At 68.8% G+C, this 57,671-nt stretch carries 51 protein-coding genes and 2 pseudogenes; 23 read left to right on the top strand and 30 right to left on the bottom strand.

Annotation, left to right across the window (positions count from 1 at the left end; translation table 11 throughout):
• Positions 1 to 214 precede the first annotated feature (214 nt).
• Entirely contained in the window at positions 215 to 790 is a 576-nt protein-coding gene (locus OQ968_RS21755; protein WP_324681368.1) for a DUF6676 family protein, read from the bottom strand.
• Positions 791 to 1,083: 293 nt separating this feature from the next.
• On the opposite strand from OQ968_RS21755, the gene OQ968_RS21750 reads away from it, so the two are divergent.
• Entirely contained in the window at positions 1,084 to 3,897 is a 2,814-nt protein-coding gene (locus OQ968_RS21750) for an aconitate hydratase (protein ID WP_324681367.1), read from the top strand.
• 14 nt (positions 3,898 to 3,911) lie between these two features.
• The gene (locus OQ968_RS21745) at positions 3,912 to 4,475 is read left to right on the top strand and encodes a helix-turn-helix domain-containing protein (RefSeq protein ID WP_324681365.1); all 564 of its coding nucleotides are present in this window, start codon (positions 3,912 to 3,914) and stop codon (positions 4,473 to 4,475) included.
• A gap of 14 nt (positions 4,476 to 4,489) precedes the next feature.
• On the opposite strand, the gene OQ968_RS21740 is transcribed toward OQ968_RS21745, so the two are convergent.
• The 4 genes and pseudogenes from OQ968_RS21740 to trxA form a co-directional block, all read right to left on the bottom strand.
• Positions 4,490 to 4,681: a helix-turn-helix domain-containing protein gene (locus OQ968_RS21740; RefSeq protein WP_420715977.1), complete on the bottom strand. Its 192-nt coding sequence runs from the start codon at positions 4,679 to 4,681 to the stop codon at positions 4,490 to 4,492.
• 100 nt (positions 4,682 to 4,781) lie between these two features.
• On the bottom strand, positions 4,782 to 6,410 hold the full coding sequence (locus tag OQ968_RS21735) for an ABC-F family ATP-binding cassette domain-containing protein (RefSeq protein ID WP_324681364.1): 1,629 nt from the start codon (positions 6,408 to 6,410) through the stop codon (positions 4,782 to 4,784).
• Between the two features lie 21 nt (positions 6,411 to 6,431).
• Positions 6,432 to 7,259, bottom strand: a pseudogene (locus OQ968_RS21730) (enoyl-CoA hydratase); the annotation flags it as partial.
• A gap of 19 nt (positions 7,260 to 7,278) precedes the next feature.
• Positions 7,279 to 7,629, bottom strand: a complete 351-nt coding sequence (gene trxA, locus OQ968_RS21725) for a thioredoxin (RefSeq protein WP_324681362.1) — start codon at positions 7,627 to 7,629, stop codon at positions 7,279 to 7,281.
• 121 nt (positions 7,630 to 7,750) lie between these two features.
• Here trxA and OQ968_RS21720 point away from each other — a divergent pair, with 121 nt between their 5' ends.
• Positions 7,751 to 9,592 (top strand): acyl-CoA dehydrogenase, encoded by a 1,842-nt coding sequence (locus OQ968_RS21720; RefSeq protein ID WP_324681361.1) that lies wholly within the window; start codon positions 7,751 to 7,753, stop codon positions 9,590 to 9,592.
• Positions 9,593 to 9,703: 111 nt separating this feature from the next.
• A complete protein-coding gene (locus OQ968_RS21715) occupies positions 9,704 to 10,450 on the top strand; it encodes a hypothetical protein (RefSeq protein WP_324681359.1) in 747 nt (248 codons plus the stop codon).
• A gap of 21 nt (positions 10,451 to 10,471) precedes the next feature.
• On the opposite strand, the gene OQ968_RS21710 is transcribed toward OQ968_RS21715, so the two are convergent.
• From OQ968_RS21710 to OQ968_RS21680, 7 genes and pseudogenes are all read right to left on the bottom strand, one after another.
• The gene (locus OQ968_RS21710; protein ID WP_324681358.1) at positions 10,472 to 10,816 is read right to left on the bottom strand and encodes a metal-sulfur cluster assembly factor; all 345 of its coding nucleotides are present in this window, start codon (positions 10,814 to 10,816) and stop codon (positions 10,472 to 10,474) included.
• Positions 10,797 to 11,280 (bottom strand): annotated as a pseudogene (sufU, locus tag OQ968_RS21705) (Fe-S cluster assembly sulfur transfer protein SufU); the annotation flags it as partial. The gene OQ968_RS21710 and the pseudogene sufU, both read right to left, overlap by 20 nt.
• Complete coding sequence (locus OQ968_RS21700; protein WP_324681357.1) at positions 11,277 to 12,524, bottom strand: cysteine desulfurase; 1,248 nt, start codon at positions 12,522 to 12,524, stop codon at positions 11,277 to 11,279. The pseudogene sufU and the gene OQ968_RS21700, both read right to left, overlap by 4 nt.
• Positions 12,525 to 12,526: 2 nt before the next feature.
• A complete protein-coding gene (gene sufC, locus OQ968_RS21695) occupies positions 12,527 to 13,309 on the bottom strand; it encodes a Fe-S cluster assembly ATPase SufC (protein WP_324681355.1) in 783 nt (260 codons plus the stop codon).
• A complete protein-coding gene (gene sufD, locus OQ968_RS21690) occupies positions 13,306 to 14,493 on the bottom strand; it encodes a Fe-S cluster assembly protein SufD (protein WP_324681353.1) in 1,188 nt (395 codons plus the stop codon). Before sufD ends, sufC begins: the two co-directional genes overlap by 4 nt.
• On the bottom strand, positions 14,494 to 17,025 hold the full coding sequence (sufB, locus tag OQ968_RS21685; RefSeq protein WP_324681467.1) for an intein-containing Fe-S cluster assembly protein SufB: 2,532 nt from the start codon (positions 17,023 to 17,025) through the stop codon (positions 14,494 to 14,496).
• Positions 17,022 to 17,852, bottom strand: a complete 831-nt coding sequence (locus OQ968_RS21680; RefSeq protein WP_324681466.1) for a metalloregulator ArsR/SmtB family transcription factor — start codon at positions 17,850 to 17,852, stop codon at positions 17,022 to 17,024. Before OQ968_RS21680 ends, sufB begins: the two co-directional genes overlap by 4 nt.
• On the opposite strand from OQ968_RS21680, the gene mptB reads away from it, so the two are divergent.
• The 4 genes from mptB (at position 17,846) to OQ968_RS21660 (ending at position 22,354) form a co-directional block, all read left to right on the top strand.
• Positions 17,846 to 19,546, top strand: coding sequence for a polyprenol phosphomannose-dependent alpha 1,6 mannosyltransferase MptB (gene mptB, locus OQ968_RS21675; RefSeq protein ID WP_324681351.1), 1,701 nt, complete (start codon positions 17,846 to 17,848; stop codon positions 19,544 to 19,546). The two genes, OQ968_RS21680 and mptB, sit on opposite strands and share 7 nt — an antisense overlap.
• Positions 19,543 to 20,484, top strand: coding sequence for an ABC transporter ATP-binding protein (locus tag OQ968_RS21670; protein ID WP_324681349.1), 942 nt, complete (start codon positions 19,543 to 19,545; stop codon positions 20,482 to 20,484). The genes mptB and OQ968_RS21670 overlap by 4 nt, the downstream gene beginning before the upstream one ends.
• Before the next feature lie 77 nt (positions 20,485 to 20,561).
• A complete protein-coding gene (locus OQ968_RS21665) occupies positions 20,562 to 21,272 on the top strand; it encodes an ABC transporter permease (RefSeq protein ID WP_324681464.1) in 711 nt (236 codons plus the stop codon).
• Between the two features lie 116 nt (positions 21,273 to 21,388).
• Entirely contained in the window at positions 21,389 to 22,354 is a 966-nt protein-coding gene (locus OQ968_RS21660) for a COX15/CtaA family protein (protein WP_420715976.1), read from the top strand.
• Here the strand turns inward: OQ968_RS21660 and OQ968_RS21655 are convergent.
• Positions 22,292 to 23,125, bottom strand: coding sequence for a hypothetical protein (locus OQ968_RS21655; RefSeq protein WP_324681348.1), 834 nt, complete (start codon positions 23,123 to 23,125; stop codon positions 22,292 to 22,294). The two genes, OQ968_RS21660 and OQ968_RS21655, sit on opposite strands and share 63 nt — an antisense overlap.
• 19 nt (positions 23,126 to 23,144) lie before the next feature.
• Here OQ968_RS21655 and OQ968_RS21650 point away from each other — a divergent pair, with 19 nt between their 5' ends.
• Positions 23,145 to 24,116, top strand: coding sequence for a quinone oxidoreductase (locus OQ968_RS21650; RefSeq protein WP_324681347.1), 972 nt, complete (start codon positions 23,145 to 23,147; stop codon positions 24,114 to 24,116).
• Positions 24,117 to 24,182: 66 nt separating this feature from the next.
• Here the strand turns inward: OQ968_RS21650 and OQ968_RS21645 are convergent, their stop codons facing one another.
• Positions 24,183 to 25,097, bottom strand: coding sequence for a heme o synthase (locus OQ968_RS21645; protein WP_324681345.1), 915 nt, complete (start codon positions 25,095 to 25,097; stop codon positions 24,183 to 24,185).
• Between the two features lie 248 nt (positions 25,098 to 25,345).
• On the opposite strand from OQ968_RS21645, the gene tkt reads away from it, so the two are divergent.
• Genes tkt through pgl form a run of 5 tightly spaced genes read left to right on the top strand, consistent with a single transcriptional unit; the run spans position 25,346 to position 31,786 of the window.
• On the top strand, positions 25,346 to 27,445 hold the full coding sequence (gene tkt / locus OQ968_RS21640; RefSeq protein ID WP_324681343.1) for a transketolase: 2,100 nt from the start codon (positions 25,346 to 25,348) through the stop codon (positions 27,443 to 27,445).
• A 15-nt stretch (positions 27,446 to 27,460) separates the two neighbouring features.
• On the top strand, positions 27,461 to 28,582 hold the full coding sequence (tal, locus tag OQ968_RS21635; RefSeq protein ID WP_324681342.1) for a transaldolase: 1,122 nt from the start codon (positions 27,461 to 27,463) through the stop codon (positions 28,580 to 28,582).
• The gene (gene zwf, locus OQ968_RS21630) at positions 28,579 to 30,123 is read left to right on the top strand and encodes a glucose-6-phosphate dehydrogenase (protein WP_324681341.1); all 1,545 of its coding nucleotides are present in this window, start codon (positions 28,579 to 28,581) and stop codon (positions 30,121 to 30,123) included. Before tal ends, zwf begins: the two co-directional genes overlap by 4 nt.
• Entirely contained in the window at positions 30,120 to 31,031 is a 912-nt protein-coding gene (gene opcA / locus OQ968_RS21625) for a glucose-6-phosphate dehydrogenase assembly protein OpcA (protein ID WP_324681340.1), read from the top strand. Before zwf ends, opcA begins: the two co-directional genes overlap by 4 nt.
• Positions 31,028 to 31,786, top strand: coding sequence for a 6-phosphogluconolactonase (pgl, locus tag OQ968_RS21620; protein ID WP_324681339.1), 759 nt, complete (start codon positions 31,028 to 31,030; stop codon positions 31,784 to 31,786). The genes opcA and pgl overlap by 4 nt, the downstream gene beginning before the upstream one ends.
• Here pgl and OQ968_RS21615 read toward each other — a convergent pair.
• Positions 31,783 to 31,917, bottom strand: coding sequence for a hypothetical protein (locus tag OQ968_RS21615; RefSeq protein WP_324681338.1), 135 nt, complete (start codon positions 31,915 to 31,917; stop codon positions 31,783 to 31,785). The two genes, pgl and OQ968_RS21615, sit on opposite strands and share 4 nt — an antisense overlap.
• A 56-nt stretch (positions 31,918 to 31,973) precedes the next feature.
• On the opposite strand from OQ968_RS21615, the gene OQ968_RS21610 reads away from it, so the two are divergent.
• Entirely contained in the window at positions 31,974 to 32,363 is a 390-nt protein-coding gene (locus OQ968_RS21610) for an ATPase (protein WP_420715975.1), read from the top strand.
• Positions 32,364 to 32,382: 19 nt separating this feature from the next.
• On the opposite strand, the gene ppc is transcribed toward OQ968_RS21610, so the two are convergent.
• Entirely contained in the window at positions 32,383 to 35,202 is a 2,820-nt protein-coding gene (gene ppc / locus OQ968_RS21605; RefSeq protein WP_324681336.1) for a phosphoenolpyruvate carboxylase, read from the bottom strand.
• A gap of 197 nt (positions 35,203 to 35,399) precedes the next feature.
• On the opposite strand from ppc, the gene OQ968_RS21600 reads away from it, so the two are divergent.
• Positions 35,400 to 35,822: a DUF732 domain-containing protein gene (locus OQ968_RS21600; protein ID WP_420715974.1), complete on the top strand. Its 423-nt coding sequence runs from the start codon at positions 35,400 to 35,402 to the stop codon at positions 35,820 to 35,822.
• A 145-nt stretch (positions 35,823 to 35,967) separates the two neighbouring features.
• On the opposite strand, the gene OQ968_RS21595 is transcribed toward OQ968_RS21600, so the two are convergent.
• On the bottom strand, positions 35,968 to 36,384 hold the full coding sequence (locus tag OQ968_RS21595; protein ID WP_324681335.1) for a type II toxin-antitoxin system VapC family toxin: 417 nt from the start codon (positions 36,382 to 36,384) through the stop codon (positions 35,968 to 35,970).
• The gene (locus tag OQ968_RS21590; RefSeq protein ID WP_324681333.1) at positions 36,381 to 36,611 is read right to left on the bottom strand and encodes a CopG family transcriptional regulator; all 231 of its coding nucleotides are present in this window, start codon (positions 36,609 to 36,611) and stop codon (positions 36,381 to 36,383) included. The genes OQ968_RS21595 and OQ968_RS21590 overlap by 4 nt, the downstream gene beginning before the upstream one ends.
• Before the next feature lie 462 nt (positions 36,612 to 37,073).
• Between OQ968_RS21590 and OQ968_RS21585 the strand changes: the two genes are divergently transcribed.
• Together OQ968_RS21585 and OQ968_RS21580 are read left to right on the top strand one after the other, a co-directional pair.
• On the top strand, positions 37,074 to 37,292 hold the full coding sequence (locus OQ968_RS21585) for a FitA-like ribbon-helix-helix domain-containing protein (protein ID WP_324681458.1): 219 nt from the start codon (positions 37,074 to 37,076) through the stop codon (positions 37,290 to 37,292).
• The gene (locus OQ968_RS21580) at positions 37,289 to 37,708 is read left to right on the top strand and encodes a PIN domain-containing protein (protein WP_324681332.1); all 420 of its coding nucleotides are present in this window, start codon (positions 37,289 to 37,291) and stop codon (positions 37,706 to 37,708) included. The genes OQ968_RS21585 and OQ968_RS21580 overlap by 4 nt, the downstream gene beginning before the upstream one ends.
• Before the next feature lie 29 nt (positions 37,709 to 37,737).
• On the opposite strand, the gene secG is transcribed toward OQ968_RS21580, so the two are convergent.
• The 7 genes from secG to OQ968_RS21545 all read right to left on the bottom strand — a co-directional run bounded on the left by secG (position 37,738) and on the right by OQ968_RS21545 (position 44,806).
• Complete coding sequence (gene secG / locus OQ968_RS21575) at positions 37,738 to 37,971, bottom strand: preprotein translocase subunit SecG (RefSeq protein ID WP_324681331.1); 234 nt, start codon at positions 37,969 to 37,971, stop codon at positions 37,738 to 37,740.
• Positions 37,972 to 38,001: 30 nt separating this feature from the next.
• Positions 38,002 to 38,787, bottom strand: a complete 786-nt coding sequence (tpiA, locus tag OQ968_RS21570; RefSeq protein ID WP_324681330.1) for a triose-phosphate isomerase — start codon at positions 38,785 to 38,787, stop codon at positions 38,002 to 38,004.
• Positions 38,784 to 40,025 (bottom strand): phosphoglycerate kinase, encoded by a 1,242-nt coding sequence (locus OQ968_RS21565; RefSeq protein WP_324681329.1) that lies wholly within the window; start codon positions 40,023 to 40,025, stop codon positions 38,784 to 38,786. The genes tpiA and OQ968_RS21565 overlap by 4 nt, the downstream gene beginning before the upstream one ends.
• A 3-nt stretch (positions 40,026 to 40,028) precedes the next feature.
• Positions 40,029 to 41,048 carry a type I glyceraldehyde-3-phosphate dehydrogenase gene (gene gap / locus OQ968_RS21560; protein WP_324681327.1) on the bottom strand — a complete coding sequence of 340 codons (1,020 nt, stop codon included), beginning with the start codon at positions 41,046 to 41,048 and terminating at the stop codon, positions 40,029 to 40,031.
• Between the two features lie 124 nt (positions 41,049 to 41,172).
• Positions 41,173 to 42,588 carry an NAD(P)/FAD-dependent oxidoreductase gene (locus tag OQ968_RS21555; RefSeq protein WP_324681325.1) on the bottom strand — a complete coding sequence of 472 codons (1,416 nt, stop codon included), beginning with the start codon at positions 42,586 to 42,588 and terminating at the stop codon, positions 41,173 to 41,175.
• Positions 42,585 to 44,342, bottom strand: coding sequence for a DUF3556 domain-containing protein (locus OQ968_RS21550; protein ID WP_324681323.1), 1,758 nt, complete (start codon positions 44,340 to 44,342; stop codon positions 42,585 to 42,587). Before OQ968_RS21550 ends, OQ968_RS21555 begins: the two co-directional genes overlap by 4 nt.
• 137 nt (positions 44,343 to 44,479) lie before the next feature.
• On the bottom strand, positions 44,480 to 44,806 hold the full coding sequence (locus OQ968_RS21545) for a hypothetical protein (RefSeq protein ID WP_324681321.1): 327 nt from the start codon (positions 44,804 to 44,806) through the stop codon (positions 44,480 to 44,482).
• Positions 44,807 to 44,980: 174 nt separating this feature from the next.
• Between OQ968_RS21545 and OQ968_RS21540 the strand changes: the two genes are divergently transcribed.
• The 3 genes from OQ968_RS21540 to OQ968_RS21530 are packed head-to-tail and all read left to right on the top strand — an operon-like array spanning position 44,981 to position 48,684.
• Positions 44,981 to 45,790: a 1-acyl-sn-glycerol-3-phosphate acyltransferase gene (locus OQ968_RS21540; RefSeq protein ID WP_420715973.1), complete on the top strand. Its 810-nt coding sequence runs from the start codon at positions 44,981 to 44,983 to the stop codon at positions 45,788 to 45,790.
• A gap of 3 nt (positions 45,791 to 45,793) precedes the next feature.
• Positions 45,794 to 47,413, top strand: coding sequence for an acyl-CoA ligase FadD12 (gene fadD12 / locus OQ968_RS21535; protein ID WP_324681319.1), 1,620 nt, complete (start codon positions 45,794 to 45,796; stop codon positions 47,411 to 47,413).
• Positions 47,413 to 48,684, top strand: coding sequence for an alpha/beta hydrolase (locus tag OQ968_RS21530; protein ID WP_324681318.1), 1,272 nt, complete (start codon positions 47,413 to 47,415; stop codon positions 48,682 to 48,684). The genes fadD12 and OQ968_RS21530 overlap by 1 nt, the downstream gene beginning before the upstream one ends.
• A 99-nt stretch (positions 48,685 to 48,783) precedes the next feature.
• On the opposite strand, the gene OQ968_RS21525 is transcribed toward OQ968_RS21530, so the two are convergent.
• The 5 genes from OQ968_RS21525 to uvrC are packed head-to-tail and all read right to left on the bottom strand — an operon-like array spanning position 48,784 to position 55,093.
• The gene (locus tag OQ968_RS21525; RefSeq protein ID WP_324681317.1) at positions 48,784 to 50,172 is read right to left on the bottom strand and encodes a wax ester/triacylglycerol synthase family O-acyltransferase; all 1,389 of its coding nucleotides are present in this window, start codon (positions 50,170 to 50,172) and stop codon (positions 48,784 to 48,786) included.
• A gap of 52 nt (positions 50,173 to 50,224) precedes the next feature.
• Positions 50,225 to 51,202, bottom strand: coding sequence for a DNA-binding protein WhiA (gene whiA, locus OQ968_RS21520; protein WP_324681315.1), 978 nt, complete (start codon positions 51,200 to 51,202; stop codon positions 50,225 to 50,227).
• The gene (locus tag OQ968_RS21515) at positions 51,199 to 52,275 is read right to left on the bottom strand and encodes a YvcK family protein (RefSeq protein WP_324681313.1); all 1,077 of its coding nucleotides are present in this window, start codon (positions 52,273 to 52,275) and stop codon (positions 51,199 to 51,201) included. The genes whiA and OQ968_RS21515 overlap by 4 nt, the downstream gene beginning before the upstream one ends.
• On the bottom strand, positions 52,272 to 53,159 hold the full coding sequence (gene rapZ / locus OQ968_RS21510) for an RNase adapter RapZ (RefSeq protein WP_324681312.1): 888 nt from the start codon (positions 53,157 to 53,159) through the stop codon (positions 52,272 to 52,274). The genes OQ968_RS21515 and rapZ overlap by 4 nt, the downstream gene beginning before the upstream one ends.
• Positions 53,156 to 55,093 (bottom strand): excinuclease ABC subunit UvrC, encoded by a 1,938-nt coding sequence (gene uvrC, locus OQ968_RS21505; protein ID WP_324681311.1) that lies wholly within the window; start codon positions 55,091 to 55,093, stop codon positions 53,156 to 53,158. Before uvrC ends, rapZ begins: the two co-directional genes overlap by 4 nt.
• A gap of 253 nt (positions 55,094 to 55,346) precedes the next feature.
• Between uvrC and OQ968_RS21500 the strand changes: the two genes are divergently transcribed.
• Together OQ968_RS21500 and OQ968_RS21495 are read left to right on the top strand one after the other, a co-directional pair.
• On the top strand, positions 55,347 to 56,549 hold the full coding sequence (locus OQ968_RS21500) for a cupin domain-containing protein (RefSeq protein WP_324681310.1): 1,203 nt from the start codon (positions 55,347 to 55,349) through the stop codon (positions 56,547 to 56,549).
• A gap of 141 nt (positions 56,550 to 56,690) precedes the next feature.
• Positions 56,691 to 57,671, top strand: a 981-nt coding sequence (locus OQ968_RS21495) for a PPE family protein (protein ID WP_324681309.1), incomplete at its 3' end; no start/stop codon positions are given.

The following is a 57,671-nucleotide window of genomic DNA, read 5'->3' as shown; positions in this document are numbered from 1 at the left end:
GCGCGAAGGACGGCGCAAATCACAGATTTCTCGGCAAACACCAAAGACAACATGAGCATCATTTGCACCGTACGTCACACCGCACGCTATGGAAACGCGAGCAACAAACTGCACTCTGGAAGTGCGTTTACTGTGACCGAATAGTGACCTGGCGTGTTTGCCGCAGCGGCCCGACGGGTTCGCCCGGCATTTTCGGCCGGGCTCGAAACGCTGGTCAGGCGCCCTGACCGGGCTCCTCGGGTGGGGGTTGGGCCGCGGCCGCCGGCGTTGCTGATCGCTTGGCGCGCAACTGCAGCAGCCGGGTGCCGACGGCCGCCGCGAGCACCCCGATCAGCAAAGCGATCGTCAACCCCGTCCAGGGAAATTCGGGGGCGTTGAGCTCGTTCAGAAAGTGCTGCGCCGAGACCGTCGGATTGCCCGTCTTGGCGATGTCCTCGCCGGCCTCGAGCGTCACCCGCGGGAAGTGCGTGCTGTAGCTGCCGACGTAGCTCGGGCTGAGCGTCAGCACGGTGACGTCGTGGTAGTCGGCGCCGACCACCGTCGAGATGTCGCGCAGGGGCGTGTCGTTCGGGGGGTTGTGGTCGAGCAGGACGATCTTGAGGTTGATGCCCTCGGCGTGCGCCTGGTTGACGATGCCGAGCAGCGCCGGCGCGGCATCCGGCGGCGCGCTGACCCCGGTCGCCGCGACCTGGGCCTTGACCGCCGTCATGTCGACGTCCTGCGGGATGTACTGCGGCAGCGCCGGGATGGTCTGAGGCAGCGGGGAATCGAAAGAAGGTTGCCCGGTCATTGACTTCCCTCCTGCCACTTTCTGCCCAGTGCTAGCCCAGTGCTAAAGGAACCGTACGCGACACGTAAACCACGCACACAACACGCCGACGGCGGTGGCAGTGCGTTAAGTCTCGGCTCGCCCATACGAGGTGGGTCGGCATGCATTGGGACGTCGCGAGGGGTTTAAACCCGTGCCCCGCGAGACAAGACTGGATATACGAGTGCCGGCGCAATGCAGGACAAGCGTACTGTTAAAGTTGGCACCGCGCCGGCACGGCCCGTCGGCGAAGAACTAAATCCTTGGGAGTTGAAGTGACTGATTCTGTGAACTCGTTCGGAGCCCGCAACACCCTAGAGGTCGGCGACAAGAGTTACCAGATCTATCGCCTCGACGCCGTCCCCAACACCGAGAAGCTCCCCTACAGCCTCAAGGTCCTCGCCGAGAACCTGCTGCGCAACGAGGACGGCAAGAACATCACCAAGGATCACATCCAGGCCATCGCGAACTGGGATCCCAACGCGGAACCCAGCATTGAGATCCAGTACACGCCGGCGCGGGTGGTGATGCAGGACTTCACCGGCGTGCCGTGCATCGTCGACCTGGCCACCATGCGCGAGGCCATCGCCGACCTCGGCGGCAACCCGGAAAAGGTCAACCCGCTGGCGCCGGCCGACCTGGTGATCGACCACTCGGTGATCGCCGACCTGTTCGGCCGCGCCGACGCGTTCGAGCGCAACGTCGAGATCGAGTACCAGCGCAACGGCGAGCGCTACCAGTTCCTGCGCTGGGGCCAGGGCGCTTTCGACGACTTCAAGGTGGTGCCGCCGGGCACCGGCATCGTGCACCAGGTCAACATCGAGTACCTGGCGAGCGTCGTGATGGAGCGCGACGGGGTGGCGTACCCCGACACGTGCGTGGGCACCGACTCGCACACCACGATGGTCAACGGCCTCGGCGTGCTCGGCTGGGGCGTGGGCGGCATCGAGGCCGAGGCCGCGATGCTCGGCCAGCCGGTGTCGATGCTGATTCCCCGCGTCGTCGGCTTCAAGCTGACCGGTGAGATCCAGCCGGGCGTGACGGCCACCGACGTGGTGCTGACCGTCACCCAGATGCTGCGCAAGCACGGCGTGGTCGGCAAGTTCGTCGAGTTCTACGGCGAGGGCGTGGCCGAGGTGCCGCTGGCCAACCGCGCCACCCTGGGCAACATGAGTCCCGAATTCGGTTCCACCGCAGCGATTTTCCCGATCGACCAGGAGACCATCGACTACCTGAAGTTCACCGGGCGCAAGCCCGAGCAGCTGGCTCTGGTCGAGGCCTACGCCAAAGAGCAGGGCATGTGGCACGACCCCGAGCACGAGCCCAAGTACTCGGAATACATCGAACTCAACCTGTCCGACGTGGTGCCGTCGATCGCCGGGCCGAAGCGTCCGCAGGACCGAATCGCGTTGTCGGAAGCCAAATCCACGTTCCGCGAGCAGATTCCCGGCTACGTCGGCGACGACCCCGACAAGAAGGACTACTCGAAGCTGGACGAGGTGGTCGACGAGACGTTCCCGGCCAGCGACCCGGGGGTGGTGACCAACGGCCACGCCGACGACCACAAGCCGGTGGAGTCGGCCGCCAAGCACGCCAACGGCCGGGTGAGCAACCCGGTGACGGTCAAATCCGACGAGCTCGGCGAGTTCGTGCTCGACCACGGCGCGGTGGTGATCGCCGCGGTCACGTCGTGCACCAACACCTCCAATCCCGAGGTGATGCTGGGCGCTGCGCTGCTGGCCCGCAACGCGGTGGAAAAGGGGCTGGCCTCCAAGCCGTGGGTGAAGACCACGATGGCGCCGGGCTCACAGGTGGTCCACGACTACTACGAAAAGGCCGGCCTGTGGCCGTATTTGGAGAAGCTCGGCTTCTATCTGGTCGGCTACGGCTGCACCACCTGCATCGGCAACTCGGGGCCGCTGCCCGACGAGATCTCGAAGGCGGTCAACGACAACGACCTCTCGGTGGCGGCCGTGCTGTCGGGCAACCGGAACTTCGAGGGCCGCATCAACCCCGACGTGAAGATGAACTACCTCGCGTCGCCGCCGCTGGTGATCGCCTACGCGCTGGCCGGGACCATGGACTTCGACTTCGAATCCGAGCCGCTGGGCAAGGACAAGGACGGCAACGACGTCTTCCTCAAAGACATCTGGCCGTCGCAGAAGGACGTCTCGGACACCATCGCCTCGGCGATCAATCAGGAGATGTTCACCAAGAACTACGCCGACGTGTTCAAGGGCGACGAGCGGTGGCGCAACCTGCCGACCCCGAGCGGCAACACCTTCGAGTGGAACGAGGACTCGACCTACGTGCGCAAGCCCCCGTACTTCGAGGGCATGTCCGCGGACCCCGAGCCCGTCAGCGACATCAGCGGCGCGCGGGTGCTCGCCCTGCTGGGCGACTCGGTGACCACCGACCACATCTCCCCCGCCGGCAGCATCAAGCCGGGCACCCCGGCGGCGCAGTACCTCGACGAGCACGGCGTGGACCGCAAGGACTACAACTCCTTCGGCTCCCGGCGCGGCAACCACGAGGTGATGATCCGCGGCACCTTCGCCAACATCCGGCTGCGCAACCTGCTGCTGGACGACGTGGCCGGCGGCTACACCCGCGACTTCACCCAGGATGGCGGGCCGCAGGCGTTCATCTACGACGCCGCGCAAAACTATGCGGCACAAGACATTCCGCTGGTGGTGCTGGGCGGCAAGGAGTACGGATCCGGCTCGTCGCGCGACTGGGCGGCCAAGGGCACGCTGCTGCTGGGCGTGCGGGCGGTGATCGCCGAGTCTTTCGAGCGCATCCACCGCTCCAACCTGATCGGCATGGGCGTCATCCCGCTGCAGTTCCCCGAGGGCAAGACGGCGGGAGACCTTGGGCTGGACGGCACGGAGGTCTTTGACATCACCGGCATCGAGGCGCTCAACGACGGCAAGACGCCCAAGACGGTGCGCGTCAAGGCGAGCAAGGACTCCGGGGATCCGGTCGAGTTCGACGCGGTGGTGCGCATCGACACCCCGGGTGAGGCCGACTACTACCGCAACGGCGGCATCCTGCAGTACGTGCTGCGCAACATGCTCAAGTCTGGCTAGCCCCGGGCGAGCCAGTGCCCAAAGTCAGCGAGGACCATCTGGCGGCTCGCCGTCGTCAGATTCTCGACGGTGCCCGCCGCTGCTTCGCCGAACACGGCTATGACAGGGCCACGGTGCGGCGCCTGGAACAGGCGATCGGGATGTCGCGCGGGGCGATCTTCCATCACTTCCGCGACAAGGACGCGCTGTTTTTCGCGCTGGCACACGAGGATGCCGAGCGGATGGCCGACGTCGCCTCGCGCGAGGGCCTGATCCAGGTGATGCGCGACATGCTCGCCGCGCCCGAACAGTACGACTGGCTGGCCACCCGGCTGGAGATCGCGCGCAAGCTGCGCAACGACCCGGCGTTCAGTCGCGGATGGGCGGAGCGCTCCGCGGAGCTGGCGGCGGCGACGACCGATCGGCTGCGCCGGCAAAAGGAGGCGCACCGGGTGCGCGACGACGTGTCCGGCGACGTGTTGCGCTGCTACCTGGAGCTGGTTCTCGACGGGCTGGTCGCGCGGCTGGCGTCCGGCGAAGACCCGCGGCGGCTGGCCGCAGTCCTCGACCTGGTGGAAAACTCGGTGCGGCGCACCTGATTTGGGCGAGCGGCCTATCGGCGGCGGGAGATGTGGTTGGGCCCGCCGCGGCTGCGCATCGTGGTGCCCGACTCGAGCAGCATGCTGTGAATCGACCCGTACGACCTGCCGGTGGTGGCGACCAGATTGCGGATGCTCGCCCCGCTTTCATAGGCGTTGCGTAGCTCGTGCAGCAACTGGTCGCGTGTCTTCTTCGACTTTCTCACTGGGGCCCTCCACGCTCGAACACGATCCCAAGCCCATAGAGTAAGAACCCCCGTGAACCGCGTGGGCGATTTCGCGAAATCGGCTGCGGCGACATCAAGATCAAGCCAGCTCGATCAGATCCCGGTATTCGTCGGACCAATAGTCCTCGGTGCCGTCGGGCAACAGCACGACGCGTTGCGGGTCGAGCGCCTCGGCCGCCCCGGGGTCGTGCGTCACCAGCACCACCGCGCCGCGATAGCTGCGCAGCGCGTCGAGAACCTGTTCGCGCGACGCCGGGTCCAGATTGTTGGTCGGTTCGTCGAGCAGCAGGACGTTCGCCGTGGACGCCACCAGGCCGGCCAGCGCGAGGCGGGTCTTCTCCCCACCGGACAGGGTGCCGGCGGGCTGGTCGAGCTGCGGGCCGCTGAACATGAAGGCCCCGAGCAGGCCGCGCAGGTCCTGCTCGCCGGAGTCGGGTGCGGCGTGCCGGGCGTTCTCCCACACCGTGGCGTCGTCGTCGAGGGTGTCGTGCTCCTGCGCGAAATATCCGATTCGCAAACCGTGTCCCGGCTCGAGCCCCCCGGTGTCGGGACTCTCGACGCCGGCCAGCAGTCGCAGTAGCGTGGTCTTGCCCGCGCCGTTGAGCCCCAGCACCACCACCCGCGAGCCGCGGTCGATCGCCAGGTCCACGCCGGTGAACACCTCCAGCGACCCGTACGACTTGCCCAGCCCGGTGGCCACCAGCGGCGTGCGCCCGCACGGGGCCGGGGTGGGAAATTTGATGCGGGCCACCTTGTCGGCGACGCGCTCCTCATCGAGCGCGGCCATCATCCGGTCGGCGCGGCGCAACATGTTTTGGGCCGCAACGGCTTTGGTGGCCTTGGCGCCCAGCTTCGCGGCCTGCGTGCGCAGGGCGGCCGCCTTGCGCTCGGCGTTGGCGCGTTCGCGTCGGCGTCTTTGCTCGTCGGTGGCGCGGGCATCGAGGTACTTCTGCCAGCCCATGTTGTAGATGTCGACCTCGCCGCGCACGGCGTCCAGGAACCACACCCGGTTGACGACGTCGGCGATCAATTCGACGTTGTGGCTGATGACCACCAGCCCGCCGGTGTGTGCGCGCAGGAAATCGCGCAGCCAGCCAAGCGAATCCGCGTCGAGGTGGTTGGTGGGCTCATCCAGCAGCAGCGTGGTCGACGAGCCGGCGCCGCTGTCCGACGCGGCGAAAAGGATGCGCGCCAGCTCGACCCGGCGGCGTTGCCCGCCGGACAGCGTGCGCAGCTGCTGCGTCAAGACCCGTTCCGGCAGACCGAGACTCGCGCAGATGCGACCGGCCTCGCTTTCGGCGCCGTATCCGCCCAGCGCCACCAACCGCTCCTCCAGCTGGCCGTAGCGACGGATCGCGCGGTCACGGGCGTCGTCGTCGGCGACCTCGGCCATCAACGCCTGCTGCTTTTCCAGGTCGGTGAGCAACACATCCAGGCCGCGCGCGGACAGCACCCGGTCGCGGGCCAGCACGTCGAGATCGCCCTCCTTGGGATCCTGTGGCAGGTAACCGATTTCGCCGGTGCGGGTGACCGAGCCGGCGTACGGCTCGCTCTCCCCCGCCAGGATGCGCAGCGTGGTCGTCTTGCCCGCGCCGTTGCGCCCGACCAGCCCGATGCGGTCGCCGGGCTGCACCCGCAGGTCCGGGCCGTCGGGTGAGAGCAGGATGCGCGCACCCGCGCGGACCTCGAGGTCCGTGGCCGTGATCACGATCGCTCTCCTGAAATAAAACTATTTGTCGTCGGTGAAGACCGGCGGGCGCCGTTCCGCGCGCGCGGCAACCGCTTCTTCGAAGTTGGCGGTGAGCAGACGGACGAAAAGCTGACCCAAGCCCTCGGCTTGCATGTGCCCTTCCAGGCTACCGGCGTCCAGTCCAGCCCACAGTGTGCGCTTGGTCAACTCGATTCCCGGCCGCGAGAACGCGGCGATCCGGGCCGCGATCGCGTAGCAGGTGTCCAGCAGCTGGGCCTCCGGCACCTGGCACGACACCAGCCCGATCCGCTCGGCCTCCTCGGCGGACACGTCGCGGCCGGTCAGCATGATCTCGAACGCGCGCGACGATCCGATGGCCCTGGGCAGCAGGTAGCTCAGCCCGAGTTCGCTGGCGGTCAGGCCGTTGTTGATGCCCGCGGCGCGGAAGTAGGCGTTGGTCGAGGCGACCCGGATGTCGGCGGCCAGCGCCAGGCACAGCCCACCGCCGATCGCCGGGCCGTTGACCGCCGCGATCACCGGTTGGTGCAGCCGCCGCAGCCCCAGGATGACGTCGTCGAGCACCTCCATCGAGCGCAGCGCATAGGTCGGCCGGGTGAGGCCGTCGACGTTCGGCACGGTGCCGGCGGATTTGTGGTCGGCGCCCGACGAGAACCCCCGGCCGGCCCCGGTCAGCACCACCACGCGCACGGAGTTGTCGTAGGTGACCTTCTCCAGGGCCTCCTTCAGCGGGACCATGACGTCGAACGCCATGGAGTTCATCCGCTCGGGCCGGTTGAGGGTTATCAGGGCGACGCCGGGCCGCGGCTGTTCGACGAGTACCAAACTCACCCGTGCACGGTAGCGCGCACCGGGGAAAAACCCGGTGTCAGCCTTGCTCGGCCTGGGCGGCGTCCACGTCGAACGCCTTGATTTGCTGCACCAGGTCCTCCAGCGCCGCCGGCGGCAGGGCCCCGGCCTGGTTGAACAGCAGCTTGCCCTTCTTGAAGGCCATCAGGGTGGGTATCGACCGGATCTGGGCCGCCGCCGCCAGCTGTTGTTCGGCCTCGGTGTCGACCTTGGCGTGCACGATGTCGGGGTGTTTCTCCGACGACGCCTGGAAGGTCGGCCCGAACTGGCGGCACGGTCCGCACCACGAGGCCCAGAAATCGACCAGGACGATGTCGTTGCCCTCGATGGTCTCGTTGAACTGCTCGGCAGTGAGATCGCGTGTTGTCACAGTTCGCCCAACGAGCCGGGCCGCCCCGATGTTCCCGCAGGTTACGGTTGCGTACGTTTTCCCACGTCGGACACACTTACGGCGAACGATCCTCCTCCAGCGAACCAGCGAGGGAATTGACTTGGGCCACTACATCGCCAACGTGCGCGACCTGGAGTTCAACCTGTTCGAGGTCCTCGACATCGGCGCCGTCCTCGGCACCGGGGCCTACGGCGACCTCGATGCCGACACCGTCCACACGATCTTGGCCGAGGCCGCCCGCCTGGCCGAGGGGCCGGTCGCCGAATCCTTCGCGTTCGCCGACCGCAACCCGCCGGTGTTCGACCCGGTGGCCCACACCATCAGCGTCGCGCCCGAGTTGGCCAAGACGGTGCAGGCGATCAAGGAGGCGGGCTGGTGGCGGCTGGGCATGGCCGAGGAGATCGGCGGCATGCCAGCTCCCGCGCCGCTGGCGTGGGCGGTCAACGAGATGATCATCTGCGCCAATCCGTCGGCGAACTTCTACCACCTGGGCCCGGTGCTGGCGCAGGCCCTCTACATCGAGGGCAACGAGGAACAACGGCGATGGGCCGCGGCCGGCGTGGAGCGCGGCTGGGAGTCCACCATGGTGCTCACCGAGCCCGACGCGGGCTCCGACGTCGGGGCCGGCCGCACCAAGGCCGTCGAGCAACCCGACGGCACCTGGCACATCGAGGGGGTCAAGCGGTTCATCTCCGGTGGCGACGTGGGCAACACCGCCGAGAACATCTTCCACCTGGTGCTGGCCCGGCCCGAGGGCGCCGGCCCGGGCACCAAGGGGTTGAGCCTGTTCTACGTTCCCAACTACCTCTTCGACCCCGACACGTTCGAACTCGGGCCCCGCAACGGGGTTTTCGCGACGGGGCTCGAGCACAAGATGGGGATCAAGTCCTCCCCGACGTGCGAAATGACCTTCGGGGCAACCGATGTGCCCGCCGTCGGCTACCTGGTGGGCGGCGTGCACAACGGGATCGCGCAGATGTTCACCGTGATCGAGCACGCCCGCATGACGATCGGCGTCAAAGCCGCCGGCACCCTGTCGACCGGGTACCTGAACGCGCTGGCGTACGCCAAGGAGCGGGTGCAGGGCGCCGACCTCACCCAGATGGCCGACAAGACCGCGCCGCGGGTCACGATCATGCACCATCCCGATGTGCGCCGCAGCCTGATGACCCAGAAGGCGTACGCCGAGGGTCTGCGGGCGCTGTATCTGTACGCCGCCGCGCACCAGGATGATGCTGTCGCGCAACATGTTTCGGGCGCAGATCACGACATGGCGCACCGCGTGGACGACCTGCTGCTGCCGATCGTCAAGGGGGTGAGCTCCGAACGGGCCTACGAGATCCTGACGGAGTCGCTGCAGACGCTGGGCGGCTCGGGCTTTTTGGTCGACTATCCGCTGGAGCAGTACATCCGCGACTCCAAGATCGATTCGCTCTACGAGGGCACCACCGCGATCCAGGCGCTGGACTTCTTCTTCCGCAAGATCGTCCGCGACCGCGGCGAGGCGCTGCAGTTCGTGACGGCTCAGATCGGCCAGACCATCGACACGTGTGACGAGGCGCTCAAGCCGCTGGCCGGGCTGCTGCAAACCGCGCTGCACGACGCCACGGCGATGACGGGCGCGCTGACCGGATTTCTCATGTCCGCCACCCAGCAGCCCACCGACATCTACAAGGTGGGGCTGGCGTCGGTGCGCTACCTGCTCGCCATCGGCGACCTGCTCATCGGCTGGCGATTGCTGGTGCAGGCCGGCATCGCGCACACCGCGCTGGCCGATGCGGCGGCGAATGGCGCCACAAAGGACGACGAGGCGTTCTATCGGGGCAAGGTTGCGGTCGCGGCGTTCTTCGCCAAGAACATGCTGCCGAGGCTGACCTCGCTGCGCCAGATCATCGAAACCCTCGACGACGACATCATGCGGCTGCCCGAGGACGCGTTCTGAGAGCCCGACCTCAGCGGGTGATTGCTGTCACATAGGTCGGCGCGCTTGTGAGAAACCCCGTTTCGGGGGTACCCGACTGCGCAGGCTGAACGGGCGATCGGAGAAACGTCGATGCCTACCATCACGAGCAGACCCCGGCTGGCGCAATTCGCGATCGTCGGGGTGCTCGTCGCGATCGCGTTGGGCGTCGCCATGTGCGGCCCCTCGGACAGCACGTCCAGCACCAGCAACACGGGAAAGCCGACCGTGACGGCGCTTCCCCCGAGCTCAGCCCCCAGCGCGGCGCCCGCACCGGCGCCGGCGCCGCCTCCGGTGGGCAAGGACTACGTCGAGGGCCTGGTCGAGTCGGTGTCGGGCGAAACGATCGCGCTCAGGACCCGCACCGGGTCCGCCACCGTGGACTTCACGCCGTCGACCCGGGTCGTCGACGTCAGCCCGGCGCGGCTGAGCGACGTCACGCCCGGCAGTTGCATCAACGTGCGGGGCACGCCGCAGAGCGCTCCGACCGGTGGCGGGATCATCGCCCAGGCCGTGACGATCACCGGCGCCGTCGACGGCAAATGCCCGCCGCCGGCCGGGTTTTTCGGCACGGTCGCCTCGGTGTCGGGCAACACCATCGCCGTCACCGGCATCGGCCCCGGCGGCCCGGCCGCTCCCACCGACGTGACGGTCGCCAACACGACGTCCTACAACAGGCAGACAACCAGCAGCGCTCAGGCGATCGTGCACGGAAAATGCATGGGCGCCCAGGGGACGCAGGACGGCGGCGTGCTGCACGCGACGACGATCAGCCTGGAAGGATGCCCGCCGATGGGGCACCCGCACCACCACCTGCACCTGCCCCACCTCCACCTTTAGTGGCTTAGCGGGGCGGCGAATTCAGACCGTGAAGCCGAGGGCGCGCAGCTGCTCGCGCCCGTCGTCGGTGATCTTGTCCGGGCCCCACGGCGGGTTCCACACCCAGTTGATCCGCAGGTCGTCGACCAGCCCGGCGCCGACCAGGGCGCTGCGCGACTGGTCCTCGATGACGTCGGTCAGCGGGCAGGCCGCCGACGTCAACGTCATGTCGATCAGGGCGACGGTCCCCTCGTCGCCCTCCTCGACGCTCAGTCCGTAGACCAGTCCGAGATCGACGACGTTGATCCCCAGTTCGGGGTCGACGACGTCGCGCATCGCCTCCTCGACGTCGGCGAGCAATTCGTCTGGTGCGGTCGTTTCGCTCATTTTTGGTCCTCCTCGAAGCTTGCGCTGGCCTGGGCCAGTGCGTCTTTGAACGCCATCCAGCCCAGCAACGCGCATTTCACCCGCGCCGGGTACTTGGCCACTCCAGCGAAGGCGATGCCGTCGCCCAGGACGTCCTCGTCACCCTCGACGGTGCCCCGCGAGGACACCATCTCGGTGAACGCGGTGACGGTCTTGAGCGCCTCGCCGACGCTCTGCCCGATCACCTGCTGGGTGAGCACCGACGTGGAAGCCTGGCTGATCGAGCAGCCCTGCCCGTCGTAGGACACGTCCGCGACGGTCTCGCCGTCGCCGGACAGGGTCACGCGCAGGGTGACCTCGTCACCGCAGACCGGGTTGACGTGAAAGACCTGCGCGCCGAACGGCTCCCGCAACCCCCGGTGCTGCGGGTGCTTGTAATGATCGAGGATCACGTCCTGATAGATCTGCTCCAGGCGCATGTTCAGGCCCCCCCGAAGAAGTCCAGGGCACGCCGCACCCCGGCCACCAGTCGCTCGACCTCGTCGGCGGTGTTGTACACCGCGAACGACGCCCGCGCGGTGGCCGCCAGGCCGAACCTGCGGTGCAGGGGCAGCGCGCAATGGTGCCCGACCCGCACGGCGACGCCCTCGTCATCGAGCACCTGGCCGACGTCGTGCGCATGAACCCCGTCGACGACGAATGCCACCGGGGAGGCGCGGTTTTCCATCGACGCCGGCCCGACGATGCGCACCGCGTCGATGCCGGACAGGCCGTCGATGGTGGCGGCGACCAGTTCGCGTTCGTGGGCGGCGACGGCCTCCATGCCGATGGCGTCCAGATAGCGGGCCGCCGCGGCCAGCCCGACCACCTGCGAGGTCATCGGGGTGCCCGCCTCGAACCGCTGCGGCGGCGGCACGTAGGTGGAGGCCTCCATGGCCACGTTCTCGATCATCGAACCGCCGGTGAGAAATGGGGGCATCGCCGACAGCAGCTCACGGCGACCGTACAGCACGCCGATCCCGTTGGGGCCCAGCATCTTATGTCCGGAGAACGCGGCGAAATCGACGCCGAGTGCGTGCAGATCGACGGGCTCGTGCGGCACCGACTGGCAGGCGTCGAGCACGGTCAGCGCGCCCACCGCCCGGGCCCGGTCGACCAGCTCGGCCACCGGCGCCAGCGCGCCGGTCACGTTCGAATGGTGGCTGAACGCAACGACTTTGACGCGCTCGTCGAGCTCAAGCGAGTCCAGGTCGATGCGCCCGTCCTCCGTGACCCCATACCAGCGCAGCGTCGCCCCGGTGCGCCGGGCCAGTTCCTGCCACGGCACCAGGTTGGCGTGATGCTCGAGCTCGGTGGTGACGGTGACGTCGCCCTGCGACACCGCGCGCTCGAACCTGTTGTCGCCCAGCACGTATGACACCAGATTGAGCGCCTCGGTGGCGTTCTTGGTGAAGACCAGCTCGTCGGGATCGGCGCCGACGAACGCCGCGATGTCGGCGCGGCCCTGCTCGTAGGCGTCGGTCGCCTCCTCCATCAGCTGGTGCGCGCCGCGGTGAACGGCGCCGTTGGAGGTGATCAGGAACTCGCGCTCGGCGTCGAGCACCTGCAGCGGGCGCTGGGACGTGGCCCCGGAATCCAGATACGCCAGCTGATTTCCGCCGCGCATCACCCGCTTGAGGATCGGGAAGTCCGCACGGATCGCGTCGACGTCCAGGTGTGCCGCCGCCATGGTTACGCCCCCGCGGCCGCCGCTTGGGAGAAGCGCTCGTAGCCGTTCTGCTCGAGCTCGTCGGCCAGCTCCGGGCCGCCGGACTCGGCGATGCGGCCACCGACGAAGACGTGCACGTATTCCGGGTGGATGTAGCGCAGGATGCGGGTGTAGTGCGTGATCAGCAGGATCCCGCCGTGCTCGGTCTCGGCGTAGCGGTTCACACCCTCACTGACCACCCGCAGCGCGTCGACGTCCAGCCCCGAGTCGGTCTCGTCCAGGACGGCGATCTTGGGTTTGAGCAGTTCGAGTTGCAGGATCTCGTGGCGCTTCTTCTCGCCGCCGGAGAAGCCCTCGTTGACGTTGCGCTCGGCGAAGGCCGGGTCGATTTCCAGCGACGTCATCGCCGACTTGACCTCCTTGACCCAGTGCCGCAGCTTCGGGGCCTCGCCGCGGACCGCGGTCGCCGCCGAGCGCAGGAAGTTCGACACCGACACGCCGGGCACCTCGACGGGATACTGCATGGCCAGGAATATCCCGGCCCGGGCGCGCTCGTCGACGCTCATCGCCAGCACGTCCTCGCCGTCCAGCGTGATGGAGCCGGAGGTGACCCGGTACTTGGGGTGGCCGGCGATCGCGTAGGACAGCGTCGACTTGCCGGAGCCGTTGGGGCCCATCAACGCATGCGTCTCACCGGATTTCACGGTCAGGTTGACGCCGTTGAGGATCGGGATCTCCCGTTCGCCGTCGGCGGCGGTCGGGTTCTCGACACTGACGTGCAGGTCCTTGATTTCGAGAGTCGTCATGAAGCTGTCGTCTTTTCTGTGATGGCCAGTTCGGTTTCTATGGCCGCGGTCAGGCGTTCCCGCACCTCGGGCACGGCGATCTTGGAGATGATCTCGCCGAAGAAGCCGCGGATCACCAGCCGGCGGGCCTGGTCTTCCGGGATGCCGCGGGAGCGTAGATAGAACAGTTGCTCGTCGTCGAAACGCCCGGTGGCACTGGCGTGCCCGGCGCCGACGATCTCGCCGGTCTCGATCTCCAGGTTGGGGACAGAGTCCGCCCGCGCCCCGTCGGTGAGCACCAGGTTGCGGTTGACCTCGAAGGTGTCGGTGCCGGTGGCCTCGGCGCGGATCAGCACGTCGCCCACCCACACGGTGTGCGCGTCGGGCAGGCCGGACTCCGGATCCCCTTGCAGCGCACCCTTGTACAGCACGTTGGACTTGCAGTCGGGGTGGGCGTGGTCGACCAGCAGCCGCGACTCCAGGTGCTGACCGTCGTCGGCGAAGTACAGCCCGAGCAGCTCGGCGTCCCCGCCGGGCCCCGAGTAGCGCACGCCGGCCGACAACCGCACCACCTCGCCGCCCAGCGTGACCGCGACGTGCCGCAGCACCGCGTCCCGGCCCAGCCGCGCGTGGTGCGCGCTCACGTGGACCATGTCGTCGTCCCAGTCGGCGATCCACACGACGGTGAGCCGGGCGGCGTCGTCGACGACGAACTCGACGTTGTCGGCGTAGGTCCCACCGCCCCGGTGGTCGATGACCACGACGGCCTCGCCGAGCTCTTCGACGCGGATCTGCAGATGCCCGTAAGCGACCGCGCCCGCGCCGGGCCCGGTGACGGTGATGTTCACCGGATCGGCGATCCGCGTGTCGCGCCCGACGGTGACCACCGTCGCGGTGTTGAACGACGAAAACGCCTGGGCCGCAACGCGGTCGGTGGGCGCGCCGCCCTGACCGAGCCGCTCGTCGCCGCGGCGCACGGTCTCGACGTGCACGCCCTGTTGTTCGGCGACGTCGATCTGGGCCCTACCGGTGGCCGGCGCCGAGCCGTCGTGCAGGCCGCGCAACCGGCGCAGCGGGGTGAACCGCCAGATCTCGTCGCGGCCGTGCGGCACCTCGAACGCGTCGACGTCGAAGGACGAGAAGAGCTCGCCCTTGTTGGCAGCGGCGAGCGACGAACCCTCAACCGCTTCGGTCAATTCCGTCACTTACCCGACCGCGCCTTCCATCTGCAGCTCGATCAGCCGGTTGAGCTCCAGCGCGTACTCCATCGGAAGCTCCTTGGCGATCGGCTCGACGAAGCCGCGCACCACCATGGCCATCGCCTCGTCCTCGGTCAGGCCGCGGCTCATCAGGTAGAACAGCTGGTTCTCGCTGACCTTCGACACGGTGGCCTCGTGGCCCATCGTGACGTCGTCCTCGCGGATGTCGACGTAGGGGTAGGTGTCGCTGCGGCTGATCGTATCGACCAGCAGCGCATCGCATTTCACGCTGGAGCGTGACCCGTGCGCGCCCTTGTTCACCTGCACCAGGCCGCGGTAGGACGTGCGGCCCCCGCCACGGGCCACCGACTTGGACACGATGTTGCTCGACGTGTTCGGCGCCAGGTGCAGCATCTTGGCGCCGGTGTCCTGATGCTGGTCCTCGCCGGCGAACGCCACCGACAGCACCTCGCCCTTGGCGTGCTCGCCGGTCATCCACACCGCCGGGTACTTCATGGTCACCTTCGACCCGATGTTGCCGTCGATCCACTCCATGGTGGCGCCGGCCTCGGCGCGGGCCCGCTTGGTAACCAGGTTGTAGACGTTGCCCGACCAGTTCTGAATCGTCGTATAGCGAACGCGCGCATGCGGTTTCACGATGATCTCGACCACCGCGGAGTGCAGCGAGTCCGACTTGTAGATCGGCGCCGTGCAGTTGTGCACCGCGAACCCGTAGGCAAGGTAGCTGTCCGGCGCTTCGACATCGAGGTTGTAGACCGGCTCATGCGCCTCACGCACAGTCCGCTTCTTGATCGGCACGGCGAAGTAATCGCCGCAATCACGGACCTGCCGGGTCCCATTACCGCCTTCGGTCCATTGGACCTGGTACAGATCCTTACGGACGATGTTGCGACCCTGGATCACCCCAGGACCGCCCGAGCGACGCAGTTCGACTGTGGCGTAGCGACCCAGTCGCGCGAGGATGGCCTGAAGCTGGAAAGCCCAAATACGTGACGTCGTGTGGACCCGCGTCCACAGCGCACCGTTTCGCCTCGTGACGTTGCCATCTCCGTTGACATAGGCGTCGACCAGCTCCCGCAGGAACGTCTCGTCCTGGCGCATCAGGGTGTCGGACAGCTTCTTGTTGGATGAACCCGACCCGACGTGTTGGCGCATGGCCGCGTATCCAGCCTTGGTGTAGACCAGGACTCGCGCGGAATGCTTGTGCTCCTCAATAAGCACCGAGCCCGCTGTCTCATACAACGACTTGCACGCCTGCCGCACCTCTTCGACGTAGTCGAACTCGTTGCTGTTGAACGAGAACACAAGCGATTCAGCATGATTGGTAAGACAGGCATGACCCTCGGCCAGGTAGTAGCCGGCCAGGCGGGCAAATTCAAGGGGCAGCACCGTTTTGTGCGGGACCGGCTTCGGCTTGGGATAAATCAAGAAGTCGCCGTCGGCCACATCCTTGGCCGCGATCCACCGCGGCTCGGTGGAGCGCAGCTTGGCACTGTTGACTTCCGCCTTCCACCCGTTGCGCTCTTTACGCATAACACGCACCTCATCACGCGGAACGACCAGCAAGGGGTGTTCCGCGGTGACCGAGAACTTGTTGGCGGGCGACATCGGCGTGAAGGTGAACAGCTCGCCGTTGAGGTCGCGCATCTGCATAGCGGTGACGCGGTGGGGCCGCCCGTCGTGGCCGGTGACGTAGTCGCCGACGCGGATCGACTCGATGGGCCGCAAGTCGCCGTCGGCGGTCGTGATCAACTCACCGGCGGGCAGGCAGCCCTCGACGTAGTGCACGTACGCGCCCTCGTCGGCGATGATCAGCGTTCGCTCGAACTGGCCCATGTTCTCGGTGTTGATCCGGAAGTAGGCCTGCAGCGGGATGTCGACGTGCACACCGGGCGGGACGTAGATGAACGATCCGCCGCTCCACACGGCTGTATTCAATGCAGAAAACTTATTATCGCCCGCTGGAATTACCGTTCCGAAATACTGCTTAAATATCTCGGGGTGTTCCCGCAAACCAGTATCGGTGTCAAGAAAAATGACTCCCTGAGCCTCTAAATCCTCTCTGATCTGGTGGTAAACAACCTCGGATTCATATTGAGCCGCTACTCCAGCAACCAATCTTTGCTTTTCTGCTTCAGGAATTCCCAGCCTGTCGTATGTATTTCTAATGTCTTCTGGCAAATCATCCCAAGTGGCAGCCTGCTTTTCGGTGGACCGCACGAAGTACTTGATGTTGTCGAAGTCGATGCCGCCCAGGTTCGAGCCCCACGTCGGCATCGGCTTGCGCTCGAAGATGCGCAGCGCCTTCAGCCGGTTCTGCAGCATCCACTCGGGCTCGTTCTTCTTCGCGGAGATGTCGCGCACCACCGCCTCGGACAGCCCGCGCTGGGCGCTGGCGCCCGCGATGTCGGAGTCCGCCCAGCCGTAGCCGTACCGGCCCAGCGAGGCGATGGCCTCCTCCTGGGTCAGCGGCGCGACGGGAGTCGCGGTCTTGCTGGCCTCGGGTGTGAGTGTCATACGGACGCTCCTTTGATGCTCGTGGTGTCGCGGCGCGGGCTGGGCGCCGGGGTAAGAGGCACGTGGGTGGTGCAGGCGCAGTCGCCGTTGACGATGGTCGCCAACCGCTGCACGTGGGTCCCCAGCACCTCGGCCATCGCCTGCTGCTCGGCCTCGCACAGCTCCGGGAATTCCTCGGCGACGTGGGATACCGGGCAATGGTGCTGGCAGATCTGCACGCCGTGGATCGGCCCGCCGACCCGCGTCGTGGTGGCGACGTAGCCGGCGTTGGTCAGCGCGCGGGCGACCCGCTCGGCGGCCGCCTCGACGTCGTCGTCCTCGGCGCTGTCGGCCGCCGGCACATCGGCCAGGATGGCGTCGATGCGCTGGCGGGCGAACGTCCGCACCGCGTCCTCACCGCCGATTTCCCGCAGCTGCCGCATGGCCGCGGCCGCCAGGTCGTCGTAGGCGTGGTCGAGCTTGGCCCGGCCCGCCGCGGTCAGCCGAAAGCGCTTCGCCGGCCGGCCGCGCCCCACCTGCTGCCACGGCGCGGCGGCCGTGGACTCGGCGTCGCCGGCCTCGATCAGCGCGTCGAGGTGCCGGCGCACGCCGGCGGCCGCCAGGCCCAGCCGGTCACCGATCTCGCCGGCCGTGATCGATCCGGATTCCAGCAGCAAGCGCACGATGGCCCGGCGAGTGTGCCCATCGGCAACCGGGCCAGCATTCTGCGCTGACGCTACGGGGATTTTCACAACACCAGTGTGACGCAATTCCGGGGATCGGTCTAGCAAGGGTGCCCTGCGTGGACGGTTGCGCTGGTCACACCGGCTACGCTGCTCTGATGGCAGGCCGCCACCACACGCTGAGCTCCTCGATCGCCAGCCTGCACGGCGACGAGCAGGCCGTGGGCACGCCGCTGAACGATACCGAGCTCACCGCGCTGCGGCGCACCCGGCTGTTCGGCGCCACCGGCACCGTCCTGATGGCGATCGGCGCCCTGGGCGCCGGCGCCCGGCCCGTCGTGCAGGACCCGACGTTCGGGGTCCGGCTGCTCAACCTGCCGTCGCGCATCCAGACGGTATCGCTGACGATGACGACGACCGGGGCGGTCATGATGGCGCTGGCCTGGCTGATGCTCGGCCGGTTCGCGCTGGGCAGCAGGCGGATGTCGCGCGGCGACCTGGACCGCACCCTGCTGGTCTGGACGCTGCCGCTGCTGATCGCCCCGCCGATGTACAGCAAGGACGTCTACTCCTACCTGGCGCAGAGCCAGATCTCGCTGGAGGGGCTCGATCCCTACCGGGTCGGCCCGGCGTCCGGGCTCGGCCTCTCCCATGTGTTCACGCTGTCGGTGCCCAGCCTGTGGCGCGAGACGCCGGCGCCCTACGGCCCGTTGTTCCTGTGGATCGGCCGCGGAATCTCGGCCCTGACCGGCGAAAACATCGTCGCCGCGGTGCTGTGTCACCGGCTTGTGGTGCTGCTCGGGGTGGGCCTGATCGTGTGGGCGACGCCCCGGCTGGCCCGGCGCTGCGGCGTCGCCGAGGTCAGCGCGCTGTGGCTGGGCGCGGCGAATCCGCTGCTGATCATGCATTTGGTCGCCGGCATCCACAACGAGGCGCTGATGCTCGGGCTGATGCTGGCCGGCGCCGAATTCGCGCTGCGTGGCATCGACTCCCCGCGCGTGCTGCCCCGGTCGTGGCGGTTGGGCCCGGACTGGGAGCCCCTGGGCATGCTCCTGGCAGGCGCGATCCTGATCACCCTGTCGTCGCAGGTGAAGCTGCCGTCGCTGCTGGCGCTCGGGTTCGTCACGATGGCGCTGGCGCATCGCTGCGGCGGCAACCTGCGGGCGCTGCTGCTGGCCGGCGGCGGGATGGCGGCGCTGTCCCTGTCGGTGATGGCCCTCGTCGGCTGGGCCAGCGGGCTGGGGTTCGGCTGGATCTACACGCTGGGCACCGCGAACGTCGTCCGGAGCTGGATGTCGCCGCCCACGCTGCTGGCCCTGGGCACCGGGCAGGTGGGCATCCTGCTGGGGCTGGGCGATCACACCACCGCCGTGCTGGCCCTGACGCGTGGCATCGGCGTGCTGATCATCATGGTGCTGGTGGTGTGGCTGCTGGTAGCCGTCTTCCGCGGCCGGCTGCACCCGATCGGCGGGCTCGGCGTCGCGCTGGGCATCACGGTGCTGCTGTTCCCCGTGGTGCAGCCGTGGTATCTGCTGTGGGCGATCATCCCGCTGGCCGCCTGGGCCACCCGCACCGGTTTCCGGGTGGCCGCGATCGTCATCACCCTCGTCGTCGGCATCTTCGGCCCGACGGCCAACGGCGACCGGTTCGCGCTGTTCCAGATCGTGGATGCCACCCTGGCCAGCACCGTCATCGTGGTGGCGCTCATCGCCCTGACGTACACCCGGTTGCCGTGGCGGCCGCTGCCCAACGGCGGCCGCGGCCCGGAGCCGGTGCCCGCCACGGGGCCGAACGGCGAGGCCCCGAGACCGGCCCCTAGTTCCGAGGCCACACCCGACGCCTACGCTGATTCCACGTGAGCTCGCGCCCCTACACCCCCGACACGGTCGTGCGACTGCGCGGGGTCAGCAAGCAATACGGCGCGACCAAGGCCGTGTCCAACCTCGACCTCGACGTGCACGCCGCCGAGGTCCTGGCGCTGCTGGGCCCCAACGGCGCCGGCAAGACCACGACCGTCGAGATGTGCGAGGGCTTCATCCGCCCCGACGCCGGCAAGCTCGAGGTGCTCGGGCTCGACCCCATCGCCGACAACGCCGCGCTGCGCACCCGCATCGGGGTGATGCTGCAGGGCGGGGGCGGCTACCCCACGGCGCGTGCCGGCGAGATGCTCAACCTCGTGGCCGCCTACTCCGCCGACCCGCTGGACCCCGCATGGCTGCTCGACATCGTGGGCCTCACCGACGCCGCCCGCACCACCTACCGGCGGCTATCCGGCGGCCAGCAACAGCGGCTGGCGCTGGCCTGCGCGCTGGTCAGCCGCCCCGAGCTGGTGTTCCTCGACGAGCCGACCGCGGGCATGGACGCCCACGCCCGCCTCGTGGTCTGGGAGCTGATCGAGGCGCTGCGCCGCGACGGCGTGACGGTGGTGCTGACCACCCACCAGCTCAAGGAGGCCGAGGAGCTGGCCGACCGGCTGGTCATCATCGACCACGGCGTGACCGTGGCCTCGGGCACGCCGGCGGAGCTGAAGCGCGCCGGCGCCAAGGACCAGCTGCGCTTCACCGCGCCGCCGCGGCTCGACCTGTCCCTGTTGGCCGCCGCCCTGCCGGAGGACTACAAGGCCAGCGAGACGACGCCGGGCGGGTACCTGGTCGAGGGCCCGATCAACCCCCAGGTGCTCGCGACCGTCGCGGCGTGGTTCGCGCAGATCGACGTGCTGGCCACCGACATGCGGGTCGAGCAACGCAGCCTCGAGGACGTGTTCATCGACCTGACCGGCAGGGAGGTGCGCCCGTGAGCACGACGGAGACGAGCGGCCCGCTTTTTCCCGAGGGCACGTTCACCCCCGACCCGCGCCCGAGCGCCGTGTCGCGCATGCTCGCCGCCCAGTTCGCGCTCGAGTTGAAGCTGCTGCTGCGCAACGGCGAGCAGTTCCTGCTGACGCTGGCCATCCCGATCACGCTGCTGGTCGGCCTGACGGTGCTGCCGCTCGGATCGTTCGGCGACAACCGCGCCGCCACGTTCGTCCCCTTCGTCATGGCGCTCGCGGTGATCTCCACGGTGTTCACCGGGCAGGCGATCGCGCTCGCGTTCGACCGCCGCTACAACGCACTCAAACGGCTGGGCGCCACGGCGCTGCCGGTCTGGGGAGTCATCGCCGGCAAGACGCTGGCGACGATCGCCGTGGTGTTCATCCAGGCGATCATCCTGGGCGCCATCGGGTTCGCGCTCGGCTGGCGGCCCTCCGTGGCGGCGCTGGCGCTGGGCGCGGTGATCATCGCGCTGGGCACCGCCTGCTTCGCGGCCTTCGGCCTGCTGCTCGGCGGCACGCTGCGGGCCGAGATCGTGCTCGTGGTGGCCAACCTGATGTCGTTCGTCTTCGCCGGGTTCGCCGCGCTGACCCTGGAAATCAAGATGATCCCGCCGGGATTCACATGGGCCGCCCGGCTGACACCGTCCGACGCGCTCACCGAGGCGCTGTCGCAGGCGATGACGTTGTCGGTGGACTGGTTCGGCGTCGTCGTCCTGGCGGCGTGGGGCGCGGCGGCGGCGCTGGCCGCGCTGCGCTGGTTCCGCTTCACCTGACCCGGGCCTTGCGTTGACTCTGCGTCCAGGGCGGAGAAGTTCGAGTGGGCCGCACCATGAGCGCAGAGTCAACGCCCGCTTCTACTACAGGCCGTAGTCGTCGCTACGATCGGGCGGTGCTGAGACGAACGCTGTTGCGGTTGGTGGACCTGCTCCCCGACCCCAGCCTGCGTATCCAGCGGCTCATCGCCGCCGCCGTGATCCTCACCCAGGGCGGCATCGCCGTCACCGGCGCCATCGTCCGCGTCACCGCGTCGGGGCTGGGCTGCCCCACCTGGCCGCAGTGCTTTCCGGGCAGCTTCGTTCCGGTGGCCGTCGCCGAGGTGCCGCGGGTCCACCAGGCGGTCGAGTTCGGCAACCGGATGGTCACCTTCGCGGTGGCCATCGCCGCGGCGCTGGCGGTGCTGGCCGTGACCCGGGCGCGCCGGCGCGCCGAGGTGCTCGCCTACGCGTGGCTGATGCCGGTGTCGACGCTGGTGCAGGCGGTGATCGGCGGCATCACCGTGCGCACCGGGCTGCTGTGGTGGACGGTGGCCGTCCACCTGCTCGTGTCGATGACGATGGTGTGGCTTTCGGTGCTGCTCTACGTCAAGGTCGGCGAGCCCGACGACGGGGTGGTGGCCGACCGGGTGGCCGGGCCGCTGCGCGCGCTGACGGCGCTGACCGCGGTGGACCTGGCCGCGGTGCTGGTGACCGGCACGCTGGTGACCGCCGCCGGGCCGCACGCGGGCGACCGCAGCCCCAGCCGGACGGTGCCGCGGCTCGAGGTGGACATCCCGACGCTGGTGCACGCGCACTCGTCGTTGCTGGTCGCCTACCTCGCGCTGCTGGTCGGGCTGGCCTTCGGGCTGCTGGCGGTGCGCGCCGGCCGGGACATCATGCTGCGCCTCGGCGTCCTGCTGGCGCTGGTGTGCGCGCAGGCCGCCGTCGGCACCACGCAATACTTCACCGGGGTGCCCGCCGCGCTGGTCGCCGTCCACGTGGCCGGCGCGGCGGCGTGCACGGCGGCCACCGCCGCCCTATGGGCGTCGATGCGAACCCGGATGCGAGAGCGGGCCCAGCCCGAGGCGCTCGCACGCTGACTCCACGGCCAGCGCGAACTCGCGCTGGGCGAGGTCGCGGGTTTCGGCGTCCAGCCGCAGCCAGCCCAGCGACGGGTCCACCAACGCCAGCTCCAGCAGCTTCGAACCGCTCAAATGTGCTCGCGCATAAAGCAATTCGCTTGTCTGGATGCCGACCCGGTCCGCGGCGGCGGCCAGCGCCGCGGCGCCCACGTCCCAGGCCTCGAAGTCCGGGTCGGCCGGGAATGCGTGCGACGGTTCCCCACCGATGAAGACCAGCACGGTCTCGGGAGCGGGGTCGGCGGGCTGCACCCAGGCGCCCCGACCCAGTTCTGCCGCATAGCCCGCGGCCGCGGCCCGGTCACCGAACCGGCGGGTGCCGGTGCCGACGACCGGGCCGACGAACACGTCGCCGCGGCGCGACAACCGAAGCCGTTCGCCCGGCGCATACGCCTCCCCCGGCACCGTCGGCACCCCGCGGGCCGCCAGGTCGCCCAGATAGCGCCGATCGGCGTTCCAGGCGACGACGGCGGGCGCGTTCAGCAGGTTGGGCACGGCACGGGCCCAGGTCAGGAACTCGTCGAGGCGCCCGGCGTAGTCGCGGGTCGCGCGCAGTATCACCAGGTGCGCGCGGCGGGTTTCGGGATCGTCCCAGGACAGCCACCGCGCATGCAGCCCGCGCCGACGCAACGCGGTGACCAGCCCGGCGTCGTCCCCGTCGCCGGCAGGGTGCTGCGGGCACCCGGCCAGCACGATGCGCGGATGGAAGACATCGGGCCGGGCGAGCTTCATGCCCGGGCATGATAGCCAGATGCACGCAATCGAAGTCAGCCGAATCGGCGGTCCCGAAGTCCTGCGCTACGTCGACATGCCACAGCCCACACCCGGCCCGGGTGAGCTGCTCATCAGGGCCGAGGCCATCGGCGTCAACTTCATCGACACCTACTTCCGCTCGGGGCAGTACCCGCACGAGTTGCCGTTTGTCCTCGGCACCGAGGTGTGCGGCACCGTCGAGGCCCTCGGCGAGGGAGCGGACTTCAGCGTCGGGCAGCGGGTGGTCACCGCGGCGGCCGTCGGTGCCTACGCCGAATTCGCAACTGCGCCAGCGTTTTTGACCGCGGCGGTGCCCGACGGCGTGACCCCCGACGTGGCGGCGTCGGTACTGCTGAAGGGCCTGACCGCGCACTACCTGCTCAAGTCGGTGTATCCGGTGCAAAGCGGCGATGCCGTGCTGGTGCACGCCGGCGCCGGGGGCGTCGGGCTCATCCTCACCCAGTGGGCACGCCTGCTCGGCGCCCGGGTCATCACCACCGTGTCGACACCGGAGAAGGAGCGGATGTCCCGGGAGGCCGGCGCCGACGAGGTGCTCTCCTACCCCGACGACCCGGCACAGTTCGGCGAGCGGATCCGCGCGCTCACCGACGGCGCCGGGGTGGCGGCCGTGTACGACGGCGTCGGCGCCACCACCTTCGACGCCAGCCTGGCCAGCCTGGCCATCCGCGGGACGCTGGCGCTGTTCGGCGCCGCCAGCGGGCCCGTTCCGCCGGTGGATCCGCAGCGGCTGCACGCCGCCGGCTCGGTGTTCCTGACGAGGCCGGGGCTGCCCCATTTCATGCGCACCGCCCAGGAGTTCAGCTGGCGCGCGGAGGAATTGTTCGACGCCGTCGCCGGCGGGGCGATCAGGATCGAGGTCGGCGGACGCTACCCGCTGTCCGACGCGGCCCGCGCCCACGCGGACCTGCAGGGCCGCAAGACCACCGGCTCGATTGTGCTGCTGCCGTAGTGCCGAGCAGACGCAAAAGCACCCATAAACGGTCCGTTTAGGGTGCTTTTGCGTCTGCTCGGCCCCTCAGAACAGGGTCGGCAGGGCGATCACCGAGTCGAGCGCCAGCGCGCAGAACACCACCGCGAGGTAGTTGTTCGACTGCAGGAACAGCCGCAGCGGCTTGATCGGCTCGCCGGCGCGCACTCCGGCGTACAACTGGTGGGCCATCGCCAGGAACCACACCCCGGCGACCAGGGCGACCGCCGCGTACAGCCAGCCGGTGGCCAGCGCCAGCGCCAGCGTCGCCGCCACGGTCAACCAGGTGTAGACCAGGATCTGCTTGGTGACCTGACGCTCGGTCGCCACGGCCGGCAGCATCGGGACCCCGGCCGCGCGGTAGTCGTCCTTGTACCGCATCGCCAGCGCCCAGGTGTGCGGCGGCGTCCAGAAGAAGATGATCGCGAACATCACCAGCGCCGGCCAGGCGATGGTGCCGGTGACGGCCGACCATCCGATCATCACCGGCATGCACCCGGCCGCGCCGCCCCACACGACGTTCTGCGACGTGCGGCGCTTGAGCAACAGCGTGTAGACGAACACATAGAACGCGATGGTGGCGACGGCCAGCAGCCCCGACAGCAGGTTCGTCGTCCACCAGAGCCAGAAGAACGACCCGGCGCTCAGCGCCAGCCCGAGCACCAGCGCGTTTCGCGTCGGCACCGCGGCGCGCGCCAGCGGCCGGCGCGCGGTCCGCTTCATCACCTTGTCGATGTCGGCGTCGGCCACGCAGTTCAGCGTGTTGGCGCCGCCCGCGGCCAGCATCCCGCCGATCAGCGTGTCGAAGATCAGCAGTGGGTTCACGTGGCCGCGGTCGGCCAGCAGCATCGCGGGTATCGCGGTGACCAACAGCAGCTCGATGACCCGCGGCTTGGTCAACGCCAGGTAGGCCAGCACGGTGGGGCGTATCCGGCCCGGCGCGACGCGCCCGCGAACGCTCACGCAATAACTCCTCGGGTCGCACCAGCGCGCAGTATCTACTACGCACGATGGTAGACCGCGCGTCCACAGCTCCCGGCCCGCAGGGTCCAATCACCCAGATTTCCCGATCGCGGGACTGCTTGCAATGCGCCACTGGCCTGCGCGTAATTTTCACAACGGCCGGCGGCGGGTACCCCCAATCCTGCGCTGCAAACGCCGGCGCTCCCGCACTAGGGTGAGGATTGATCAGTCGACCCAAGGATGAGTCTGTGACGACACTCGAAGAGATCTCCACGCTGACCGAACAGCACCTGCCCGACGACTGGACCGAGATCGACTCGGCCGCGGTCGACACCATCCGGGTGCTGGCCGCCGATGCGGTCCAGAAGGTCGGCAACGGACACCCCGGGACCGCGATGAGCCTGGCTCCCTTGGCCTACACACTGTTTCAGCGCACCATGCGCCACGACCCCAGCGACACGCACTGGCTGGGCCGGGACCGGTTCGTGCTGTCGGCCGGGCACAGCAGCCTGACCCTGTACCTGCAGCTCTACCTCGGCGGCTTCGGCCTGGAGCTGTCCGACATCGAGTCGCTGCGAACCTGGGGATCCAAGACGCCCGGGCACCCGGAGTTCCGGCACACCAGGGGCGTCGAGATCACAACCGGCCCGCTCGGGCAGGGCCTGGCATCGGCGGTCGGGATGGCGATGGCGTCGCGCTACGAGCGCGGCCTGTTCGACCCGGACGCCGAACCCGGAACCAGCCCGTTCGACCACCACATCTACGTGATCGCCTCCGACGGCGACATCGAAGAGGGCGTGACCTCGGAGGCGTCGTCGCTGGCCGGTGTGCAGCAGCTGGGCAACCTCATCGTGTTCTACGACCACAACCAGATCTCGATCGAGGACGACACCAACATCGCGCTGTGCGAGGACACCGCCGCCCGCTACCGCGCCTACGGCTGGCACGTGCAGGAGGTGGAGGGCGGCGAGAACGTCGTCGCCATCGAGGAGGCCATCGCCAACGCGCAGGCCGTCACCGACCGGCCGTCGTTCATCTCGCTGCGCACCATCATCGGCTACCCGGCGCCCAACCTGATGAACACCGGCAAGGCGCACGGCGCCGCGCTGGGCGACGACGAGGTCGCCGCCGTCAAGAAGATCCTCGGCTTCGACCCGGACAAGACGTTCGAGGTCCGCGACGACGTCATCGCCCACACCCGCAAGCTGGTGGACCGCGGCAGGGAGGCCCACGAGAAGTGGCAGCCGCAGTTCGACGCGTGGGCGCAGCGCGAACCCGAACGCAAGGCGCTGCTGGACCGGCTGACCGCGCAGCGGCTGCCCGACGGCTGGGACGCCGACATCCCGCACTGGGAACCGGGCTCCAAGGCGCTGGCCACCCGCGCCGCCTCGGGCGAGGTGCTGAGCGCGGTGGGGCCGAAGCTGCCCGAGTTGTGGGGCGGTTCGGCCGACCTGGCGGGCAGCAACAACACCACCATGAAGGGCGTGGATTCCTTTGGCCCGCCGTCGATTTCGACCAAGGACTACACCGCGCACTGGTACGGGCGCACGCTGCATTTCGGTGTTCGCGAACACGCGATGGGCGCCATCCTGTCCGGCATCGTGCTGCACGGGCCGACCCGGGCCTACGGCGGCACCTTCCTGCAGTTCTCCGACTACATGCGCCCGGCGGTGCGGCTCGCTTCGCTGATGAACATCGACACGATCTACGTGTGGACCCACGACTCGATCGGGCTCGGCGAGGACGGCCCGACCCATCAGCCGATCGAACACCTTTCGGCGCTGCGGGCGATCCCGCACCTGTCGGTCGTGCGTCCCGCCGACGCCAACGAAACGGCCTACGCGTGGCGCTCGATCCTGGCCCGCGGCAACGGCAGCGGCCCGGTCGGCCTGATCCTGACCCGGCAGGGCGTGCCCGTGCTGGAGGGCACCAACTTCGAGGGCGTCGAGCGCGGCGGCTACATCCTGGGCGACGACGGCTCCGCGGACGGCGAGGAGCCCGACGTCGTGCTGATCGCCACCGGCTCGGAGGTCCAGCTCGCGGTGGAGGCGCAGAAGTTGTTGGCGGACAAGGACATCGTCGCGCGGGTGGTGTCGATGCCGTGCGTGGAGTGGTTCGAGTCGCAGCCGTCGGACTACCGCGACAGCGTGCTGCCGCCGTCGGTGTCGGCCAGGGTCGCCGTCGAGGCCGGGGTCGCGCAGTCCTGGCACAAGCTGGTCGGCGACACCGGGAAGATCGTGTCGATCGAGCACTACGGGGAATCCGCGGACTACAAGACTTTGTTCCGTGAATATGGCTTCACCGCCGAAGCCGTTGCGGCCGCAGCGGAACAGGTAGTGGACAACTGAGGAAGGGTGATTCACATGACCAGTCAGAACCCTAACCTTGCGGCGCTGTCCGCCGCGGGGGTGTCCGTTTGGCTGGACGACCTGTCGCGCGAGCGGCTGCAGTCGGGCAACCTGCAGGAGCTGATCGACACCAAGTGCGTCGTCGGCGTGACGACCAACCCATCCATCTTCCAGAAGGCGTTCGCCGAGGGCCACGCCTACGACGAACAGATCGCCGAGCTGGCCGAGCGCGGCGCCGACGTCGACGCCACCATCCGCACCATCACCACCGACGACGTGCGCAGCGGTTGCGACGTGCTGACGCGGGAGTGGGAAGCCTCCGACGGCGTCGACGGCCGGGTGTCCATCGAGGTCGACCCGCGGCTGGCCAACGACACCGACAAGACCATCGCGCAGGCCGTCGAGCTGTGGAAGATCGTCGACCGGCCGAACCTGTTCATCAAGATCCCGGCCACCAAGGCCGGCCTGCCCGCCATCACCGCCGTTCTGGCGGAAGGCATTTCGGTCAACGTCACCCTCATCTTCTCCGTGGAACGACACCGCGAGGTGATGGACGCCTACCTGGCCGGGATGGAGAAGGCCCGCGAGGCCGGGCACGACCTGTCCAAGATCCATTCGGTGGCATCGTTTTTCGTGTCCAGGGTGGACACCGAGGTGGACAAGCGGCTGGAAAAGATCGGCTCCCCCGACGCGCTCGCGTTGCGCGGCCAGGCCGGCGTCGCCAATGCCCGGCTGGCCTACGCCGCCTACCAGGAAGTGTTCGAGGGCGGCGAGCGCTACCGGGCGCTCAGGGCCGACGGCGCCCGTGTGCAGCGTCCGCTGTGGGCGTCCACCGGGGTCAAGAACCCCGACTACTCCGACACGCTGTACGTGACCGAGCTGGTCGCGCCGAACACGGTGAACACCATGCCGGAGAAGACGATTGACGCGGTCGCCGACCATGGCGTCATCCAGGGTGACACCGTCACCGGCACCGCAGCGGCCGCCCAGCAGGTGTTCGACAAGCTGGCGGCGGTCGGAGTCGACCTGCCCGACGTGTTCGTGGTCCTGGAGAACGAGGGCGTGGAGAAGTTCGTGGATTCCTGGACCCAGCTGGCGGAGGAAACACAGAAACAACTCAGTTCCGCCGCTAAATGAGCCGGGCCGCTGCCGCCGCGCAGTGGCGTAATCCGCTGCGGGACAAGGAAGACAAGCGACTGCCCCGCATCGCGGGCCCATGCGCCATGGTGCTCTTCGGCGTCACCGGCGACCTGGCCCACAAGAAGGTGGTGCCGGCGATCTACGACCTGGCCAACCGTGGCCTGCTGCCGCCCACCTTCTCGCTGGTCGGCTTCGGCCGCCGCGATTGGGATCACGACGCCTTCGCCCAGGTGATCCACGACGACGTCAAGCAGTACTGCCGGACCCCGTTCCGCCAGGCGATCTGGGAGCGGCTGGCCGACGGATTGCGGTTCGTGCGGGGCGACTTCGACGACCAGGCCGCGTTCGGGCGCCTGGCCGAGACGCTGGAGAAGCTCGACGCCGAGCGCGGCATCGGCGGCAATCACGCCTTCTACCTGGCGATTCCGCCCAAGGCGTTCCCGGTGGTGTGCGAGCAGCTGCACTCCTCCGGGCTGGCCCGCCCGCAGGACGACCGGTGGAGCCGGGTGGTCATCGAGAAGCCGTTCGGCCACGATCTGCAGAGCGCGCGCGAACTCAACCACGTGGTCAACTCTGTCTTCCCCGAGGAGTCGGTGTTCCGCATCGACCACTACCTGGGCAAGGAGACCGTCCAGAACATCCTGGCGCTGCGGTTCGCCAACCAGCTGTGGGACCCGATCTGGAACGCGCACTACGTCGACCACGTGCAGATCACCATGGCCGAGGACATCGGGCTGGGCGGGCGGGCCGGCTACTACGACGGCATCGGCGCCGCCCGCGACGTCATCCAGAACCACCTGATGCAGCTGTTGGCGCTGACCGCGATGGAGGAACCGGTCAGCTTCAAACCGTCGGCGTTGCAGGCCGAGAAGATCAAGGTCTTGTCGGCCACCCAGCTCGCGCAGCCGCTCGACGAGACCAGCAGCCGCGGCCAATACGCCGCCGGCTGGCAGGGCGGGGAGAAGGTGGTCGGCCTGCTCGACGAGGAGGGCTTCGCCTCCGACTCCACCACCGAGACCTTCGCCGCCATCACGCTCGAGGTGGACACCCGCCGCTGGGCCGGCGTGCCGTTTTACCTGCGAACGGGAAAACGGTTGGGCCGCAGGGTGACCGAGATCGCCTTGGTGTTCAAGCGGGCCCCACATCTGCCGTTCGACGCCACCATGACCGACGAACTCGGCACCAACGCCATAGTCATCCGGGTCCAGCCCGACGAGGGGATCACCCTGCGGTTCGGTTCCAAGGTGCCGGGCAGCGCGATGGAGGTCCGCGACGTCAACATGGATTTCTCCTACGGCTCGGCGTTCGTGGAAGATTCCCCCGAGGCGTATGAGCGATTGATCCTGGACGTGCTGCTCGGCGAGCCGTCGCTGTTCCCGGTCAACGAGGAGGTCGAATTGGCTTGGGAGATACTGGATCCCGTTCTCGACTATTGGGCGACGCACGGCAGGCCCGAGCCGTATGAGGCGGGCACCTGGGGCCCGGCGTCGGCGTTCGAGATGCTGCGCCGGACCGGCCGGGAATGGCGGCGGCCGTGATTATCGATCTGCTGGACACCAGCACCACCGCGGTCAACAAGAAGCTCGACGAGCTGCGCGAGAAGGCCGGCGTGGTCACGATGGGCCGGGTGGGAACGCTGATCATCAAGTCGGACAACGACACCATGCTCGAGGAGTCGATCGAGGCCGCCAACGCCGCCAGCCACGAGCACCCCAGCCGGGTCCTCGTCGTGACGACCGGCGACGCCGACGCCGCCGAGGCCCGGTTGGATGCCCAGGTTCGGGTCGGCGGCGATGCCGGCGCCGGGGAGGTCGTGGTGCTGACCCTTTCGGGGCCGCTGGCCGGTCACGCCGAGAGCGTCGTCATTCCTTTCCTGCTGCCCGACATCCCGGTGGTGGCGTGGTGGCCCGACATCGCCCCGGCCGTTCCCGCCCAAGACCCGTTGGGCAAGTTGGCGATTCGGCGCATCACCGACGCGACCAACAGCGACGATCCCCTGTCGGCGATCCGCAGCCGGCTGCCCGGGTACACCGCCGGCGACACGGATCTGTCCTGGGCCCGCATCACCTACTGGCGGGCGTTGCTCACCACCGCCGTCGACCAGAAGCCCCACGAGGAGATCGAGTCGGCCCTGGTTTCCGGTTTGCGCACCGAGCCCGCGCTCGACGTGCTGGCGGGCTGGCTGGCCAGCCGGATCGACGGACCGGTGCGCCGGGTGGTCGGCGACCTCAAGGTCGAGCTGGAACGCAGAACCGAAGCCATCACCCTGAGCCGGCCGCAGGAGGGCACCACCGCGACCCTGAGCCGCACCGGCCGGCCGGACGCGCTGGTGCCGTTGGCGCGCAGGGAAACCCGTGAGTGCCTCGCCGAGGACATGCGCCGGCTGGATCCCGACGAGATCTACTTCGCCGCGCTCGAAGGCATCGACAAGGTGCACTACGCATGAGCACGGTCATCGACATCGTCCCCGACGGCGAGGCCGTGGTCCAGGCCGCCGGCAGCCGGCTGGTCACCACCATCCAGGGCGCCGTCGCGGCCCGCGGCCGGGCGCTGATCGTGCTGACCGGCGGCGGCAACGGCATCGGCCTGCTGAGATACCTGGGCGACCAGGGGCAGCACGTCGACTGGTCGAAGGTGCATCTGTTCTGGGGCGACGAGCGCTACGTCCCCGAGAACGACGACGAGCGCAACGAAAAGCAGGCCCGGGAGGCGTTGCTCGATCACATCGACATCCCGCCGAGCCAGGTGCATCCGATGCCCGCCAGTGACGGCGAATTCGGCGACGACCTGGCCGCCGCGGCGCTGGCCTACGAGCAGCTGCTGGCCGCCAACGCGGCACCCGGCGCGCCGCTGCCGAACTTCGACGTCCACCTGCTCGGGATGGGGCCCGAGGGCCACATCAACTCCCTGTTCCCGGACACCCCCGCCGTCTTGGAGACCAGCCGCCTGGTCGTCGGGGTCGAGGACTCCCCCAAACCCCCGCCGCGGCGAATCACCTTGACACTGCCCGCCATTCGGCAGTCCCGGGAGGTGTGGCTGATGGTCTCCGGGGCGGGCAAAGCCGACGCGGCGGCCGCCGCCATCGGCGGTGCGCAACCGGTTTCGGTGCCGGCCGCCGGGGCCGTCGGGCAGGAGACCACGCTGTGGCTGCTCGACGAGGCGGCCGCGGCCAAGCTTCCCGACCGGGGGCGGCCGGGTTAACCGCGAGCCCGCTCGGCCTGCCGATCCGCGTATCCGGCCGCGTAGTCGCCGGCCCGCCGGGCGATGTCGGCGCCGTCGGGGCGGCCGCGCAACCGGACCCGCCAGTCGGCGTCACAGCGTCGTCGTCGCACACCCGGTTAGATCCGCGGTGGTCTCCCCCGGTTCCGTCGGGGTCATAATTGCGTGCATGACAGACAAAACCGTGCGCAGCGGGCCCGAGCGGAGCCGGATCAAGACCCTCACCCAGGCGGCCCTGAACGCGGACAAGACCGTGGAACAGGTCGAAGACGTCCTCGACGGCCTGAGCAGAACCATGGTCGAGTTGAACAGTTCGCTGGCGGCCTTGAATGCCACGGTCGAACGCCTGGAGGGGGGCCTGGATCATCTGGAGGGCACGCTGCATCACCTGGATGATCTCGCCAAGCGGCTGATCACGCTTGTCGAGCCGGTGGAGGCCATCGTCCAGCGAATCGACTACATGGTCGGGGTCGGCGAAACGGTGATGTCGCCGTTGTCTGTCACCGAGCACGCGGTGCGCGGCGTGCTGGACCGGCTGCGCAACCGGACGGCACATTGACGACGGCGGGGCCGCTGCCTCAGCCGCTGTTGCGTAGCGCGCTGGCCAGGCCGTTCATGGTCAGCAGGATGCCGCGCTGCACCAACTCGTCGTCGTCGCCCGAGCGGTAGCGGCGCAGCAGTTCCACCTGAAGGTGGTTCAGGGGCTCCAGGTACGGGAATCGGTTGAACACCGAACGCGCCAGCGCCGGGTTGTCGGCGAGCAGGTCGTCGTGACCGGTGATGAGTTTGTGCATGGCGGTGGTGCGCCGGTGCTCGTCGACGATCTTGTCGAACACCCTGTGCCGCAAGGATTCATCGGGCACCAGCTCGGCGTAGCGGGCCGCCAGGCCCAGGTCGCTCTTGGCCAGCACCTGCGCCATGTTGGACAGCACGCTGGCGAAGAACGGCCACCGCTCATACAGGTCACGCAGCGTCGCCACCCGATCGGCTTCGCTGTCCGGGCCCGCCGCGATCCACCGCTCGAACGCCGATCCGGTGCCGTACCAACCGGGCAGCATCACCCGCGACTGGCTCCAGGCCAGCACCCATGGGATGGCACGCAGGCCCGCGATCGACTCGGTGGGCTTGCGCGAGGCGGGCCGGCTGCCGATGTTCAGCGAACCGATCTCGCTGACCGGTGTGGAGGCCTTGAAGTATTCGACGAAACCCGGTGTGTCGTGCACCAATTCGGCGTAGGCGCGTTGCGCCAGGGAGGCCACCTCGTCGAGCACGGCGTAGGCCGGTTCCGCGGTGTCGCCCAGCCCCTCGACGTCCAGCAGCGTCGACTCCAGGGTCGCGGCCACCAGGCTCTCCAGGTTGCGCCGCGCCAGCTGGGGTTCGGCGTACTTGGCCGCGATCACCTCGCCCTGCTCGGTCAGGCGCAGCGAGCCGTTCACCGCTCCGGGTGGCTGCGCCAGGATCGCTTGATAGCTGGGGCCGCCGCCGCGGCCGACGGTGCCGCCACGACCGTGGAAGAACCGCAGTCGAATTCCGGTTTTGCGGGCGGTGTCGACCAGGTCGAGCTCGGCTCGGTAGACCGCCCAGTTGGCGGCCAGATACCCGCCGTCCTTGTTGGAGTCGGAGTAGCCCAGCATCACCTCCTGGCAGCCGCCCCGCGCGTCGACCAGCGAGCGATACAGCGGCAGTTCCAGCATGGCCTGCAGGATCGCTGCGCCGTTGTGCAGATCGTCGATCGTCTCGAACAGCGGGGAAATGCCCACCGGGCAATACGGTTCCGGCCCCGACACATCCAGCAGACCGGCCTCCTTGAGCAGGATCGCGGCCTCCAGGACGTCCGACACCGACCGGCACATCGAGATGACGTAGTTGGGCACGGCGGCCGTTCCGTAGCGCCGGACGGCGTGGGCCGCGGCGCCCAGCACGCCCAACTCCGTGCGCGCCAGGTCGGACAGCTGCGCGCGGTCTCCGACCAGCGGACGGCGGGTGGCCAGTTCGGCTGCCAGCAGCTCGACGCGTTGGGGTTCGGGCAGCGCCCCGTAGTCGGGGTGCACGCCCGCCCACGCCAGTAGCTCTGCGACGACCTCCTCGTGCACGTCGGAGTTTTGCCGCATGTCCAGGCCACACAGATGAAAACCGAAGGCCTCCACGGCTTCTCGCAGCAAGGCCAGCCGGTCGTCGGCGAGCAGCGCACTGCCGTGGCTGCGCAACGAGGCGTCGACGGTGTCGAGATCGGCCCGCAATTCGGCCGCCGTGGCGTACCGGGCCAGGCCCAGGTCGAGCTCGTGCTGCGGCGCCCGGTCCAGGATTTCGGCGGCGGCCGCGGTGAGCCGACCGCGGATCAACCGCACGGCGCGCCGGTACGGCTCGTCGGCCCGGGTATCCTCCGGGCAGGCCGCGGCCAGCTCGGCCAGGCCCGGGGTGACGCCGACCAGTCGCGCCGACATCGAGAGCTCCTGCTCGAGGTGGGTGAGCTCGGCCAGGTAGTGCGTCAGCGCGGTGAACGCAGCGCTGCCGGTGGCCCGCCGGACCACGTCGGCGGTGACGTTCGGGTTGCCGTCGCGGTCACCGCCGATCCAGGAGCCGGGTCGCAGAATCGGCGCCGAGAGCAGCTCGGCATCGGGCCAGCGGGCCCGCAGCGCATCGCGAACCTCGGCGTTCACCTGCGGAATCACCTCGAACAACGCGGCCGGGTAGTAGCGCAGGCCGACGTCGATCTCGTCGGTGATCTGCAGCCTGGAGAGCCGGATCAGCGCGGTCTGCCACAGCGTGAGGACCTGGCGGCGCAATTCCAGTTCGATGTCGCGGCCGTCGTCGGTCTGGGTGTGGCCCTCCGCGTGCAGCCGCATCAAACCGGTGATCCGGTGCTGGGTGACGAAGACGGTGCGCCGCCGGGTCTCTGTGGGATGAGCGGTGATGACCGGGGAAACCAGGGCGCCCTTCAGGGCCTCGGCGACCGTCGCTGAATCCAGTTCTGCCCGATCGAGTTTCGCGTAGGTTGCGGCCAGGCTGCTGTCCTGCGGGGGTTCGCCGGCCTCGACGTGGATGGCGCGCCGGCGTTCACGGTGGATGTCTTCGGCCACGTTGGCCAGCAGCGCGAAATGGCTGAACGCCCGGATGACCGGGATCGCGAGGTGGATGTCGAGGCCGGCGAACATGGCCGCCATCTCGGCCCGATCGATCTCCGAGCGCCGCACCCGGAAGGATTCCACCCGGGCGCGTTCCACGAGGTCGAACACCTCGTCACCGTTCTGCTCGCGCACGGTGTCGCCGAGGATGGCGCCGAGCAACCTGATGTCGGCGCGCATCGGCTCGGTGGCCTCGCGCCCGGTCGCGGTCCGCTGGACCGCACCGATCGGCGCCAGCGCGGCGTCGGGCGCGGTCTCGGAGGCCCCAACCATGCATCCCAGTATCGACGCCGACGACGTGGTCCGCCCGGCGAGAGGTCACCTATGGCGGCCGAAAGTGAAGCGCACGACGCATCGTCGGCGTGTCGCGTCGTGGATTTCACGCTCGGCGCCGCGACGACTCAGCCTCGGCGCACCACCTGACACTCCGAATTTCGAGGAGCCGCCCTTCCGAGCTTCCGATAGTCTCCATGTCTGCGCTGCTCTGGGCCGCACTACTGGCGGCGTCGCCGAGGCAGCACGAAAAGGAAGGGAATCGAATGCCCTCACCTCGCTGGCTGGTCAGATCGACCGTCTTCCTGGTGGCCGGCGCTGCCCTGGTGGGCAGCGCTGCGATTGCGACAGCCAATCCCGCTGATGACGCGTACCTTGCAAAGCTGCGCGCCGTGGGCCTCACTTGGCCGCCCCAGACCGAAGAGGCACTCATCGGGGAGGCACACCTCATCTGCTACGACCTCACCTGGGGTTGGACGCCGCAACAGATTGCCGACGACATCCACGCCCACTTGGACAAGAGGGGCGTTACGTTGCTGGACGTCGGAACCATGGTCAACGCCGCCCACTCGGTCTATTGCCCCGGCAATGTGTGCGACGCCCCCTCCCTGTGCACCTGACAGCGTGAGCCGCGCCGGGATCTGAATTGTAAAGTCGCGCATTACGGTTGACGACAAGGCCGCATTCCTGCCGGCGGTCAATTCGTGATAGTGACATTTTTAGCATTGGAATCCGTTGCGCCCCAAGCACTTTCTTTGGCATTCCCTACCGATTGGCGTGGACCTCTACGAACCCCGCCGCCGCGAAGTCTTGGTCGAAGGCTAGGGCTTCGCGCAGCCGTCGGTCTCGCATGACACGAAAGCTCGTCGCGTCCACGTAGGAATACACTCGTTCATCGTGTTTGCGGAGCCAGTCCCAAGCCGCGGTTTGTTGGTCTTCTGTAACGCGGTGTACGACGAGGCGCTCGGCTTGGCTAAGGGTTTCGAGCCTGTCGAGAAAGGCCAGCGCTGTACGGTGGCTGTCCTTGCGGCGCAGAAAGGTCCAGGTCTCGCCCGCAACAAGGTTGGTCGTGAGAATCTGCTCCGTGCGTCCAAGAGCGCCTAGCATGGCCAATGCGTCGTCGTGCCGAGCATCCCCGGGCAACGCCCACGCCACCCACCAACCGGTGTCGGCGAACTTCACTGGCCGTAGACGGTGTCGTCGACCTCGCCAGGTTCCACCGAGACATCGCCCGACCCGAACCCGGCCAGGGAGCGCCAGAGGTCATCTTCGGACTCGCCGAGCGGCGGGGTAAGAACGGTGCCGAGTCCGAGGCGGATCAACTCGGACTTGGAAATGCCGCGACGGCGCGCCTCCGCGGCAGCGAGCACGTCGAGCTCGTCGGGGATCGTGATCGTGATCGTCTTCACGGCTTAAGTATACATATTGACCGCTACACTGACTACATATCGGGCCGACACCGGCGATGCCCTGACCCGTCGCAGCTCGCCCAAACCGTCACCGCTCCCCTCCGCGGGAACTCGCACCTCATCGACACGCACAGTTACCAGTTACACTGATACGAGTTGCATTGTGGCGCAACATACCTCGCCGTTATCCGACCTGTCAGGCGCCGCCTATGGTTCCCAAGTCGTGGTGGCCGGTAACCCACGACCTATGGCCGTAGGGTCTGCTGTGTGCGGGCGGTCTGGATCGGACATCTCGCGGCGCCTGCGGATGCCCGCTCGGCCGCCGCGCGTTTGGCACGGACCAAGGCGTCGTGTGTTTGCGGCTCGCGCGGAATCCATCACCGGGCCGGTGCCGGCGCGAACGGCGACTGCACTGCACCCGATATCATCGATGTGATATCGGAGGTGGCGATGGAACAAATCCTGATCCGCAATCTACCCGCGGGCACCAAGGCTGCATTGCGGGCGCGTGCGGAACGGCACCACCACTCGGTCGAGGCCGAAGCCCGCGCGATCCTCACCGCTGGGGTGTCGGGTGAAGAGGTCACGATCGTCGACCTGCTCGCCGACGACAGCCCCGACAGCGACTTCGACTTCGAGCCGGAGCGTCTCCCCCTGACAGCCCGCACACCTGAGCTGTGAGCTATCTGCTGGACACCAACGTGGTGGCGGCCCTGCGGAAGCCGGAACGCAACCCTGAGGTACGGGCGTGGGCGGTGTCGGTCCGACTGGCGGAGCTGTTCGTGACGGCGAGCACTATCGCTGAGATCGAGCGTGGTGTCATCGCCAGGGAACGAACGGACCCACAGCAGGGCGAGGCCCTGCGTGGCTGGTTTGAGGACCGCGTGCTGCCCACCTTCGATGGGCGGGTGCTGTCCTTCGATCTGGCCGCCGCGCGCATCCTGGCCACCTACCGGGTGCCCGAACACGCCCCGTACGCCGACGCCCTCGTCGCTGCGGTGGCGGACGCTACCGGCAAGGTGGTCGTGACCCGAAACACCCGGCACTTCCAGCCTCTCGGCGTGCGATGCCTGGACCCGTGGAAGCGGCGACGCTGAAGTTCGCGGGCGAAATCAGTGTAGAAACGTCAGCGGTACTTGATCAGCAGGGCCATGCCGATGATGCACACCAGCCAGATGCCGGTGATGAACATCGTCAGCCGGTCCAGGTTCTTCTCCACCACGGTCGACCCGGACAGGCTCGACTGCACGCCCCCGCCGAACAGCGTCGACAGGCCGCCACCCTTGGCGCGGTGCAGCAGCACCAGCAACACCACCAGGATGCTGGTGACGACCAGGGTGATCTGCAAGGCCAACTGCATGACGTGCAGCCTACCGGTTGTGGGGTGCCGTCACGGCAACGGCCCGCCGGCGGCGATGGCCGCCAGCGTCGCGAACTGCTCGCCGTCCAGCGACGCGCCCCCGACGAGGCCGCCGTCGACGTCGTTCTGGGCGACGATCTCGCCGATGTTCTTCGCGTTCACCGAGCCGCCGTAGAGCACCCGCACGGTCTCGGCGATCCCCGGTGAGGCGAGGGACCCCAACTCGTTCCGGATCGCTGCGCACACCTCCTGAGCATCGGACGCGCTGGCCACCCGCCCGGTTCCAATCGCCCAGACCGGCTCGTAGGCGATGACGACCTTGCCGATCTGCTCGGCCGACAGCCCGGCCAGCGAGCCCCGCAGCTGCTTCTCGCAGTGGCTGACGTGTTCGCCCGCCTCCCGGACCTCCAGGTGCTCGCCGATGCACACGATCGGGGTCAGCTCGTTCTTCAGGGCCGCGGCCGCCTTGGCGGCCACCAGCGCGTCGTCCTCGTTGTGGTAGGTGCGCCGCTCGGAGTGGCCCACGATGACGAAGGTGCAGCCCAGCTTGGCCAGGAAGGTGCCGCTGATGTCGCCGGTGTAGGCGCCCGACTCGTGCGGCGACAGGTCCTGGGCCCCGTAGGTCAGCCGCAGCTTGTCGCCGTCGACCAGGGTTTGCACGCTGCGCAGGTCGGTGAACGGCGGGATCACAGTGACGTCGACCTTGTCGTAGTACTTGTCCGGCAGCGCGAACGCGATTTTTTGCACCAGCGCGATCGCCTCGAAGTGATTGAGGTTCATCTTCCAGTTGCCGGCGATCAGTGGCTTGCGGCTCACGCGGCGCCTCCAGTCGGTTGCGGACGTTCCAGTACCTCGATGCCGGGCAGCGCCTTGCCCTCCAGGTATTCCAGCGACGCGCCGCCGCCGGTGGAGATGTGCGAGAAGGCGCCCTCGGGGATGCCGAGCGCGCGCACCGCCGCCGCGGAGTCGCCGCCGCCGACCACGCTGAACGCGCCCTTGGCGGTCGCGGCGGCGATCGCCTCGGCGACGCCCTTGGTGCCGGCGGCGAACGCGGGGAACTCGAAGACGCCCATCGGGCCGTTCCAGAAGATGGTCTCGGCGTTGGACAGCAGCGTGGCGAACCGCCGCACCGACTCCGGTCCGACGTCCAGGCCCATCTTGCCGTCCGGGATCGCGTCCGCGGCCACGGTCTGCGGCGGCGAATCGGCGGCGAAGCGCTCCGCCACCACGATGTCCACCGGAAGGCGCAGCACGTCGGCGTGGGTCTCGCACAGCCTGCGGCAGGTGTCGACCATCTCGTTCTCCAGCAGCGACGTGCCAACCGAAAGGCCTTGCGCGGCAAGGAAAGTGAAGCACATGCCGCCGCCGATCACGATGCTGTCGGCCTTGGTCGCCAGCGACTCGATGACGCCGAGCTTGTCGGACACCTTCGCCCCGCCGAGCACCACCGCGTACGGGCGCTTGGTCGAGGCCGTCAGCTGCTCGAGCACCCGGATCTCCTCGGCCACCAGCGTGCCGGCATAGTGCGGCAGCAATGTGGCGACGTCGTACACCGAGGCCTGCTTGCGGTGCACCACCCCGAAGCCGTCGGAGACGAAAGCGCCTCCGGGCGAGACCAATTCGGCCAGCTGCTTGGCCAACGCGAGGCGCTCACCGTCGTCCTTGCTGGTCTCCCGCGCGTCGAAACGGACGTTCTCCAGCAGCAGGACGTCGCCGTCGGTCAACCCCTCGGCGCGGGCCAGCGCGTCGGCGCCGACCACGTCGCCGGCCAACTGCACGTGCCGGCCCAGTTGCTCGCCGAGCGCGGCGGCCACCGGCGCCAGCGACAGCGCGGGATCGGGCCCGCCCTTGGGGCGGCCCAGGTGCGCGCTGACCACCACCTTGGCGCCGGCCTCGACCAGCGCCTGCAGCGTCGGCACCGACGCGCTGATGCGGCCCGGGTCGGTGATGGATCCCCCGTCCAGCGGCACGTTCAGGTCGGAGCGCACCAGCACGGGACGACCCGAAACACCTTCCGCCAGAAGGTCCGACAGGGTTGGGAGCGAACCTGACACGGTCTACAGCGACTTGCCGACCAGCGCGACCAGGTCGATCAGCCGGTTGGAGTAGCCCCACTCGTTGTCGTACCAGGACACCACCTTGGCCTGGTTGTCGATCACCTTGGTCAGACCGGAGTCGAAGATCGAGCTGTGCGGGTCGGTGACGATGTCGGTGGACACGATCGGCGCGTCGTAGTACTTGAGGATGCCCTTGAGCCTGCCGTCGGCGGCGGCCTTGAACGCCGCGTTGATCTCCTCCGCCCCTGCGGACTTGGACAACTCCGCGGTCAGGTCGGTGGCCGAGCCGGTGGGAATCGGCACCCGCAGCGCATAACCGTCGAGCTTGCCCTTCAGCTCCGGCATCACCAGCCCGATGGCCTTGGCCGCGCCGGTGGAGGTGGGCACGATGTTCAGCGCGGCGGCGCGGGCGCGACGCAGATCCTTGTGCGGCCCGTCCTGCAGGTTCTGGTCCTGGGTGTAGGCGTGGATGGTGGTCATCAAGCCCCTGACGATCCCGAACTCGTCGTGCAGCACTTTGGCAAGCGGCGCAAGGCAGTTCGTGGTGCACGACGCGTTCGAGATGATGTTCTGGCTGCCGTCGTACTTGTCGTCGTTGACACCCAGCACGATGGTGATGTCCGGGTCGGTGGCGGGCGCCGAGATGATCACCTTCCTGGCGCCGGCGTCCAGGTGGCCCTTGGCCTTGGCCGCGTTGGTGAACAGCCCGGTGGACTCCACCACGACGTCCACGCCGAGATCGCCCCACGGCATCGCCGCCGGGCCCTCCCTGACCTCGAGCGCCTTGATCTTGTGGTTGCCGACGACGATGGTGTCCTCGCCCTCGAGGCTGACGTCGTGGGGCAGCCGGCCGAGGATCGAGTCGAATTTGAGCAGGTGCGCCAGCGTGGCGTTGTCGGTGATGTCGTTGACGGCGATCACCTCCACGTCGGCGATGCCCTGCTCCTGCTGGGCCAGCAAGGCCCGATAGAAGTTGCGTCCGATTCGGCCGAAGCCGTTGATGCCCACTCGGACCGTCACTTGTCTCTCCCTGTCTCCTCGCTGATAAACCGCTCGCCGTCAGCCTAGATCAGCAGCGACGGCGGTTGCTGGGCCGGTGACGGTCGCGGGTGTTTACCCCGCTAGAAGGGCACGTGAGCCGGCGCTACCGGTGCAGGCGCCGCAGCGCCGCGGTCGCGGCGTGGTAGCCGCACAGGCCGTGGATGCCCGCCCCCGGCGGCGCGGACTGCGAGCACAGGTAGACCCCGTCAACGCCGGTCGCGTACGGGTTGACGGCGGCGCGCGGGCGCAGGATGACCTGCAGCCCGTCGTTGGCGCCGCCGATGATGTCGCCGCCGACGAAGTTCGGGTTGTAGGCCTGCAGCTCGGCGGCGCTCTTGCTGACGGTTGCTGTGATGCGGTCGCGGAATCCGGGGGCGAACCGCTCGATCTGGTCGATCACGGCGCCGGTGGCGTCGCCGGTGTAGCCGAACGGCACGTGCGCGTAAGCCCAGATCGGGTTGAGGTTGCCCGCCGACCGCGACGGGTCGGCCAGGTACTGCTGCCCGACGAGCACGAACGGCCGCTGCACCATCTTGCCTTGTGCGCGTTGACGTTCCGTGTCCGCGATCTCGGCGAACGTGCCGCCGAGGTGGACGGTGCCGGCGCGGCCGCAGTCGGGGTTCGTCCACGGGATGTCGCCCTCGATGGCGAAGTCGACCTTGAACGCCGACGCCCCCTCCCGAAACCGCCGGTAGGCCCGCCTGATCCGGCCCGGCATCACGTCGCCGTAGATCGACAGCACCGCCGCCGGGCTCAGGTCCAGCATGACGATGTCGGCGTCCGGGATGTCCCTGCGGCTGGCCACGGCCACCCCGGTGGTCACGTTGCCGCCGTGCGCGGACAGGGCGGCGGCCAGGGCCGCGGTGATGGAACCCGATCCGCCCTCGGCGACCGGCCACCCGTAGCGGTGGCCGCTGGCCAGGATCATCAGCCCCAGCGACGCGGTCAGCGGCCGGTCCAGCCGGGTGTACACGTGCGCGGCCGCGCCACCGAACAGCGCCCGCGCCCGCTCGGTGCGAAACCAGCGCGCCATCACCGTGGCCGGCAGCACCGCGCGGGGGCCGAACGCCGCGAGACGCACCGGGTGGCGCGGGACGTTGATCACCGGGCGCAGCAGGTCCCGGGCCAGCTCGTCGAATCCGGCCGCGAGGTCGCCGACGGCGCGCTGCCACCGGGTGCCGTCGGGTCCCAGGCCGGCCGTCGTCGCCTCGATCGACCGGTACAGCACCCCGGCGGTGCCGTCGTCGAGCGGGTGGGCGCAGTCGATCTCCGGCCACTTCCACACCAGCCCGTAGTGCTGCAGGTCGATCTCCTGCCAGAACGGCGAGCCCACGGCCAACGGGTGAAAGGCCGAGCAGTGGTCGTGGATGACCCCGGGCACCGTCAGCTCGCCCGAGCGCGCTCCCCCGCCGATCGTGTCGCGCGCCTCCAGCACCTGCACGTCGACGCCGTGGCGGGCCAGCTGGATCGCGGCGGCCAGGCCGTTGGGCCCGGCGCCGACGACCACCGCGGTGGTCATGACTCGCCGTGCACGACCGGTTGCGTGGTGAGGTGGACCGGAAACTCGTCGCCGGGCTCGGGCCACGGCTGGCGGGCCAGCATGTCCTCGACGTTCACGTAACCGGACTCGATCAGGCCGGTCTTGGCGTCGAGGATGCGGTACCACTGCTTTTGGATGTGAATCGGCTGACCCTCCAGCACGATGACGCGGAGGTCGCCCTCGTCGAAGTGGCAGCGCCGCTGCACCGCCTCCAGCAGCTGCTCGTTGTGCAGGTGGCCCTCGCCGAAGTTCCACCCCACCAGGGGGCCGGCGACGATCTCGCCCTCGCGCACCTTGTAGTCGGCTTCGTCGTCGATCGCGCGGGGCAGCAGCCCGTTGAGCGCGCGGCCGTGGGTGTGCATCGCGCGGAACGCGGCCACCTTGTCGGCCATGATCTCGGCCGTCGCCGCGTCGTACATGATGGCCAGCTGATTGACCACCAGCGCAGAGCTTTTCACGATGTCGGCCTCTATCTTGTCCTCCGCGCCGTCGCGGAAACACCAGATGCTGGTGGCCCAGTTGCCGGCGTAGTAGCGCATGGCGGGCAGGAACGAAATCTTTTCGGGGAACATGTTTCCCGCGATCACCACGGCCACCACGACGGCCACCATGGCCAGCAGCAGCGGCGAGCGAAGGTCGGTGGCGCGGATCGCGCCGTAATGCCCGAACAAGTAGAACAGCGAGAAGATGAAGAACACGTTCCACTCCAACGGAACTCCCATCGGGAGGTTGGACAGGATGTTGAGGTGGAAGATCACCATGAACCCGATCAGGAACCACCGCCAGGGTTGATCGCCGGCGACGAACACCAGGAGCGTCGGGACGATGAATTCCGCCGTGGTGCCGCCGACATGGGCCATGACCTTCGGCAGCCAGGTGGGCCGCAGGTCGTTGACGTGGTCGCGGTAGAGCAGGTGCTTGAACGGGTTGAACAGCCTGGGCCGCAGCAGGGCGTTGTTGCTCGTCATCACCGACACCACGTACGGGAAGTGGTGGTTGAGCTTGGAGGTGGCCGCACCCCACCAGAGGCACAGCATGATGATCTTGTAGGCCGCGATCTGATCGGTGAACGGGAAGAAGAACACGAACAGCTTGAGCCAGTAGTGTTCGCCGCGCGCCGCCAGGAAGATGGTCTTGTCCCGCAGGCCCAGCACCGCCAGGGCGACGATCGTCGGGATCACCAGGACCGGGTCGATCAGGCCGACATCGCCGGCGGCGGTGACCGGCCCGCCCCGGCCGGGCGACAGCAGCGCCCACACGCCGCCGGCCAATACGACGGCATAGAGCGCGACGTCGACGACGGTGCGGGTGTCACCCTTGGTGAGCGGAACCTTGTCCGGCCAGGCGGGCAGCCGAATCGTGTTGGGCCGCAACCAATACAGGAATCCCCCGATCGGCGGCATGAACCGCCCCGTCAGCGGGCCGGATCCGCAGCCGAGGCCCAGGACCTCGAACAGCAGCGTGAAAACGATGACTTTCTGGTACACGATCGGCTGCGTCCACCAGTCGCCGATGCGGCCCAGGCCGCCCAGGCCCGGGGTCAGCGAGATGATGGCGGCCGGGGCGGCGACGTACAGGGCGATCTTGATCAGGTACAGCAGGTACACCGCGTAGGGCGTGCCGAAGCCGTGCTCGGCCCAGTGTCGCGTCACGATCTGCAGCCGCGTTGCCCGGGGCAGCGTGGGCCAGGTCTGGGGGTCGACGTCCGGTAGTTCCGGTGACATGAATCCCATGGGCGGCCTCGTTCCTGTCGGATGTGAAACAGTGGCCAATACAATCTATCGGCATCGCGGCGGGATGGGCCGAACTTTTTGTGCGCCGACTGCCGCCCCGATGTTGGTTGCCGAAAACGGCTGCGGCAGGCTCTATTTCACCGCGCTATTTCAGCTAGATGGCCCGGCGCGGTGTCCGCGCCGGCCGCGAACCGCCGGCGCAGCCCTTCGATCAGGCCGTCGAGGGTCTGCCGGTCCTGCTCTTCGCTGCACACCATGCGCCGGAACTGTGCGGCGCCGTCGGCGTCGCCGTTGGACTCCGAGGCGGCGATCGCCCGGCGGTATTGGTCGATGCGATGCTCGCTGAGCCGGCGGCGCTGGGCGAGCATTTGCACGAAGTAGTCGGCCTGCCGGTGATCGGCCGGCGCGGGCCGGCCCGCAACCGGGCGGGTGCCGGGGGCGTCAGACAAACCGGTGAAGTCCATCTGTTCTCTCAGCTGGGGGTGGGGGGCGCGGTGGGGCGCAGTCACCATACCGGGCGAAACGCCACGCGGTCCATACGCCGGCCACCGGCTCGCTACCATCTAGCTACCTCGAGCTACCTCGGCGTGGCCACCTGGCGCGGCAACGAGGCCCCAACGAGGCCCCAAGGAGAAAAGGTGAGCGACACCGACAGCGCGGACAGCGACGACATCGGCAAATTCGACCCCGGCACCACCAAGCGGTTGGTGAGCGCGATGCGCCCGGTTCTGAAGACGTACTTCCGGTCCGAGGTGCGGGGCCTGGAGTCCTTCCCGCCCGGCGGGACGCTGGTGGTGGCGAACCACTCCGGCGGCATGTTCCCGATGGACGTCCCGATGTTCAGCGTAGATTTCTACGAGAGGTTCGGCTACGACCGGCCGGTCTACACGCTCAGCCACGACATCCTGTTCATGGGCCCGACGGCGCCGCTGTTCCGGCGGGCCGGCTACATCCGGGCCAACCGCGAGAACGCGGCCAAGGCGCTGCGGTCCGGCGGCGTGGTGGTCGTCTTCCCCGGCGGTGACTACGACGCCTACCGGCCCACGCTGTCGGAGAACGTCATCGACTTCAACGGCCGCAAGGGCTACGTCAGCACCGCGATCGAGGCCGGTGTGCCCATCGTGCCGGCGGTGTCCGTCGGCGGGCAGGAGACCCAGCTGTATCTGTCCCGCGGCACCTGGCTGGCCGAGCGGCTGGGCATCAAGCGCCTGCTGCGCAGCGCCATCATGCCGGTCTCGTTCGGCTTTCCGTTCGGGTTCTCCGCCGTCATCCCGCCCAACCTGCCGCTGCCCAGCAAGCTCGTGACGCAGGTGCTGGAACCGATCGACATCGCCGCGCAGTTCGGCGAGGACCCGGACGTCGACGAGGTCGACGAGTACGTCCGGTCGGTGATGCAGGAGGGCCTCACCAAGCTCGCCGCCGGCCGCCGTTTCCCGATCCTGGGCTGAGCCATGGCATCTCGTCTCGGTCAGGCCCTCGGCGTCATCACCACGCTGCGGCGCGCCGGAATGATCGCGCCGATGCGGCCCGACCGCTACCTGAAGATCGCCGCCGCCATGCGCCGCGAGGGCATGGGCATGACGGTGGGCTTCGCCGGCGCGGCGCAGCGCTGCCCGGACCGTCCCGGCCTGGTCGACGAGCTCGGCACGCTGACCTGGCGGCAGCTCGACGAGCGGATCAACGCGTTCGCCGCGGCGCTGCAGGCCCTACCGGGTGGCGCACCCAGGGTCGTCGGGATCATGTGCCGCAATCACCGCGGCTTCGTCGAGGCGGTGGTGGCCACCAACCGGATCGGCTCCGACGTCGTGTTGCTCAACACATCGTTCGCCGGGCCGGCGCTGGCCGAGGTGGTGGACCGCGAAGGCGTCGACGCCGTCGTCTACGACGAGGAGTTCACCGCGATGGTGGACCGCGCGCTGGCCGGCAAGCCGGACGCCGCCCGCATCGTGGCCTGGACAGACGACGGCCACGAGTTGACCGTCGAGAAACTCATCGCCGACCATGCCGGCCGGTCGTTCGAGCGCACCGGACGCAAGGGCAGGATGATCCTGTTGACCTCCGGCACCACCGGAACACCCAAGGGCGCCAACCAGATCGGTGGCAGCGCCGGGCTGGGCACGCTCAAGGCGATCCTGGACCGCACGCCGTGGCGGGTGGAGGAGACGATCGCGATTGTGGCGCCGATGTTCCACGCCTGGGGCTTTTCGCAGTTGATCTTCGCCGCGTCGATGGCGTGCACGGTGGTCACCCGGCGCAAGTTCGACCCGGAGGCCACGCTGGACCTCATCGACCGGCACCAGGCCACGGGCCTGGCGGTGGTCCCGGTGATGTTCGATCGCATCATGGAGCTGCCCGCCGAGGTGCGAAACCGGTACAGCTGCAAGTCATTGCGGTTCGCCGCGGCGTCCGGATCGCGTATGCGGCCCGACGTCGTCACCGCGTTCATGGACCAGTTCGGCGACGTGATCTACAACAACTACAACGCGACCGAGGCCGGCATGATCGCCACCGCCACGCCGGCGGACCTGCGCGCCGCGCCGGACACCGCGGGCCGGCCCGCGGGCGGGACCGAAATCCGCATCCTGGACCAGGAATTCAACGAGCTGCCCACCGGCGAGGTCGGAAGCATCTACGTCCGCAACGACACCCAGTTCGAGGGCTACACGTCGGGCACCACGAAGGACTTCCACGCCGGGTTCATGTCGTCGGGCGACGTCGGCTACCTGGACGAGGCGGGACGGCTGTTCGTCGTCGGCCGCGACGACGAGATGATCGTCTCCGGCGGCGAGAACGTCTACCCGATCGAGGTGGAGAAGGCCCTGGCGGCGCACCCCGACGTGGCCGAGGCGGCGGTGATCGGCGTCGACGACGAGCAGTACGGCCAGCGGCTGGCGGCGTTCGTGGTGCTGACGCCGGGCGCGGCGGCGACCGTCGACGCGCTCAAGCAACACGTTAGAGAGAACCTGGCCAACTACAAGGTTCCCCGCGAGATCGCCGTCCTCGACGAGCTGCCGCGCGGCAGCACCGGCAAGATCCTGCGCAACGAACTCCGAGCACGGGTCGACGGCTGATGCGGCTGCGGATCAGAAAACCCAGACCGCTGACGCGCGCCGTGGCGGAATTGATCAACGCCGCCAACGGATTACACCCGCTCGCCCGCAATGGCTACAGCACCGTCCTGGTGTTCTGGTTCGGTTGGCCGACCTCGGAGGTGCCGGGCCTGTACGCCACCGCCTCCATTCTGGACGCGGTGCGCCGCGGCCGCCGGGGCGATTTCGCCGGGCGCAAGGGAAAGCTGGCGCTGGCCCTGACCGCTGCGTCCTGGTCGATCCTGGGAATGATCCGCTACCGCGCCGCGACGACGCCGGGCCCGGTGCTGGAAACCGGGCTGACCGAGCAGCTCGGACCCGATTACACCGACGAACTGGCCAAGCTGCCGACCGAGCCGGCCCCCCGAAAGGGCAGGGGCCGGATCAATCCGCCGTTGCGCACCACCGTGGCCCGGCGGCGCTTCGTCGACAAGCAGAACATCGTGTCCTACGGCCCGCACGGGCGCGCCAACCTGGCCGACATCTGGCGCCGCAGCGACCTGCCGCGCGACGGCAAGGCGCCGGTCCTGTTGCAGGTGCCCGGCGGCGCGTGGATGATCGGATGGCGCCGCCCGCAGGCGTATCCGCTGATGAGCCACCTGGTTTCGCGCGGCTGGGTGTGCGTGTCGATGAACTACCGGGTTTCGCCGTGGCACACCTGGCCCGACCACATCGTCGACGTCAAGCGGGCATTGACGTGGGTCAAGGAGAACATCGCGGACTACGGCGGAGACCCGAATTTCGTTGCGATCAGCGGTGGTTCGGCCGGCGGTCATCTGTCCGCGTTGGCCGCCCTGAGCGCGGGCGACCCCAAGTTCCAGCCGGGCTTCGAAGAGGCCGACACGTCGGTGGCGGCGGCCGTCCCGTACTACGGGCGCTACGACTGGTACTCCACCGAGGCCGACGGGCGCGCCGAGTTCGTCGAGGTGCTCGAAAAGCTGGTGGTCAAGCGCAAACTCAGCACGCACCGGCACATCTATCTCGACGCCTCGCCGATCCAGTACATACGGCCGGACGCACCACCGTTTTTCGTCCTGCACGGAAGCGACGATTCCCTGATCCCGGTCATCGAGGCGCGAGAGTTCGTCGAGCAACTTCGGGCGGTGTCGAAGTTTCCCGTGGTCTACGCCGAATTGCCTTACGCGCAGCACGCTTTCGACATCTTCGGATCGCCGCGGGCGAATCAATCCGCGGAGGCGGTGGCCCGCTTCTTGTCGTGGGTCTACGCGACGAACTATCTCAACCGCGAGTAGGGCCCCGTCGCCGAGCGTGAAACTGTTGCGACAGTGAGCGCTGATTTTCGCAACAGTTTCACGTTCGGCGCAGCAGAAGGCTAACCGGGAGCGGCGAAGTCAGCCCAGGGCCGCGGCCTTCTCGAGTTCGGTCAGCGCCGGATCGATGGCATCGGCCATGTCGTCGATGTCGTTGGCCACCTCGGGCGTCGTCACGAAGCCGAAGTCCAGGTAGTCCTGGTAGGAGAAGCAGGTGATGTTCAGGGCGATGTCCATCACCGGCGGCCCCAGCGGCACCAGCGAGTCCAGCTTGGCCCCCGCCATGTACAGCGGGAACTTCGGACCGGGGACATTGGAGACAACCAGATTGATGGGAGCCAGGTTTCGCGACAGGCCGGTGGCCGTGTAGGCGCGCGCGGCCAGGTGCAGCAGCCCCGGCGGGGTGGTCTCGGTCAGGCCCATGATCTGGTGCGCCGACAACGCCTTCGCCATTCCCTTGGCGCTCTGCGTGCTTTCGTGGATGGCCCGCAGCCGCTCGCCGGGATCCTCGATGTCGGTGGCAAGCGACGCCGTCATCGAGCTGATCTTGTTGCCGATCTCGTCCTTGTTCGCGTCGGTTCGGGTGGAGACCGGGATCTGCGCGATGAGCGGCTTGGTGGGCAGTTCGCCGCGTTTCTGCAGGTATTCGCGGGCCGCGCCGGCCACCAGGGCCAGCACGACGTCGTTGAGCTTGACGTCGAACGCGTCCTTGACGGCTTTGGCCCGGGCGAGCTCGACGCGGCAGCCGGTGATCCGCCGGTGCGGCGACACCGGCGCGTTGAACCGGGTCTTGGGAGCGTCGAAGTAGCGCGGCGGCCTGCTGGCGACGCCCAGCGCGGCGACCTGCTGGCGCACCGTCTGCTCGACCAGCCGGGCGATGCGGAAGGGCGTCTTGACGCCGAGGTTGATCAGTGCGCCCACCGCGCGCCGCTCCAGGCCGGGCAGCTGGAGTCCCACCAGCGATCCGACCGTCTCGGTTTGCGCGGGCCGGGGTTCCGGGGTGACGTCCAACAGGATTTCGCCCAGCCCGGCGCCGGAGACCCCGTCGACGATGGCGTGGTGCATCTTGGTCAGCGTGGCCATCCGGCCGCCCTCGACGCCCTCGATCACCCACAGTTCCCACAGCGGCCGGGAGCGGTCCAGCTTGTAGGACATCAGCCGGCCCACCAGCTCCTCGAGCTCGCGGCGCCCGCCGGGTGCGGGCACCCCGATGCGGCGGACGTGGAAGTCGATGTCGAGTTCGGAGTCCTCGACGAACCACGGCCGGTCCAGCCCGAGCGGCGCACCGGTGACCCGCCACCGCAGCTGCGGAATCTCGGGCAGCCGCTCGATGACCAGTTCGCGCAGGCGCTGAAAGCTGTAGCCGGGCGCGTCGCCGATATCGCAGATCGCCAGCGCGCCCACATGCATGTGCCAGCCCGAAGTTTCGGCCGACCAGAACGCCGCATCAACACTCGAAAGCCGCTTCATGCGATGACCGTAGCCCCTCCCCCACCCCTTGCGCCCGGAATCAGCCGGCGAATTAGGCGTCCTCTAAAAGGTCCGGCGTAACCGCCGACTCGGTGTCGGGGATGCCCTCGACCTTGGCCTTACGGTCGGCCATCGACAGCAACCGCCGAATGCGGCCCGCCACAGCGTCTTTCGTCATCGGGGGATCGGCCAGCCGGCCGAGTTCCTCGAGGGAGGCCTGCCGATGCTCGACGCGCAGCTTGCCGGCCGACGCCAGATGGTCGGGGACGCTGTCGCCGAGTATCTCCAGCGCCCGCTCCACCCGGGCCGCCGCCGCGACCGCGGCCCGCGCCGAGCGGCGCAGGTTGGCGTCGTCGAAGTTGGCGAGCCGGTTGGCCGTCGCCCGCACCTCGCGGCGCATCCGGCGTTCCTCCCAGATCAGCCGGGTGTCCTGGGCCCCCATCCGGGTCAGCAGCGCGCCGATGGCCTCACCGTCGCGCACCACCACCCGATCGGCGCCGCGCACCTCGCGGGCCTTCGCGCTGACGCCGAGCCGGCGGGCCGCACCCACCAGGGCCAGCGCGGCCTCCGGGCCGGGGCAGCTGACCTCCAGCGCCGACGAGCGTCCCGGCTCGGTCAGCGACCCGTGCGCCAGGAAGGCTCCGCGCCACGCCGCCTCGGCGTCGGCGATGCTGCCGCCGACCACCTGCGCCGGCAGGCCCCGCACCGGACGCCCCCGCATGTCGAGCAGGCCGGTCTGGCGTGCCAGCGCCTCGCCGTCGTTGGCCACCCGCAGCACGTACCGCGTGCTCTTGCGAATTCCGCTGGCGGACAACACATGCACGACGGCGTTGTAGCCGTACAGATCGAAGATGTCCTTGCGCAGCCGTCGCGCGATGTTGCCCAGGTCCACCTCGGCCTCGACCACCACCCGGCCGCCCACGATGTGCAGCCCCCCGGCGAACCTCAGCAGGGACGTGACCTCCGCCCGGCGCGCGCTGACCGACTTCACCACCAGGCGGCTCAGCTCGTCCTTGACTTCGGTCGTCATCGCCACGCGTCGTCACCCCTCGGTCGCCTGCCGGCCGGCCCATTCACGCCGGGTTGCGGACTTTCGCCGTCGACCCGAATCTCCGCGGTGGCCGTGGCCGAAGGCACCCCCGAGGCCTTGGGGCCCGCTCGGACCCCGTCCAGGGCCGCCGCGAGCTTGCCCGGGTCATGTAAAGGTGTACCAGGTCTGGCCACGTCGGCGAAGTGGACCTCGGCCTGCAGCACCGTCGCGGTGCGGCGCAGTTGGTCGCGTTCGCGCTCGCTCGGCACCCGTTCGGCGTCGATGATGATGTCGTGCACGGTGAACCCCGGGGCGTGCTGGGCCAGCACGTGCAGGTGGCGCTCCACCGAGAATCCCGCCGTCTCCCCCGGCTCGGCGACCAGGTTGAGCACCAGGGCGCGGCGGGCGCTCGTGGCCCTCAGCGCCGCGGCCAGCTCCGGCACCAACACATGCGGGATCACGCTGGTGAACCACGACCCGGGACCCAGCACCACCAGGTCGGCGGCCATGATGGCGTCCACCGCCTGCCGGGTCGCCGGCGGGTCGGGGGGAAGCAGCCGCACCCGGCGCACCTTGCCGGGCGTGGTCGCGATCGCCACCTGGCCGCGGATCAGCCGGAACATCCGCGGGTCGGACTCCAGGCCCGAGACGTCGGCCTCGATCTGCAGCGCGATAGGGCACATCGGCAACACCCGGCCCTTGACCCCCAGGATGCGGCCCAGCTCGTCGAGGGCGGCGACCGGATCGGCCAGCACCTCGTTGAGGCCGGCCAGCATCAGGTTGCCGATAGGGTGCCCGGCCAGCGCCCCGCTGCCGCCGAACCGGTGCTGCAGGATGGTCGCCCACAGTTGACCGTACGGGCTGTCGGATGCCAACGCCGCCAACGCCATTCGCAGATCACCGGGTGGGATGACGTCCAGTTCGTTGCGCAGCCGGCCGGACGAGCCGCCGTCGTCGGCGACGGTCACCACCGCGGTGACGTACGGGGTCAGCCGGCGGGCCGCGGACAGCGTCGCATAAAGGCCGTGTCCGCCCCCCAGGGCGACGATGCCCTCGCGGTTCGGTGCGCTCATTCGCGACCCAGATCCCGGTGCAGCACCCGCACCGACAGTTGCGCCTCGTCCTGCTGGCCGCCCAGCAGCTGCATCAGCGCCTCGGCGATCGCGACGCTGCGATGCTTACCGCCGGTGCAGCCGATGGCGACCGTCATGTATCGCTTGCCCTCCCGGCGGTAGCCGTCGACGACCAGGGTCAGCAATCGATGGTAGGCGTCCAGGAACTCGGCCGCGCCGGGCTGGCCCAGCACGTAATCGCGCACCGCCGGGTGCTGCCCGGTGAGCGGGCGCAACTCGTCGACCCAGTGCGGGTTGGGCAGGAACCGCACGTCCATCACCATGTCGGCGTCCATCGGCAGGCCGTACTTGAAGCCGAACGACTCGACGGTGACGCTGGTGGTCGCGGTGCCGTCGCCGCCGAAGGCCCGCTCGATGCTCTCCCGCAGGCCCCGCACCGACAGCTTCGACGTGTCGATGATCAGGTCGGCGGTGGCGCGGACCGGGGCCAGCATCCGGCGCTCGGCCGCGATGCCCTCGGCCAGCGTCTGCTCGCCCTGCAACGGGTGGCTGCGGCGGTTCTGCTCGTAGCGGCGGACCAGCATGTCGTCGGACGCCTCCATGAACACCACGCGCGGGGTGATGTTGCGGGTGGCCAGTTCGTTGCGCACCGAGTCCAGGTCGCCGGTGAAGCCCCGCGACCGGACGTCCATCACCACCGCGAGCTGGGTGATGCGAGACCCGGCCGCCAGCCCGAAATCCACCATCCGGGTGATCAACTGGGGCGGCAGGTTGTCGGCGACGTACCAGCCGAGGTCCTCGAGCACCTTGGCGGCCGTGCCGCGCCCGGCCCCGGACAGCCCGGTCACCAGGACCACGTCGATGCCGGCGGCTTGGCTCGTCATCGCGACTCTCGCTCGGGTCGCAGCGCCTCGAGGACGGCCGTGGCGGTTGCCACGCCGATGCCCGGAACGGCGGTGATCTGGTCGACGGTGGCCTCCTTGAGGCGCGCTAACGAGCCGAAATGCGTTACCAGCGCCTTGCGGCGATGTTCTCCCAATCCCGGCACCGAATCCAGCGCCGACGCGGTCATTCGCTTGGACCGCTTGCTGCGATGGTAGGCGATGGCGAACCGGTGCGCCTCGTCGCGCACCCGCTGCAGCAAATAGAGCCCCTCGCTGTTGCGCGGCATGATGATGGGCTCCGGCTCCGACGGCACCCACACCTCCTCCAGCCGCTTGGCCAGGCCGATCACCGCGACGTCGGTGATGCCGAGCTCGTCGAGCACGGCGCTGGCCGCATTGACCTGCGGCGCACCGCCGTCGACGACGTACAGGTTCGGCGGGTAGGCGAATCGGCGCGATTTTCCTTCCGGCGAAAGCGTATTCGGATCGTTCTGCTCGCTGAGGTGCCGCGCGAACCGGCGCCGGGTCACCTCGGCGATGGAGGCGACGTCGTCGGAGCGGCCCTGCCCGGCGGCTTCCCGGATGCCGAAGTGGCGGTAGTCCGATTTGCGTGGCAGACCGTCCTCGAACACCACCAACGAGCCCACCACGTCGGTGCCCTGCACGTGGCTGATGTCGACGCACTCGATCCGCAGCGGCGCGTCGGCCAGGCCGAGGGCGTCCTGAATGTTCTGCAGCGCAGCGGATCTGGCGTTGAAGTCGCCCGCCCGCTTCAGCTTGTGTTGCTGCAGCGCCTCTTTCGCGTTGCGCTGCACGGTTTCGGCCAGCGCGCGTTTGTCCCCGCGGCGCGGCACCCTTATCGCGACGCGCGAACCGCGCAGTCCGGACAGCCAACTCGCCAGTTCGTCGGAGTTCGACGGCAAACACGGCACCAGCACCTCGCGGGGCACCGGGTTGGTGGATTCGTCGGCCGCCCCGTCGAGTTCCGCCTGTTCGCCGTAGAACTGCGTGAGGAACTGCTCCACCAACTGTTCCTGTCCCGAATCGCCTGGGTCCCCGGACTTTTCGACGATCCAGCCGCGCTGACCGCGGACCCGCCCGCCGCGCACGTGGAACACCTGCACCGCCGCCTCGAGGTCGTCGTCGGCGAAGGCCACCACGTCGGCGTCGGTGCCGTCGCCGAGCACCACGGCCTGCTTCTCCATCGCCCGCTTCAGCGCGGACAGGTCGTCGCGCAGCCGCGCGGCGCGTTCGAAGTCGAGTTGCTCGGCGGCGGCGTTCATCCGCTGTTCCAGCTCGCGGGCGAACCGGTCGGTCTTGCCGGACAGGAAGTCGCAGAAGTCCAGCACGATCTGGCGATGCTGCTCGGCGCTGACCCGCCCGACGCACGGCGCCGAACATTTGTCGATGTAGCCCAGCAGGCACGGGCGGTCGATCTGGTTGTGCCGCTTGAACACTCCGGCCGAACAGGTGCGCGCCGGGAAGACTCGGGTGAGCAGGTCGAGGGTTTCCCGGATCGCCCACGCGTGCGAGTACGGCCCGAAATAACGGACGCCCTTGCGCCGCGGCCCGCGATACACCATCAGCCGGGGGAACTCCTCGTTGAGGGTGACGGCCAGCACCGGGTAGGACTTGTCGTCGCGGTAGCGGACGTTGAAGCGCGGATCGAACTCCTTGATCCAGTTGTATTCCAGCTGCAGCGCCTCGACTTCGGTGTTGACCACCGTCCACTCGACCTTGGCCGCGGTGGTCACCATCTGCCGGGTGCGCGGGTGCAGCCCGGCGACGTCGGCGAAGTATGACGTCAGCCGGCTGCGCAGGCTCTTGGCCTTGCCGACGTAGATGACGCGCCCGTGCGGGTCCCGGAACCGGTAGACGCCGGGCTCGACCGGGATGGACCCGGGCGCGGGGCGATACGTGGCGGGATCTGGCACGTATCCAGGCTAGTAGCCGGTTCGGCGGTGTGGGCCCAGGGCGTTGAGCGTGAGTCCACGGCGTCGGGCGTGAGTCCACGGCGTTGACTGTGAGTCCAGGGCGTCGAGCGTGAGTCCACGGCGGAGAAATCGCCGCCCGAACCGCGCCCTGGGCTCACAATGAAAGCCGTCAGTTCACACCCAAAGCCGTCAGTTCACACCGAAAGCAGTCAGCCCACACCGAAAGCCGCCGGTCTACTGTGATGCGTACTCGGTGACGACGAAACCTGGAGGGCCTACCGTCGAGTTCTCGCTGTCCTGGTTGCTGCAACCCCTGACCGTGGACGCCTTCCTGGAGGACATTTGGGAGGCGCGGCCCTACCACATCAAGCGATCCCGCGCGGACTACTTCGACCGCCTGCTGCCCGGCCCCTCGGCCGTCGACGACCTGTTGGAGCATGTGCGGCCCGAGCCGTCGGCGGTGCGGCTGGTGAGAAACGGCGCGGACAAGGATCCCGACACCTACCGGCTCGCCGATGGCAGCCTCGCACTCGCCCGCGTTGCCGACGGCCTCGCCGACGGCTACACAATCGTCCTGAACGGCCTCGAGCGGTACGTCCGCGCGATCGCCTCGCTGTCGCATTCCATCGAGGTCGAGCTGAACTTCCCGACCCGGGTCAACGGCTACGTCACGCCACCCGGATCGACAGGCTTTGTCCCGCACTACGATCCCCACGACGTGCTGGTCCTGCAGATCCACGGATCCAAGACGTGGCATGTGTCCAACGACGCCACCGTGCCACCACACGAGATGGAGCGCCGCAAGGGAGTGGGTCCGGCCGGGTCCGCGCCGCCGACCGACGTGCGCCTGGAAGCCGGCGACGTGCTGTATCTGCCACGCGGCCAAGTGCATTCGGCCGAAACGCATGCGGAGCCGTCGGTCCATCTGACCGTCGGGATCCACGCGCCCACCGTGCTGACGCTCACGACCCATTTGCTCTATGCGCTGAGCCTGCGGGATCCCCGCGTCCATGACCGGCTGCCGCCGCGGCACCTCGACGACGCGAACGTGCGCGCGGGCCTCGGCGACCTCGTGCGCGACACGCTTCGCACCGTCGGGGACCCGAGCGTCGTCGCGGACGGCCTCGCCGCCATGGAGGACGTCCTGGTCCGGCGGGGGCGATGCCCGCCGGTCGGATCGGTCTCGGACACCGTCGGCATCGACGGACAAACCCGGGTGGCGAAGCACCAACCGCTGTATTCGCGGGTGCGCCGCGTCGCCGATGGCGTCGTCCTGCAGTTCGCCCAGTTGTCGGTGCGAGCCGGCCCCGACCACGAAGCCGCGCTGCTGTTCCTGTCGAGCAGCAGCGCACCCTTCCGGGTGGGCGACCTGCCCGGGCTGAGCGCGGCGCAGCAGGCGGATCTGGCCCGGACGCTGATCCTGAACGGGTTCCTCGTCCGGCTGTCCGACGACTGAGAGCTTGCTTCGCATTTCCGGTGAAAATCCGAGATTTTAACCGTATGTGCGGTTGAATTCGTAGGCTTCATTGCATTCGGTCCACGGGGCGCCTTGGCCGGGACCGCGAGTTCGCATCCTTTGAAGTGAGGGTCGCCGACGATGACCATGCCGATCTGGGCCGCCTTTCCGCCCGAGGTGCATTCCGCGGCCCTCTCCAGCGGCCCCGGGCCCGGATCGCTGCTGGCGGCGGAGGCGGCGTGGCAGGCGCTGGCCGCCGAATACGACACGGCGGCGCAGCAACTCAGCGAGTTGCTGGCGGCGGTGCAGGCCGGGACGTGGCAGGGCCCCAGCGCGGAGGCGTACGTGGCCGCGCACGTGCCGTATCTGGCGTGGCTCCTGCAGAACAGCGCCGACAGCTCGGCGGCGGCCCGCGAGGCCGAGACCGTGGCCGCGGCCTATACCGCCGCACTGTCGGCCATGCCGACGCTGGAAGAGCTGGAAACCAACCACGCCGTCTTCGCAGAATTGGTGGCGACGAATTTCCTTGGCGTGAACACGATTCCGATCGCGCTCAACGAAATGGACTACTTGCGGATGTGGCTGCAGGCGGCCACCACGATGGCGATCTATGAAGCGGTGTCGCAGACCGCGCTCACGTGGACGCCGCCGACCGCGCCGCCGCCGCCGATCCAGCTGGCCAACCCCCCCAACCAGGATGCGGGCGGCGGGGCGGATCAGCTGAGCTGGTGGGTGACTCGCGTGCAGGAAGTCGCCCACGAACTCGACGCGGACCTGAGTCAGTCCGGATCCAACCCGTCCACGGTCCTCAACACCCTGATGGGCGACCCGTTGCTGGCCGCCAAAGTTCCGCACTGGGCGGGCGAGGCGCTCTACACGTTCATTCCCCAAGTGCCGCAGCTGACGCAGGTCTCCTACGGCCTGATCGCCCCCGCCCTCCCCGCGGTGGCCGCGGGAGGCCTGGCGGGGCTGACCGGGTTGGCCGGGCTGGGCGGCGCGCCGCAACCCGCCCCACCCCCGATGCCCGCCGCGGCGCACGCCCCGGCCCCATCCGACACCGGAGCCCCCGCCGCGCTGGGCGCCGCCGCCCCCGCGCCCGCCCGCGGCGCCGGGGCTGCCGAC

The organism is Mycobacterium sp. 663a-19 (assembly GCF_035616495.1).
Lineage (GTDB): Bacteria > Actinomycetota > Actinomycetes > Mycobacteriales > Mycobacteriaceae > Mycobacterium.
Note: the sequence above shows the minus strand (reverse complement) of the source record. Positions and strands in the feature narration are given on the sequence as shown.

Coding starts and splice junctions, on each gene's coding strand:
- OQ968_RS21755 (WP_324681368.1), bottom strand. CDS start 790: ATGACCGGGCAACCTTCTTTCGATTCCCCGCTGCCTCAGACCATCCCG.
- OQ968_RS21715 (WP_324681359.1), top strand. CDS start 9,704: ATGCCTACCATCACGAGCAGACCCCGGCTGGCGCAATTCGCGATCGTC.
- OQ968_RS21710 (WP_324681358.1), bottom strand. CDS start 10,816: ATGAGCGAAACGACCGCACCAGACGAATTGCTCGCCGACGTCGAGGAG.
- OQ968_RS21700 (WP_324681357.1), bottom strand. CDS start 12,524: ATGGCGGCGGCACACCTGGACGTCGACGCGATCCGTGCGGACTTCCCG.
- sufC (WP_324681355.1), bottom strand. CDS start 13,309: ATGACGACTCTCGAAATCAAGGACCTGCACGTCAGTGTCGAGAACCCG.
- sufB (WP_324681467.1), bottom strand. CDS start 17,025: ATGACACTCACACCCGAGGCCAGCAAGACCGCGACTCCCGTCGCGCCG.
- mptB (WP_324681351.1), top strand. CDS start 17,846: ATGGCAGGCCGCCACCACACGCTGAGCTCCTCGATCGCCAGCCTGCAC.
- OQ968_RS21665 (WP_324681464.1), top strand. CDS start 20,562: ATGCTCGCCGCCCAGTTCGCGCTCGAGTTGAAGCTGCTGCTGCGCAAC.
- OQ968_RS21655 (WP_324681348.1), bottom strand. CDS start 23,125: ATGAAGCTCGCCCGGCCCGATGTCTTCCATCCGCGCATCGTGCTGGCC.
- OQ968_RS21650 (WP_324681347.1), top strand. CDS start 23,145: ATGCACGCAATCGAAGTCAGCCGAATCGGCGGTCCCGAAGTCCTGCGC.
- tal (WP_324681342.1), top strand. CDS start 27,461: ATGACCAGTCAGAACCCTAACCTTGCGGCGCTGTCCGCCGCGGGGGTG.
- zwf (WP_324681341.1), top strand. CDS start 28,579: ATGAGCCGGGCCGCTGCCGCCGCGCAGTGGCGTAATCCGCTGCGGGAC.
- pgl (WP_324681339.1), top strand. CDS start 31,028: ATGAGCACGGTCATCGACATCGTCCCCGACGGCGAGGCCGTGGTCCAG.
- OQ968_RS21610 (WP_420715975.1), top strand. CDS start 31,974: ATGACAGACAAAACCGTGCGCAGCGGGCCCGAGCGGAGCCGGATCAAG.
- ppc (WP_324681336.1), bottom strand. CDS start 35,202: ATGGTTGGGGCCTCCGAGACCGCGCCCGACGCCGCGCTGGCGCCGATC.
- OQ968_RS21600 (WP_420715974.1), top strand. CDS start 35,400: ATGTCTGCGCTGCTCTGGGCCGCACTACTGGCGGCGTCGCCGAGGCAG.
- secG (WP_324681331.1), bottom strand. CDS start 37,971: ATGCAGTTGGCCTTGCAGATCACCCTGGTCGTCACCAGCATCCTGGTG.
- OQ968_RS21555 (WP_324681325.1), bottom strand. CDS start 42,588: ATGACCACCGCGGTGGTCGTCGGCGCCGGGCCCAACGGCCTGGCCGCC.
- OQ968_RS21550 (WP_324681323.1), bottom strand. CDS start 44,342: ATGGGATTCATGTCACCGGAACTACCGGACGTCGACCCCCAGACCTGG.
- OQ968_RS21545 (WP_324681321.1), bottom strand. CDS start 44,806: ATGGACTTCACCGGTTTGTCTGACGCCCCCGGCACCCGCCCGGTTGCG.
- fadD12 (WP_324681319.1), top strand. CDS start 45,794: ATGGCATCTCGTCTCGGTCAGGCCCTCGGCGTCATCACCACGCTGCGG.
- OQ968_RS21530 (WP_324681318.1), top strand. CDS start 47,413: ATGCGGCTGCGGATCAGAAAACCCAGACCGCTGACGCGCGCCGTGGCG.
- OQ968_RS21525 (WP_324681317.1), bottom strand. CDS start 50,172: ATGAAGCGGCTTTCGAGTGTTGATGCGGCGTTCTGGTCGGCCGAAACT.
- whiA (WP_324681315.1), bottom strand. CDS start 51,202: ATGACGACCGAAGTCAAGGACGAGCTGAGCCGCCTGGTGGTGAAGTCG.
- OQ968_RS21515 (WP_324681313.1), bottom strand. CDS start 52,275: ATGAGCGCACCGAACCGCGAGGGCATCGTCGCCCTGGGGGGCGGACAC.
- rapZ (WP_324681312.1), bottom strand. CDS start 53,159: ATGACGAGCCAAGCCGCCGGCATCGACGTGGTCCTGGTGACCGGGCTG.